Source organism: Streptomyces sp. ISL-1 (assembly GCF_018614585.1).
GTDB lineage: Bacteria > Actinomycetota > Actinomycetes > Streptomycetales > Streptomycetaceae > Streptomyces > Streptomyces maoxianensis.
In genome coordinates, this window is record NZ_JAGGOI010000054.1 from 1 (window position 1) to 57,346 (window position 57,346).

Annotated in this window: 51 protein-coding genes and 1 riboswitch; of the genes, 32 read left to right on the forward strand and 19 right to left on the reverse strand. The window is 69.8% G+C overall.

Annotated features, from left to right (window positions below; all coding sequences use genetic code 11):
* The 3 genes from J7E87_RS31015 to J7E87_RS31025 form a co-directional block, all read right to left on the reverse strand.
* Window positions 1-715 (reverse strand): biotin/lipoyl-containing protein (locus J7E87_RS31015; RefSeq protein WP_285427438.1); only part of this gene is annotated, 715 nt, incomplete at its 3' end.
* Between the two features lie 90 nt (window positions 716-805).
* Complete coding sequence (lpdA, locus tag J7E87_RS31020) at window positions 806-2,194, reverse strand: dihydrolipoyl dehydrogenase (RefSeq protein ID WP_215097938.1); 1,389 nt, start codon at window positions 2,192-2,194, stop codon at window positions 806-808.
* A 302-nt stretch (window positions 2,195-2,496) separates the two neighbouring features.
* Entirely contained in the window at window positions 2,497-4,065 is a 1,569-nt protein-coding gene (locus J7E87_RS31025; protein WP_215097939.1) for a leucyl aminopeptidase, read from the reverse strand.
* A 379-nt stretch (window positions 4,066-4,444) separates the two neighbouring features.
* Between J7E87_RS31025 and J7E87_RS31030 the strand changes: the two genes are divergently transcribed.
* On the forward strand, window positions 4,445-5,233 hold the full coding sequence (locus tag J7E87_RS31030) for an endo alpha-1,4 polygalactosaminidase (RefSeq protein ID WP_215097940.1): 789 nt from the start codon (window positions 4,445-4,447) through the stop codon (window positions 5,231-5,233).
* On the opposite strand, the gene J7E87_RS31035 is transcribed toward J7E87_RS31030, so the two are convergent.
* Window positions 5,230-6,045: an adenosylcobinamide-GDP ribazoletransferase gene (locus J7E87_RS31035; protein ID WP_215097941.1), complete on the reverse strand. Its 816-nt coding sequence runs from the start codon at window positions 6,043-6,045 to the stop codon at window positions 5,230-5,232. The two genes, J7E87_RS31030 and J7E87_RS31035, sit on opposite strands and share 4 nt — an antisense overlap.
* A 73-nt stretch (window positions 6,046-6,118) precedes the next feature.
* Between J7E87_RS31035 and J7E87_RS31040 the strand changes: the two genes are divergently transcribed.
* A complete protein-coding gene (locus tag J7E87_RS31040; protein WP_215097942.1) occupies window positions 6,119-6,874 on the forward strand; it encodes a hypothetical protein in 756 nt (251 codons plus the stop codon).
* Here J7E87_RS31040 and J7E87_RS31045 read toward each other — a convergent pair.
* The 4 genes from J7E87_RS31045 to J7E87_RS31060 form a co-directional block, all read right to left on the reverse strand.
* Window positions 6,823-7,527 carry a hypothetical protein gene (locus J7E87_RS31045; RefSeq protein ID WP_215097943.1) on the reverse strand — a complete coding sequence of 235 codons (705 nt, stop codon included), beginning with the start codon at window positions 7,525-7,527 and terminating at the stop codon, window positions 6,823-6,825. The two genes, J7E87_RS31040 and J7E87_RS31045, sit on opposite strands and share 52 nt — an antisense overlap.
* Entirely contained in the window at window positions 7,524-9,383 is a 1,860-nt protein-coding gene (locus J7E87_RS31050) for a phosphatidylglycerol lysyltransferase domain-containing protein (RefSeq protein ID WP_215097944.1), read from the reverse strand. Before J7E87_RS31050 ends, J7E87_RS31045 begins: the two co-directional genes overlap by 4 nt.
* Window positions 9,384-9,462: 79 nt before the next feature.
* Window positions 9,463-10,533 carry a nicotinate-nucleotide--dimethylbenzimidazole phosphoribosyltransferase gene (gene cobT, locus J7E87_RS31055; protein ID WP_215097945.1) on the reverse strand — a complete coding sequence of 357 codons (1,071 nt, stop codon included), beginning with the start codon at window positions 10,531-10,533 and terminating at the stop codon, window positions 9,463-9,465.
* Window positions 10,534-10,578: 45 nt separating this feature from the next.
* A complete protein-coding gene (locus tag J7E87_RS31060) occupies window positions 10,579-11,781 on the reverse strand; it encodes a bifunctional adenosylcobinamide kinase/adenosylcobinamide-phosphate guanylyltransferase (protein ID WP_215097946.1) in 1,203 nt (400 codons plus the stop codon).
* A gap of 90 nt (window positions 11,782-11,871) precedes the next feature.
* Here J7E87_RS31060 and J7E87_RS31065 point away from each other — a divergent pair, with 90 nt between their 5' ends.
* On the forward strand, window positions 11,872-12,081 hold the full coding sequence (locus tag J7E87_RS31065; protein WP_215097947.1) for a hypothetical protein: 210 nt from the start codon (window positions 11,872-11,874) through the stop codon (window positions 12,079-12,081).
* A 639-nt stretch (window positions 12,082-12,720) separates the two neighbouring features.
* On the opposite strand, the gene J7E87_RS31070 is transcribed toward J7E87_RS31065, so the two are convergent.
* Together J7E87_RS31070 and J7E87_RS31075 are read right to left on the reverse strand one after the other, a co-directional pair.
* Window positions 12,721-13,455, reverse strand: a complete 735-nt coding sequence (locus J7E87_RS31070; protein WP_251018274.1) for a bifunctional 2-polyprenyl-6-hydroxyphenol methylase/3-demethylubiquinol 3-O-methyltransferase UbiG — start codon at window positions 13,453-13,455, stop codon at window positions 12,721-12,723.
* A 53-nt stretch (window positions 13,456-13,508) separates the two neighbouring features.
* Window positions 13,509-14,060: a DUF3043 domain-containing protein gene (locus tag J7E87_RS31075; protein ID WP_308313143.1), complete on the reverse strand. Its 552-nt coding sequence runs from the start codon at window positions 14,058-14,060 to the stop codon at window positions 13,509-13,511.
* Window positions 14,061-14,410: 350 nt separating this feature from the next.
* Here J7E87_RS31075 and J7E87_RS31080 point away from each other — a divergent pair, with 350 nt between their 5' ends.
* The 5 genes from J7E87_RS31080 (at window position 14,411) to J7E87_RS31100 (ending at window position 20,817) form a co-directional block, all read left to right on the forward strand.
* A complete protein-coding gene (locus J7E87_RS31080) occupies window positions 14,411-15,196 on the forward strand; it encodes a PspA/IM30 family protein (RefSeq protein WP_215097949.1) in 786 nt (261 codons plus the stop codon).
* Window positions 15,197-15,205: 9 nt separating this feature from the next.
* Window positions 15,206-15,484 carry a hypothetical protein gene (locus J7E87_RS31085; RefSeq protein ID WP_215097950.1) on the forward strand — a complete coding sequence of 93 codons (279 nt, stop codon included), beginning with the start codon at window positions 15,206-15,208 and terminating at the stop codon, window positions 15,482-15,484.
* A 123-nt stretch (window positions 15,485-15,607) separates the two neighbouring features.
* Window positions 15,608-16,837, forward strand: a complete 1,230-nt coding sequence (locus J7E87_RS31090) for a sensor histidine kinase (protein ID WP_251018269.1) — start codon at window positions 15,608-15,610, stop codon at window positions 16,835-16,837.
* Window positions 16,834-17,520 carry a response regulator transcription factor gene (locus tag J7E87_RS31095; RefSeq protein ID WP_215097952.1) on the forward strand — a complete coding sequence of 229 codons (687 nt, stop codon included), beginning with the start codon at window positions 16,834-16,836 and terminating at the stop codon, window positions 17,518-17,520. The genes J7E87_RS31090 and J7E87_RS31095 overlap by 4 nt, the downstream gene beginning before the upstream one ends.
* A 156-nt stretch (window positions 17,521-17,676) precedes the next feature.
* Window positions 17,677-20,817 carry an efflux RND transporter permease subunit gene (locus J7E87_RS31100; RefSeq protein WP_215098019.1) on the forward strand — a complete coding sequence of 1,047 codons (3,141 nt, stop codon included), beginning with the start codon at window positions 17,677-17,679 and terminating at the stop codon, window positions 20,815-20,817.
* Window positions 20,818-20,882: 65 nt separating this feature from the next.
* Here J7E87_RS31100 and nadA read toward each other — a convergent pair whose 3' ends face one another.
* On the reverse strand, window positions 20,883-22,073 hold the full coding sequence (nadA, locus tag J7E87_RS31105) for a quinolinate synthase NadA (protein ID WP_215097953.1): 1,191 nt from the start codon (window positions 22,071-22,073) through the stop codon (window positions 20,883-20,885).
* Window positions 22,074-22,317: 244 nt separating this feature from the next.
* Here nadA and J7E87_RS31110 point away from each other — a divergent pair, with 244 nt between their 5' ends.
* Window positions 22,318-22,674, forward strand: coding sequence for an iron-sulfur cluster assembly accessory protein (locus tag J7E87_RS31110; RefSeq protein WP_215098020.1), 357 nt, complete (start codon window positions 22,318-22,320; stop codon window positions 22,672-22,674).
* A 79-nt stretch (window positions 22,675-22,753) separates the two neighbouring features.
* On the opposite strand, the gene J7E87_RS31115 is transcribed toward J7E87_RS31110, so the two are convergent.
* The gene (locus tag J7E87_RS31115) at window positions 22,754-24,232 is read right to left on the reverse strand and encodes a hypothetical protein (RefSeq protein ID WP_215097954.1); all 1,479 of its coding nucleotides are present in this window, start codon (window positions 24,230-24,232) and stop codon (window positions 22,754-22,756) included.
* Between the two features lie 115 nt (window positions 24,233-24,347).
* Window positions 24,348-24,554: a hypothetical protein gene (locus tag J7E87_RS31120; protein WP_215097955.1), complete on the reverse strand. Its 207-nt coding sequence runs from the start codon at window positions 24,552-24,554 to the stop codon at window positions 24,348-24,350.
* Between the two features lie 131 nt (window positions 24,555-24,685).
* Between J7E87_RS31120 and J7E87_RS31125 the strand changes: the two genes are divergently transcribed.
* A complete protein-coding gene (locus tag J7E87_RS31125) occupies window positions 24,686-25,660 on the forward strand; it encodes a carbohydrate kinase family protein (RefSeq protein ID WP_215097956.1) in 975 nt (324 codons plus the stop codon).
* A 116-nt stretch (window positions 25,661-25,776) separates the two neighbouring features.
* Here J7E87_RS31125 and J7E87_RS31130 read toward each other — a convergent pair whose 3' ends face one another.
* A complete protein-coding gene (locus tag J7E87_RS31130) occupies window positions 25,777-27,171 on the reverse strand; it encodes a cysteine desulfurase/sulfurtransferase TusA family protein (RefSeq protein WP_215097957.1) in 1,395 nt (464 codons plus the stop codon).
* 249 nt (window positions 27,172-27,420) lie between these two features.
* Here J7E87_RS31130 and coxB point away from each other — a divergent pair, with 249 nt between their 5' ends.
* The 4 genes from coxB (at window position 27,421) to J7E87_RS31150 (ending at window position 31,881) form a co-directional block, all read left to right on the forward strand.
* The gene (coxB, locus tag J7E87_RS31135) at window positions 27,421-28,377 is read left to right on the forward strand and encodes a cytochrome c oxidase subunit II (protein WP_215097958.1); all 957 of its coding nucleotides are present in this window, start codon (window positions 27,421-27,423) and stop codon (window positions 28,375-28,377) included.
* Window positions 28,374-30,110 (forward strand): cytochrome c oxidase subunit I, encoded by a 1,737-nt coding sequence (gene ctaD, locus J7E87_RS31140; RefSeq protein ID WP_215097959.1) that lies wholly within the window; start codon window positions 28,374-28,376, stop codon window positions 30,108-30,110. Before coxB ends, ctaD begins: the two co-directional genes overlap by 4 nt.
* Window positions 30,107-30,505 carry a cytochrome c oxidase subunit 4 gene (locus tag J7E87_RS31145; RefSeq protein ID WP_215097960.1) on the forward strand — a complete coding sequence of 133 codons (399 nt, stop codon included), beginning with the start codon at window positions 30,107-30,109 and terminating at the stop codon, window positions 30,503-30,505. Before ctaD ends, J7E87_RS31145 begins: the two co-directional genes overlap by 4 nt.
* Before the next feature lie 119 nt (window positions 30,506-30,624).
* Window positions 30,625-31,881, forward strand: a complete 1,257-nt coding sequence (locus tag J7E87_RS31150; protein WP_215097961.1) for an Ig-like domain-containing protein — start codon at window positions 30,625-30,627, stop codon at window positions 31,879-31,881.
* A gap of 58 nt (window positions 31,882-31,939) precedes the next feature.
* Here J7E87_RS31150 and J7E87_RS31155 read toward each other — a convergent pair whose 3' ends face one another.
* Window positions 31,940-32,341, reverse strand: a complete 402-nt coding sequence (locus J7E87_RS31155; protein ID WP_215097962.1) for a hypothetical protein — start codon at window positions 32,339-32,341, stop codon at window positions 31,940-31,942.
* 168 nt (window positions 32,342-32,509) lie between these two features.
* Here J7E87_RS31155 and J7E87_RS31160 point away from each other — a divergent pair, with 168 nt between their 5' ends.
* The 6 genes from J7E87_RS31160 (at window position 32,510) to J7E87_RS31185 (ending at window position 39,840) form a co-directional block, all read left to right on the forward strand.
* Window positions 32,510-33,130: a heme-copper oxidase subunit III gene (locus J7E87_RS31160; RefSeq protein ID WP_215097963.1), complete on the forward strand. Its 621-nt coding sequence runs from the start codon at window positions 32,510-32,512 to the stop codon at window positions 33,128-33,130.
* 77 nt (window positions 33,131-33,207) lie between these two features.
* The gene (locus J7E87_RS31165; protein WP_215097964.1) at window positions 33,208-34,017 is read left to right on the forward strand and encodes a c-type cytochrome; all 810 of its coding nucleotides are present in this window, start codon (window positions 33,208-33,210) and stop codon (window positions 34,015-34,017) included.
* Window positions 34,014-35,066: a ubiquinol-cytochrome c reductase iron-sulfur subunit gene (locus J7E87_RS31170; protein ID WP_215097965.1), complete on the forward strand. Its 1,053-nt coding sequence runs from the start codon at window positions 34,014-34,016 to the stop codon at window positions 35,064-35,066. The genes J7E87_RS31165 and J7E87_RS31170 overlap by 4 nt, the downstream gene beginning before the upstream one ends.
* Window positions 35,063-36,688, forward strand: coding sequence for a cytochrome bc complex cytochrome b subunit (locus tag J7E87_RS31175; protein WP_215097966.1), 1,626 nt, complete (start codon window positions 35,063-35,065; stop codon window positions 36,686-36,688). Before J7E87_RS31170 ends, J7E87_RS31175 begins: the two co-directional genes overlap by 4 nt.
* Window positions 36,689-36,812: 124 nt before the next feature.
* Window positions 36,813-37,877: an anthranilate phosphoribosyltransferase gene (trpD, locus tag J7E87_RS31180; RefSeq protein ID WP_215097967.1), complete on the forward strand. Its 1,065-nt coding sequence runs from the start codon at window positions 36,813-36,815 to the stop codon at window positions 37,875-37,877.
* A 111-nt stretch (window positions 37,878-37,988) separates the two neighbouring features.
* Window positions 37,989-38,106: riboswitch (SAM riboswitch) on the forward strand.
* 231 nt (window positions 38,107-38,337) lie between these two features.
* Window positions 38,338-39,840, forward strand: a complete 1,503-nt coding sequence (locus tag J7E87_RS31185) for an aminotransferase class V-fold PLP-dependent enzyme (protein ID WP_215097968.1) — start codon at window positions 38,338-38,340, stop codon at window positions 39,838-39,840.
* 378 nt (window positions 39,841-40,218) lie between these two features.
* Here the strand turns inward: J7E87_RS31185 and J7E87_RS31190 are convergent, their stop codons facing one another.
* Together J7E87_RS31190 and J7E87_RS31195 are read right to left on the reverse strand one after the other, a co-directional pair.
* Window positions 40,219-40,500: an Lrp/AsnC family transcriptional regulator gene (locus J7E87_RS31190; protein ID WP_215097969.1), complete on the reverse strand. Its 282-nt coding sequence runs from the start codon at window positions 40,498-40,500 to the stop codon at window positions 40,219-40,221.
* Entirely contained in the window at window positions 40,497-41,240 is a 744-nt protein-coding gene (locus J7E87_RS31195; protein ID WP_215097970.1) for a rhomboid family intramembrane serine protease, read from the reverse strand. Before J7E87_RS31195 ends, J7E87_RS31190 begins: the two co-directional genes overlap by 4 nt.
* A gap of 150 nt (window positions 41,241-41,390) precedes the next feature.
* Between J7E87_RS31195 and J7E87_RS31200 the strand changes: the two genes are divergently transcribed.
* The 5 genes from J7E87_RS31200 (at window position 41,391) to J7E87_RS31220 (ending at window position 46,855) form a co-directional block, all read left to right on the forward strand.
* Complete coding sequence (locus J7E87_RS31200) at window positions 41,391-41,633, forward strand: hypothetical protein (RefSeq protein ID WP_215097971.1); 243 nt, start codon at window positions 41,391-41,393, stop codon at window positions 41,631-41,633.
* A gap of 35 nt (window positions 41,634-41,668) precedes the next feature.
* Window positions 41,669-43,030 (forward strand): NYN domain-containing protein, encoded by a 1,362-nt coding sequence (locus tag J7E87_RS31205; protein ID WP_215097972.1) that lies wholly within the window; start codon window positions 41,669-41,671, stop codon window positions 43,028-43,030.
* Window positions 43,031-43,353: 323 nt separating this feature from the next.
* Window positions 43,354-44,379, forward strand: coding sequence for a C40 family peptidase (locus tag J7E87_RS31210; protein WP_215097973.1), 1,026 nt, complete (start codon window positions 43,354-43,356; stop codon window positions 44,377-44,379).
* 173 nt (window positions 44,380-44,552) lie between these two features.
* Complete coding sequence (locus tag J7E87_RS31215) at window positions 44,553-45,581, forward strand: NlpC/P60 family protein (protein WP_308313140.1); 1,029 nt, start codon at window positions 44,553-44,555, stop codon at window positions 45,579-45,581.
* Window positions 45,582-45,622: 41 nt separating this feature from the next.
* The gene (locus tag J7E87_RS31220; RefSeq protein ID WP_215097974.1) at window positions 45,623-46,855 is read left to right on the forward strand and encodes a hypothetical protein; all 1,233 of its coding nucleotides are present in this window, start codon (window positions 45,623-45,625) and stop codon (window positions 46,853-46,855) included.
* Here the strand turns inward: J7E87_RS31220 and J7E87_RS31225 are convergent.
* Window positions 46,809-48,131, reverse strand: a complete 1,323-nt coding sequence (locus J7E87_RS31225) for a glycosyltransferase 87 family protein (protein ID WP_215097975.1) — start codon at window positions 48,129-48,131, stop codon at window positions 46,809-46,811. The genes J7E87_RS31220 and J7E87_RS31225 overlap by 47 nt on opposite strands.
* Window positions 48,132-48,231: 100 nt before the next feature.
* Between J7E87_RS31225 and J7E87_RS31230 the strand changes: the two genes are divergently transcribed.
* Both J7E87_RS31230 and J7E87_RS31235 read left to right on the forward strand, forming a co-directional pair.
* Window positions 48,232-49,374 (forward strand): glycosyltransferase family 4 protein, encoded by a 1,143-nt coding sequence (locus J7E87_RS31230; RefSeq protein WP_215097976.1) that lies wholly within the window; start codon window positions 48,232-48,234, stop codon window positions 49,372-49,374.
* An 86-nt stretch (window positions 49,375-49,460) separates the two neighbouring features.
* Window positions 49,461-51,080, forward strand: a complete 1,620-nt coding sequence (locus tag J7E87_RS31235) for a GMC oxidoreductase (protein ID WP_215097977.1) — start codon at window positions 49,461-49,463, stop codon at window positions 51,078-51,080.
* A 28-nt stretch (window positions 51,081-51,108) separates the two neighbouring features.
* Here J7E87_RS31235 and J7E87_RS31240 read toward each other — a convergent pair whose 3' ends face one another.
* Window positions 51,109-52,905: a long-chain fatty acid--CoA ligase gene (locus J7E87_RS31240; RefSeq protein ID WP_215097978.1), complete on the reverse strand. Its 1,797-nt coding sequence runs from the start codon at window positions 52,903-52,905 to the stop codon at window positions 51,109-51,111.
* Window positions 52,906-53,194: 289 nt separating this feature from the next.
* Between J7E87_RS31240 and J7E87_RS31245 the strand changes: the two genes are divergently transcribed.
* The 5 genes from J7E87_RS31245 to J7E87_RS31265 all read left to right on the forward strand — a co-directional run bounded on the left by J7E87_RS31245 (window position 53,195) and on the right by J7E87_RS31265 (window position 57,231).
* On the forward strand, window positions 53,195-53,962 hold the full coding sequence (locus J7E87_RS31245; RefSeq protein ID WP_215097979.1) for a metallophosphoesterase: 768 nt from the start codon (window positions 53,195-53,197) through the stop codon (window positions 53,960-53,962).
* Window positions 53,963-54,032: 70 nt separating this feature from the next.
* Window positions 54,033-54,482, forward strand: a complete 450-nt coding sequence (locus J7E87_RS31250; protein ID WP_215097980.1) for an SRPBCC family protein — start codon at window positions 54,033-54,035, stop codon at window positions 54,480-54,482.
* Window positions 54,482-55,705 (forward strand): ArsA family ATPase, encoded by a 1,224-nt coding sequence (locus J7E87_RS31255; protein ID WP_215097981.1) that lies wholly within the window; start codon window positions 54,482-54,484, stop codon window positions 55,703-55,705. The genes J7E87_RS31250 and J7E87_RS31255 overlap by 1 nt, the downstream gene beginning before the upstream one ends.
* A 77-nt stretch (window positions 55,706-55,782) precedes the next feature.
* Entirely contained in the window at window positions 55,783-56,223 is a 441-nt protein-coding gene (locus J7E87_RS31260) for a DUF5304 domain-containing protein (RefSeq protein ID WP_215097982.1), read from the forward strand.
* A gap of 66 nt (window positions 56,224-56,289) precedes the next feature.
* Window positions 56,290-57,231 (forward strand): ROK family glucokinase, encoded by a 942-nt coding sequence (locus J7E87_RS31265; RefSeq protein WP_215097983.1) that lies wholly within the window; start codon window positions 56,290-56,292, stop codon window positions 57,229-57,231.
* Window positions 57,232-57,346 lie beyond the last annotated feature (115 nt).

Consider the following 57,346-nt stretch of genomic DNA (forward strand, 5'->3'; position numbering starts at 1 on the left):
GGGCCGCCGGCGCCGGAGCAGCGGCCGCGGGGGCCGGAGCCGGAGCGGCGGGAGCCGGAGCCGCGGCCGGAGCGGCACCCGGGGCGCCGATCACGGCCAGCCTGGCGCCGACCTCTGCCGTCTCGTCCTCGCCGACCACGATCTCCAGCAGCACACCGGAAGCCGGGGCCGGGATCTCGGTGTCGACCTTGTCCGTGGAGACCTCGAGCAGCGGCTCGTCGGCCTCGACGCTCTCGCCGACCTGCTTGAGCCAGCGGGTGACGGTGCCCTCGGTGACGCTCTCGCCGAGCGCGGGGAGGACGACGTCCGTACCGGTGGCGCCGCCCGCGGGGGCAGCCGCCGCCGGAGCCGGTTCCGGGGCCGGAGCGGCGGGCGCCTGCTCGGCCGGAGCCGCGGGGGCCGGGGCCGGAGCGGCCGCGGCCGGAGCGGCCGGGGCCTCGGCGGCGGCGGGGGCCGGAGCCTCGGCAGCGGCACCGCTGCCGTCGTCGATGACGGCCAGCTCGGCGCCGACCTCGACGGTCTCGTCCTCGGCGACCTTGATGGACGCGAGGATGCCCGCGGCGGGGGCCGGGATCTCGGTGTCGACCTTGTCGGTCGACACTTCGAGCAGCGGCTCGTCGGCCTCGACTCGCTCGCCCTCGGCTTTCAGCCAGCGGGTGACAGTGCCCTCGGTGACGCTCTCGCCGAGCGCCGGAAGGGTTACGGAAACCGACATGGTTTCAGTTGCTCCTAACGGATGGGGTCTCCCCAGCTCGCGCGGAGCGCCGAGCGAGGGGACGTGGAAGTGTCGTCGCGCCCGAGGGGCTCAGTCGTGGGAGTGCAGGGGCTTGCCCGCGAGTGCCAGGTGGGCCTCGCCGAGCGCCTCACTCTGCGTCGGGTGCGCATGGATGAGCTGCGCGACCTCGGCCGGCAGAGCCTCCCAGTTGTAGATCAGCTGAGCTTCGCCGACCTGCTCGCCCATACGGTCACCGACCATGTGGACGCCGACCACGGCACCGTCCTTGACCTGGACGAGCTTGATCTCGCCCGCGGTCTTCAGGATCTTGCTCTTGCCATTGCCCGCGAGGTTGTACTTCAGGGCGACGACCTTGTCCGCGCCGTAGATCTCCTTGGCCTTGGCCTCGGTGATGCCCACGGCGGCGACCTCGGGGTGGCAGTACGTCACCCGGGGCACGCCGTCGTAATCGATCGGAACGGTCTTCAGACCGGCCAGCCGCTCTGCCACCAGGATTCCCTCGGCGAAGCCGACATGCGCGAGCTGCAGCGTGGGGACGAGGTCACCGACCGCCGAGATGGTGGGCACGTTCGTCTGCATGTACTCGTCGACCAGGACAAAGCCGCGGTCCATCGCGACGCCCTGCTCCTCGTAGCCGAGACCGGCGGAGACGGGGCCGCGGCCGACGGCGACCAGCAGTACCTCGGCCTCGAAGGCCTTGCCGTCCGCGAGGGTGACCCGCACACCCTCGGCGGTGTACTCGGCCTTCTCGAAGAAGGTGCCCAGGTTGAACTTGATGCCGCGCTTGCGGAACGCGCGCTCAAGAAGCTTCGAGCTGCTCTCGTCCTCGACCGGCACCAGGTGCTTCAGGCCCTCGATGACGGTGACGTCGGAACCGAAGGACTTCCACGCCGAGGCGAACTCGACGCCGATGACGCCGCCGCCCAGCACGATCGCGGACTGCGGGACGCGGTCCATCTTCAGCGCGTGGTCCGAGGAGATGATGCGGTTTCCGTCGATCTCCAGGCCCGGCAGCGACTTCGGTACGGAGCCGGTGGCGAGGAGGACATGACGGCCCTGGACGCGCTGACCGTTGACGTCGACAGAGGTGGGGGAGGACAGCCGCCCCTCACCCTCGATGTAGGTGACCTTGCGGGAGGCGATCAGACCCTGGAGACCCTTGTACAGGCCCGAGATCACCTCGTCCTTGTACTTGTGGACGGCTTCGATGTCGATGCCCTCGAAGGTGGCCTTGACGCCGAACTGGTCGGCCTCACGTGCCTGGTCGGCGATCTCGCCGGCGTGCAGCAGAGCCTTCGTCGGGATACATCCGTTGTGCAGGCAGGTGCCGCCGACCTTGCCCTTCTCGATCAGGGCGACGTCCAGGCCCAGCTGAGCTCCACGCAGCGCCGCAGCGTAACCGCCGCTACCACCGCCGAGGATCACTAGGTCGAAAACGGTGCTGGCGTCGTTCGCCACGTCACGTCCTCCATGCATGTGCGCCGGTCGCCGGCCTTCGATGACCGGGCGGCGGCTGGTGTTCGGCCGCTGTTTCGTCGGCCCTGTGGTGGGGGCCCTGTCCTGCCGAGAACCCATCTTCGCACTTGTTGACGGGAGGCGGGACGCGGGGCCGGAGTCTGGGACGGCCCATCGACCGTCCCAAGGGGTTACTGGCCCGTACGAAAGAAAGTACGGATTCCGTTGAAAGCGAACGTAACAACACTTACGGCCCCGGACGTATGCCCGGGGCCGTACAGAGATGAACGCCTCAGTCCCCGGCCTCAGCCCAGATCGCCGGCGGCGGTGCGCTCGGCGAGCTTGACGAGGGTGCGGACCGAGGAGCCGGTGCCGCCCTTGGGGGTGTAGCCGTACGGCGCACCTTCGTGGAAGGCCGGGCCCGCGATGTCCAGGTGCGCCCAGGTGATGCCCTCGCCCACGAACTCCTTCAGGAAGAGACCGGCCACCAGGCCGCCGCCCATCCGCTCACCCATGTTGGCGATGTCGGCGATGGGGGAGTCCATGCCCTTGCGCAGCTCGGCGGGGAGCGGCATCGGCCAGGACTGCTCGCCGACCTCCTCGGCGATCTCGTGGATGGAGGTACGGAAGGCCTCGTCGTTGGACATGATGCCGAAGGTGCGGTTGCCGAGAGCGAGCACCATCGCGCCGGTCAGCGTCGCGACGTCCACGATGGCGTCCGGCTTGTCCTCGGAGGCCCTCCACAGCGCGTCGCCCAGGACCAGACGGCCCTCGGCGTCGGTGTTGAGCACCTCGACCGTCTTGCCGCTGTACATGCGCAGGACGTCGCCGGGGCGGGTGGCCGAGCCCGACGGCATGTTCTCGGCGAGCGCGAGCCAGCCGGTGACATTGACGGCGAGGCCCAGGCGGGCGGCGGCGACCACGGCGGCGAACACCGCGGCGGCGCCGCTCATGTCGCACTTCATCGTCTCGTTGTGGCCGGCCGGCTTGAGCGAGATGCCGCCCGAGTCGTAGGTGATGCCCTTGCCGACCAGGGCGAGCGTCTTGGCCGCCTTGGAGTGGGTGTAGGTGAGCTTCACCAGACGCGGCGGGTTCTGCGAACCCTGGCCGACGCCGAGGATGCCGCCGAAGCCGCCCTTGGCGAGCGCCTTCTCGTCGAGCACCTGCACCTTGATGCCGTGCTCCTTGCCGGCGGCGGTGACCGCGGCGGCGAAGGACTCGGGTGTGAGGTCGTTCGGCGGGGTGTTGATCAGGTCGCGGGCGCGGTTGATCTCCTCGGTCAGCGCGATCGCGCGCTCGGCCGCGGCCTTGTGCGCCTTGTCGCGCGGCTTGGCGCCGAGCAGGGCGACCTCGCCGAGCGGCAGCTTCGCCCCTCCCTCAGAGCCTCCGGCCTGGGAGGTGCCCCCACCGTTCTTGGAGTCCTTCGCGTCCTTGTCGCTGCCCCGGTAGACGGTGAAGGCGTACGCACCGAGGAGCGCGCCCTCGGCGATGGCCTCCACGTCCTCGGCCGCCTCGACCGGCAGAGCGAACGCGGCCTTCTTCGAGCCGGTCAGCGCACGGGCCGCGGCGCCCGCGGCACGCCGCAGCGACTCGGCGTTGTACGCCTCGTCCTTCTCCGGCACCGCGCCGAGGCCGACCGCCAGGATGACCGGGGTCTTGAGCCCGGAAGGGGCGGGGAGCTTGGTCACCTCGCCCTCGGCACCGGTGGCGCCGAGGGTATCCAGAACGGAGGCGAGCTTTCCGTCGAACGCCTTGTCCACGGCCTCGGCGCCGGGCGCGACGACCGGGCCCTTGGCGCCCTTCGCGACGCCGACCACGAGGGCGTCGGCGCGCAGCGTCGCCGCGCCGGCAGTGCTGAGAGTGAGAGCAGTCACGGTGGTGAAATCTCGCTTCCGTTGAGTTCCGGGGCCGTAAGGGGGTGGATCGACACCCCACGCCGGACAAGAGCCTACGCGCGGTCACATGGGTCGCTCACTGCGGCGGCGGTTCACTCGTCCGTGCCGCGGGCCCCGCGGCACATCGGGCCCGCTGCCGCGGAGGCGTCGGCGGGCTGCGGGGCGGGCTGTCGGGCGAGGCTGCCGGGCGGGCTCGTCTGTGCTCTGCTTTGCCGTGCGACCGCGCACCGCGCGCCGCCACACCGCGCACTGCCCCGCCCGAAGCCCGAGCCGTCGGGCCGTTCACCGCGTCGGCCCCGCCGCCGGCACCGAGAACGGCCGTGGGGCACACCCTCCCGCACGCACTGGAGCCGGCCCTGTGAGACGCGTACCGCTGCCGCTCCTGCTCCTCCTCTTCCTCTTCGTGCCGGCGGGCTGCACCTCCCCGCCCGACGGCAAGCCGCCCGCCGATCGCTGGCGGCCGGAGCCGGGCCTGGCCTGGCAATGGCAGCTCAGCGGCAAGCTCGATCCGGCCGTGGACGTGCCGGTGTACGACATCGACGGCTTCGACCACCCGAAGTCCGCGGTCGACGATCTGCACCGCCGCGGCCGCAAAGTCATCTGCTATCTCTCCACCGGCGCGTGGGAGGATTTCCGCCCGGACGCCGCGAAGTTCCCGAAGTCCGTTCTCGGCCGCGGCAACGGCTGGGACGGCGAGCGCTGGCTCGACATCCGGCGTACGGACATCCTCGAACCCCTTATGGCCGAGCGCATCGACATGTGCCGGGCCAAGGGCTTCGACGCGGTCGAGCCCGACAACATGGACGCGTACGCCAACCCCACCGGCTTCCCCATCACCGCGACCGACCAGCTCCGCTACAACCGCCTGATCGCCCGCCTCGCCCACGACCGTGGGCTGGCCGTGGGCCTGAAGAACGACCTCGACCAGATTCCGCAGCTGGTGGGGGACTTCGACTTCGCGGTCAATGAGCAATGCGCGCAGTACGACGAGTGCGAGCGGCTGACGCCGTTCATCAGCGCGGGCAAGGCGGTCTTCCACGTCGAGTACGAGCTGACGACGGATGAGTTCTGTCCAGGGGTCCGGCGGCTGAAGCTCAGCTCGATGCTGAAGAAGTACGAGCTGGGGGTCTGGCGGCAGCCCTGCTAGCGGCCGAGCACCAGCGCGACCAGGCAGACCGTCGCCGCCGTCTCCGCCAGCGCGCCGAACACGTCGCCCGTCACTCCGCCGAAGCGTCGTACGCAGTGGCGCAGCAGGAGTTGGGCCGCGCCGAGGCCCGTCAGTACCGCCAGCGCGTGGTGGACCGCGCCGCCGTAGCCGCCCGCTGGCGCGCCCGCCGCCGCGCAGGCCGCGGTGACCAGGGCGGCGACGGCGAGCCCGGTGCGTACGGGAACGACTTGGGCGACCACCGCGCCCAGGCCTTCGGGGCGGGCCGCCGGGACGCCCTTGCGTGAGGCCAGGGTGAGGGCGAGGCGCGCGGTCACGCCCGAGACCGCGGCGCCCACCGCGCCGTACGTCCAGCCCTCGGCGTACAGCTCGGCCACCGCCGCGACCTGGGCGAGGAGCACGAACAGCAGCGTGATGACCCCGAACGGCCCGATGTCCGACTGCTTCATGATGCGCAGCGCGTCCTCGGCAGGCTTTGCACTGCCCAGGCCGTCGGCCGTGTCGGCGAGGCCGTCCAGATGGAGGCCGCGGGTGAGCGCGGCCGGGACGGCGACCGTGGCTGCTGCGGCGAGCAGCGGGCCGGAGCCCAGCAGCGTCATCAGACCACCGGCGCACCCGGCGAACAGGCCGACGACCAGCCCGGCCAGTGGCGCCGACAGCATTCCGGCGCGGGCCGCGGCGCGGTCCCAGCGGGTGATGGGAACCGGGAGCGCGGTCAGGGTGCCGAAAGCGAAACGAATGCCGTCGCGTATGCCATCGCGTATGCCGTCACGTGCGCCGTCGAAAGGAGTCATCGCGCGCAGGCTATCCGGGCCGGAGTGACGGTAAATTGCGCATAACGCGCAAATCGGGAGCGGGTGGCATGGGATGGGTCACTGGTTTTACCGCAACATCGTCGAGCCGGGAAAGCTCCCGATGCTGCTCGCGCTGGCCTCCTTCGTCATCACCTTCCTGGCGACCCGTACGATCACCCGGCTGATCAGGGCGGGCAGAGGGCCGTTCAAGAACGTGTCGCCCGGCGGCATGCACATCCACCATGTGGTCCCCGGCGTCATCCTGACCGTGATCGGCGGCTTCGCGGCGCTGGGGAGCTCCGAGCACGGCCCCTCCGCGGCGATCTGCGCGGTCATCTTCGGGATCGGCGCGGGCCTCGTACTCGACGAGTTCGCGCTCATCCTCCATCTCGACGACGTCTACTGGACCGAGCAGGGCCGGCAGAGCGTGGAGGTCGTGGTGCTCACCGCCGCCCTGGCGCTGCTCGTTATCAGTGGCTTCTCACCGCTCGGCGTCAACCAAATGACCCCCGACGAACGCCAGGACCGCGCCTCGCTGATCGCGACACTGGCCGTCAACTTCCTCCTTGTGCTCGTCGTGCTGTTCAAGGGCAAGCCGCGGATGGCCCTCATCAGCGTTCTGCTGCCGTTCGTGGCGATCTTCGGGGCGGTACGGCTGGCCCGGCCGGCCTCTCCCTGGGCGCGCCGCTTCTACCGCAAGCGGCCCAAAGCCCGCGCCAGGGCCCGGCTGCGCTCCTTCCACCACGACCTCCGCTGGGACCGGCCGCGGCGCAAGTTTCAGGACCTGATCGGCGGCGCGCCCGACCGGCTGCCCGTACGCAAACGCTGACGCCTGCGTCGCCGCAGCAGCGTCGAGAGCGCGCACACCACGAGCACCGCCGCGATCGCCGCGAGATGCTCCTTGCCCGCGAGGTTGTTCTTGACCAGTACCTCGACGACCATCGACACGATCAACAGCGCCACGGTGAACCAGGCCCTGAAGCGCCAGCAGACGACGACCGCGAGCCCGACGACCGCAGCCGACGGGCCGGTGTCGACGATCTGCGCGTCGGAGGCGGGCAGCCCGAAGAGACCGTCGGGGCCGAGCGCGATGCCGATCCGCGCGTACGTCGTCCCGGCCAGCGTCGACACGTACGCGATCACCAGCGTCCGCCACCGGCCCAGACAGATCTCCGCGACCCCGAACACCAGCAGTACCTGCGCCAGCGCACCCCACACCGGCAGATCCAGCGCCGGTACGAACAGCGACAGCGGGGTGCGCAGCAGGGCCACCCAGAGCGGGTCCTCGGCCTCGACGAAGCCGATGTCGTGGACCAGGCCGATACCCCACGACTGGTTCTGCACCAGCTGGAAGAGCGCCGTGAGGCAGAACGCCCCGAGCGTCATCGGAACGGCCCGCCACTTCTTGGTGACGAGCGCCGTCCGCAGGGTCGCGTACAGCGGCCCCCACTCGCGGCGCGCGAAGGCGCTCACCCTTGTCAACGACCGGTCTCCAGATGTCTGCGGTGCATCCACTTGGGCAGCCCGGGCGCCTCCAGGAAGCCCTCGGCGCGGCCCGCCGCGAGGCCGATGCGCAGCAGGTCGGCACTCTTCTCAAAGAGCATGAAACGTGGCTCCCAGATGGGTCGGTACTTGGCGTTGGCGCGGTACAGGGACTCGATCTGCCACCAGCGGGAGAAGAAGCTGAGGAGCGAGCGCCACAGCCTCAGCACCGGACCGGCGCCGAGCTTCGAGCCACGTTCGAAGACCGACCTGAACATCGCGAAGTTCAACGACACCTGTGTGATCCCGATCTCATCGGCGCGCTGAAGGAGTTCGATGACCATGAACTCCATCAGGCCGTTCTCCGAGTCCCGGTCACGCCGCATGAGGTCGAGCGAGAGCCCCTGGGGCCCCCAGGGCACAAAGCTCAGCACCGCACGCAACTGGCCCTCGCCGTCCGTGCATTCGAGCATCACGCAGCGGCCGTCGGCCCGATCGCCGAGCCGCCCCAGCGCCATCGAGAAGCCCCGCTCGGTGGCTCCGTCGCGCCAGTCGTCGGCGCGCGCGAGCAGTATGTCCATCTCCGCCTGCCCGATCTCCTCGTGGCGGCGGATCCGCACCTCGTACCCGGCGCGCTCGACCCGGTTGTAGGCCTGGCGCACGGTCCGCATCGCGCGGCCGTCGAGCGTGAACTCGTCGGTCTCGACGATCGCCTCGTCGCCCAGCTCCAGCGCGTCCAGGCCGTGGCGCGCGTAGATGGTGCCCGCCTCCTCGCTGGCCCCCATCACGGCCGGGATCCAGCCGTGTTCACGCGCCTCGGCGAGCCAGGGGTCGATCGCGCCCGGCCAGGCCTCCGGGTCGCCGATAGGGTCGCCCGACGCGAGCGAGACTCCGCCCACCACGCGGTAGGCGACGGCGGCCTTCCCGGTCGGGGACCAGACGACGCTCTTCTCGCGGCGCAGTGCGAAGTAGCCGAGCGAGTCCCGGTCGCCGTGGCGTGCCAGCAGCGCGCGCAGCCTCTCCTCGTCGCCCTCGGTGAGCGGGTCGACGACCCGTCGGGAACGGAACGCCGCGTACAGCACGGCGAGAAGCAGCAGGGTGGAGAGGACGTTGATGGTGACGTTGACCCACCCGGGTGTGCTGATCCCGGCGAAGAGGGAGTCGTCGGCGGCCAGCGACACCAGTCGCATCGCGCCGTAGCGCCAGCGCTCCAGGAAGGTGGAGTGGCCGGCCGAGGTGTTGGTGGCGGTGACGAGTATCGCGGCGAGCAGCGAGGTGACGAGCAGCCCGCCGACCGCGACGGCCGCGGCCAGCTTGGGGTTGGCGCGGTCCCCCTTCGCGTAGAACTCCCGTCGCCCGAGCACCAGGGCCAACACGAAGCCGGCCGTCAGGGCGAGCGAGATCCAGTTCTGCGTGTGCTCACGGACGTCCGGGTCTACGGCGATCGCGAGGGCGAAAAGCAGCAGGAAGATTCCGGCCAGTACGGAGTTGAGGATCCAGGCGGCCCGCTTGCGGCGGCGCATGGTGATCGCCAGGAAGAGGGTGAAGGCCCCGGACGCGAAGCCCGCCGTGAGCAGATACGGCGTGAAGAAGTCGTCGATGTTGTGCCGCCGAAGGTCCTGGCCGAGGGAGACCCAGACGGCGCTCAGGAGGTTGACGAAGGTCACGGCCCGCAGATACCAGACGGCGAATGCCGCGCTGCGCCGCGAGCGGACGGTGCTTCGGCCCGTGCTCCGGCTCGTGGCTGTACCCGTACCCGTACCCGTACTTGTACCGGTACCTGTACGCGTACCTGCTCCCGCACTTGTACGTGTACTCGGGCGCGCCTCTTCGGTGGACAAACGGACCTCTCCCATGAAACGTGATGATATGGGGCGTCACACGTCGTAGTGGGCGAGGGGTGGCCGCCCGGTCGGAGCGGCCGCACCGGCCCCGTCAGTCCGTTTCGCTCTCCACCGGCTCCGTGCGCTCCGGCAGTTCGGCCGCGAGCGCGGCCGACGCCTGGACGAGGGGGAGTGCGAGCAGCGCCCCGGTTCCTTCCCCCACAGTGACGCCGTGATCGAGCAGCGGGTTGAGCGCCATGCGGTCGAGCGCCTTCGTCTGCGCTGGTTCGCCGGTCACCTGGCCCGCCAGCCACCAGTCCGGCGCGCGGAACGCCGCACGCTGCCCGACCAGCGCACACGCCGCCGATACGACTCCGTCGAGGATCACCGGCATCCGGCGTACGGCGCTCTGCAGCAGGAAACCCGTCGTCGCGGCCAGATCCGCGCCGCCCACCGCCGCCAGCAGCTCCAGCTGATCGCCGAGCACCGGCCGGGCGCGGCGCAGCGCGTCACGGATCGCCGCGCACTTGCGCATCCAGGCCAGATCGTCGATGCTCGCGCCGCCGCGGCCGGTCACCACCGAGGCGTCCGTGCCGCACAGCGCGGCGATCAGCGTCGAAGCGGGCGTGGTGCCGCCGACGCTCAGATCGCCGAGTACGACCAGGTCGGTGCCGGAGTCGGCCTCCTCGTCGGCGATCGCCATGCCCAGGCGTACGGCCGCCTCGGTCTCCTCGATCGTCATCGCGTCCTCGATGTCGATACGTCCGCTGCCGCGCCGCACCCGGTGGCGTACCACCTCGTCCGGCAGCAGCTCCGGGTCGCAGTCGAGCCCCGCGTCGACGACCCGCACCGGCACGCCCATCCGGCGGGCCAGCACGGCGACCGGGCTCGCGCCCTCCAGCGTGGCGCGCACCAACTCGTGCGCGGAGCCCGACTCCCGGCCGGATACGCCCAGTTCGGCCACTCCGTGATCACCGGCGAACAGCACCACGCGCGGCTGCTCGATGGCCTTGACCGGTACGGACGCCTGCGCGGCCGAGAGCCACTCGCCCAGTTCGTCGAGCCGGCCGAGGGCGCCGGGCGGGACGGCCAGCCGCTCCCGGCGCTCTTCGGCGTCACGCCGCATGCCGCTGTCGGGACGCTCGATCAGGTCGGAGAAGTCATCGAGATTCAGCCTGCTCATTCGCCGAACAGTACCGGCAGCGGGGCCGCGCCCCGGCAGCGCCCGTCAGCTGCGCAGCACGAGGGCCTGACCTGCGACGACCAGCAGAACGTGCTCGCACTCGGCGGCGAAGGCGGCGTTGAGGCGGCCCAGTTCGTCCCGGAAGCGGCGCCCTGAGGCGGTGGCGGGCACGACGCCGCTGCCGACCTCGTTGGTCACCGCGACGACGGTGCGCGTGGTCTGCCGTACGGCGGCGACGAGTTCGGCGACCCGCTCATGCAGCTCGCGCTCGCCGTGCGCCGCCCAGGTGGCGTCGTCCCAGGCGCCCACCCGGTCCATCGCGTCGGTCAGCCACAGCGAGAGGCAGTCGATCAGCACCGGCGGCCCCTCGTCGGCGAGGAGGGGTACGAGATCGCAGGTCTCGGTCGTACGCCAGGAGCCCGGACGCCGCTCGCGGTGCAGGGAGACCCGGGCGGCCCACTCGGCGTCCCCCTCGCGCTTGCCGCTCGTCGCGACGTACAGCACCTCGGGGAAGGTCTCCAGCCTGCGCTCGGCCTCCAGGGACTTGCCCGAGCGGGCGCCGCCGGTGACCAGGGTGCGGCGGGGGATGTCGGGCACGGCGTGGTACTCGCCGACGATCAGCGTCGTCCCGTCCGGTACGGCCCGCGCGCCCGCGGCGGCGAGCCGCCGGGCCAGCTCGGGGGCGCCGCCGGTGATGTCGTGGTCGATGTGCACGGCGATGATGTCGGTGGTCGCGCCGATCGCGCCGGTGGCGCGCAGCCGGGCGATCGCGTCGGGCCGTCCGATGACATCGGCGACGACCATGTCATACGCCGCGCGGCCCTCCGCGAAGCCCGCGGGCGCGCCGCCCGGCGGCAGATAGAGCAGCCGCTCGCCCTCCAGCGACGCCACCTCGTACCCCGTGCCCGGGCTGTCCATCGGGACAGCCCGCACCCGGTGCCCGCTGATCAGCGTCAGCTCCTGCCCGTCCGGCACCCGCCCGGCGGCGGGCAGCCCGGCGGGCAGATCGACGGCGGGCCCGTTGTGCGGATGTGTAAGCAGCACCTGCCGTACGCCGACGAGCGAATGCCCGGCCCGCGCGGCGGCGAGGGCGGCGCCCGGGGTGAGGTCGAGCAGCAGGGCCCCGTCCACGAGCAACGCGGTGGCGGCCCGCGCGGACGCCCCGCGAGCGGTGGCGCAGGCGGCGCAGGGGCAGTCGGGCCGGGGGAGTCCGGCGGGGGCGCCGGTGCCGAGCAGAGTCAGTTCCACGTCACGATCCTCCCGCGTCACCGCGGGCCGTGCGCGCCCGGCTACGCTGCGGGCAGGAAAGAGATCACTGGTGGACCCTGGGAGGCGGACATGGCATGGACGTGGCGGTTCGAGAACTCCGAAGGATCGGAGGTCCAGCCGGCGGTGCAGCCGGAGGAGTTCACGACACAGGGCGACGCGGAGTCGTGGATCGGTGAGTTCTGGAAGGACTTGCTGGAGGGCGGCGCGGAACAGGTGGTGCTGTCGGAGGACGGCGCGAAGGTGTACGGGCCGATGAGCCTGCGGGCCAACGAGTCGTAGGGGGCGCGGAGCGCGGGCCCCGGGGTACGCGGGGCGCGGGTCCTGGGCGGTTTGGGGTGCGGGGGTCGCGGTGCGGAGCCGTCCCCTGTGCCCTGGGCCGCGGGGGCGAGTCCTGGGCGTTCGGGGGTTGCGTGAGGTTGCGGGGGTGCGGGTCCTGGGCATTCGAGGATGCCCGAGCCCGCGGGGTGCGGGTTTGGGGCCGCTCCGGGGCTCGCCATCCGGCTGCTTTCCTCACCGCGCTTCGCGCGAGTTGCGCCGCTTTACGTCCCGGACACGACCCCTGCGCGTCCCCCTGCCGGTGAAGGCCCTGGGCGTCCCGTGTGCCGTACGTGCCGGCCGGGAGTGCGCTGCGTGTGATGTGCGGCTCCGCCGGCATGGTTACCGCGCTTCGGGCGAGTTGCGCCGCCGCTTTACGTCCGGGCGCGACCCCTGCCGGTGAAGGTCCGGGGCGCTCCGCGTGCCGTACACCCAAGACGGGCGCGGCGCGAAGTTGCCGCGTGGCCGGGGGTGTTGGGCTTGGTTCCGGTGGTATCCGGGGACACCTCCGCGGCCACATCGCGCAGCGCCGGCTCCCCGGACAGCGGTTGTCACCTCAGCGAGGACGCGCAAACCCCCGGAACACCTGAGCGGTTGCCCGGATCAGCCGCGTACGCCGCACAGATGCAGCAGGGCCGCGACCCCGCGGTACGGATCCGTGCGCCCCGCGCGATCCTCCGCGGCGAACAGCCGCTCCAGTTCGTCGGCGGCGGGCAGTTCGGTCTTGTTCGCTACGTTGTCGGTGAAGACCCGCACCCCGTACCAGGCGTGCAGCGGCGCCGCGATCCCCGCCAGCGTTGCCGTCAACGCGTCGAGCCGGTCCGCGCGCACCACGAGCCCGAGCCGGTTGGTGTACGTGCCCGAGTCGAAGGCCGTCAGCGTGCCGGTCCAGTCCCCGGCCAGCCCCGGCCGCATGGCCAGCGCGTCCGCGTTCCGTACTAGCAGGGAGAGCAGGCCCCCGGGCGCCAGCATCCTGGCCAGGCCCGCGAGCATCGCGTCCGGTTCCTGGACGTACATCAGCACGCCGTGGCACAGCACCACGTCGAAGCTGCCGGGCAGAAAGTGCACCCCGGTGTCCCGGCCGTCGCCCTCGATCAGCCGCACCCGTTCACGGATCCCGGCCGGCTCGCCGGCGAGCGACTCATGGGCCGCCTTCAGCATCTCGGGAGCGGACTCCAGCCCGGTCACCGTGTGCCCGGCCCGCGCCAGGCGCAGCGCCTGGGTGCCCTGGCCCATGCCGACGTCGAGGATCCGCAGCCGCTGCCCGACGGGGTATCTGGCCGCTATCTGCTCATCGAGCTGACGGGCGACGAGCTCTTGGCGGACGGTGTTGCGCAGTCCGCCGAGCCCACTGAGCCAGTTGGCCGCAGCGCCCTCGAAGCCGATCGTGCTCAGGGCCGCTCTCCGCGCTTGACCTGCGGCTTCGGCAGACGCAGTCGGCGCATCTGGAGCGTACGCATCAGGCCGTAGGCGAGGGCGCCGCGCTTGGGCTCGTTCGGGAACCGCTCGTTCAGCTGCTTCTTCAGGCGGAACGACAGACCGATCGAGTCGACGATGATCAGGACGATCACGCCGAGCCAGAGCAGCAGAGCGATGTTCTGCAGGGAGCCCACCCGGACCATGCTCAGGACCAGGATCACCACCGCGAGCGGCAGGAAGAACTCCGCGATGCAGAAGCGCGAGTCGACGAAATCGCGCACGAACCGGCGGACCGGTCCCTTGTCACGGGCCGGCAGATAACGCTCGTCGCCACTGGCCATTGCCTCCCGCTGCCTGGCCAGATCCGCGCGGCGGGTCTCCCGCTGGCGCTTCGAGGCCTCCTTGCGGTCGGCCGGCGCGCTGGAGGCACGGCGGCGCTGGGTCTGGGCCTCACTCCGCTTGGGCGTGGGGCGGCCCTTCGGGGCCTCGGGATCACGGGGCTGCTTGGAGAGGTCCAGCGGCACCTTGGCGGTGGGGGACTTCTCTTCGTTGGAACGGCTACCAAACACAAAGCCCAAGGGTACGGGGTGGAAACACATCGGCCCAACGACAGTGGGGAACGATCCCGCAACACCGAGCGTCTGTAGGGGACAGAAGCCCGGCGGAAGCCGGACAGAGCGGACGTCGCACAGGGTTTCCCTGACGGTCACCTACTCCTTGGGCCGGATCGGAGCCCTGAGCAGTCGTCCTTGGGGAGGAGCGCATCCGCGCTCGAACAGTGCGGTAATGGATGCAGGGCCCGTACTGTGGGTTCTGTTGGAGTGCTGAAGCTGAGTCCGTCAGAAGGGGGCGCGCGAAGCCCATGAGCGGTGTCATGAAGCGTATGGGGATGATCTTCCGCGCGAAGGCAAACAAGGCCCTTGACCGGGCCGAGGATCCGCGCGAGACCCTCGATTACTCGTACCAGAAGCAGCTGGAACTGCTGCAGAAGGTGCGCCGCGGAGTCGCCGACGTGGCGACCTCCCGCAAGCGGCTCGAGCTGCAGCTGAACCAGTTGCAGGGACAGTCCACCAAGCTGGAGGACCAGGGCCGCAAGGCACTGGCGCTCGGCCGTGAGGACCTGGCGCGTGAGGCGCTGTCCCGCCGGGCCGCGCTCCAGCAGCAGGTCACCGACCTGGAGACGCAGCACCAGACGCTGCAGGGCGAGGAGGAGAAGCTCACCCTCGCCTCCCAGCGGCTGCAGGCCAAGGTCGACGCCTTCCGTACGAAGAAGGAGACCATCAAGGCCACCTACACCGCGGCCCAGGCCCAGACCCGGATCGGCGAGGCCTTCTCCGGTATCTCCGAGGAGATGGGCGATGTCGGCCTGGCAATCCAGCGGGCCGAGGACAAGACCGCCCAGCTGCAGGCACGGGCCGGCGCGATCGACGAGCTGCTCGCCTCCGGCGCCCTGGACGACCCGTCCGGGATGGCCAAGGACGACATCGCCGCCGAGCTGGACCGCATCTCCGGTGGTACGGACGTAGAGCTGGAGCTGCAGCGGATGAAGGCCGAGCTCGCGGGCGGCTCGACCTCGAAGCAGGCCATCGAAGGCGGCAAGACCGAACAGCAGGATGCCGCTCCGCAGCAGAACACCCCGCACAAGTTCGACAAGCAGTAGGGACTCGTCATGATCGTGCGGATCATGGGGGAGGGCCAGCTGGTGCTGGCGGACAGCCACTTCGCCGAGCTGAACAAGCTCGACGACGAGCTGCTGGCCGAGATGGAGAGCGGCGACGGCCCCGGCTTTCGCCGGACTCTCCACGCGCTCCTGGAAAAGGTCCGCGAACTCGGCGAGCCGCTGCCGGACGACTCCCTGGAGCCGTCCGAGCTGATCCTCCCGGCCTCGGACGCGACCCTTGAGGAAGTGCGGCAATTCCTTCGCGACGACGGCCTGATCCCTGGCTGACGCTCGCACTCCAACAGACAGCGGCGCCCCGCTCCGGCCGGTCCGGAACGGGGCGCCGGTTTGTTCCGGTGTTCCGGGCCGCCGTGTCCGGGAGGTACGCGGCCCTCGCGACACGCCGTACCGTTGCTGGATGTGACCTTGACTGCCACCTGGTTCGCCCGCACCCAGCGCTGGCTCCGCGCGCATCCCCTGGCGTTCGACGGCGCGCTGGCGGTGGCGGTATTCCTCTGTATGCTCGCCGGCTCCTTCGCCGACCCGAACGGACGGCACGGGCCGGAGTTCGGAACCCGCACTCCCGAACTGCTCAGCGTGGTGCTGATGGTGCTGGTGAGCGGCGCCCTCGTCTTCCGCAGGCGCAACCCGATGGCCGTGCTCGTGTTCACCACCGCGGTCTCCGTCGTCGAGCTGGTCGCGAGCGATCCGCCGGCACCGGTCGCGATGAGCGCCGTGATCGCGCTCTACACCGTCGCCTCCCGCACCGACCGGCCCACCACCTGGCGGGTCGGCCTGCTGACCATGACCGTGCTGACCGGCGCCTCGATGTTCTTCGGTTCGACCCCCTGGTACACGCAGGAGAACCTCGGCCTCTTCGCCTGGACCGGTATGGCGGGGGCCGCGGGAGATGCCGTACGCAGCCGCCGTGCCTTCGTCGACGCGATACGGGAGCGGGCCGAGCGTGCCGAGCGCACCCGCGAGGAGGAGGCGGGCCGCCGGGTCGCCGAGGAGAGGCTGCGGATCGCCCGCGACCTCCACGACGTCGTCGCGCATCACATCGCCCTGGTCAATGTGCAGGCCGGTGTCGCCGCCCATGTCATGGACAGACGTCCCGACCAGGCCAAGGAAGCCCTCGCGCATGTACGGGAGGCCAGCCGCTCGGCGCTGAACGAACTGCGTGCCACGGTCGGCCTGCTCCGCCAGTCCGGCGACCCGGAGGCCCCCACCGAACCGGCCCCCGGCCTCGATGTGCTCGACGAGCTGGTCATCACCTTCCGGCAGGCCGGTCTGCCGGTCGAGGTGGCCCGCTGCACCGACGGCATCCGGCTGTCGGCCGCCGTCGATCTCGCCGCGTACCGGATCATCCAGGAGGCGCTGACCAATGTGCAGAAGCACGCGGGCTCGGACGCCAAGGCCGAGGTGAGCGTGATCCGGGTCGGGCAGACGCTTGAGGTCACCGTGCTCGACAACGGCGCGGAGACCGACGGGCAGACGGACGGTGGCGGCCACGGTCTGCTCGGCATGCGCGAGCGCGTCACCGCACTCGGCGGCGCCCTCACCGCCGGGCCCCGCTACGGCGGCGGCTTCCGGGTACAGGCGATACTTCCCCTCATGGCCCGTACGGGGGAGGACAGATGACGATCAAGGTGCTGCTCGCCGACGACCAGGCGCTGCTTCGCAGCGCCTTCCGGGTTCTGGTGGACTCCGAACCCGACATGGAAGTGGTCGGGGAGGCCGCGGACGGCGCCGAAGCGGTCGCCCTGGCCCGCTCCACCAAGGCCGACGTCGTCCTGATGGACATCCGGATGCCCGGTACGGACGGTCTGGCCGCGACCCGCACGATCAGCGCGGACCCGGAGCTCGCCGATGTACGCGTCGTCATGCTCACCACCTTCGAGGTGGACGAGTACGTGGTTCAGTCGCTGCGGGCCGGGGCCTCGGGCTTCCTCGGTAAGGGCGCGGAACCGGACGAACTGCTCAATGCCATCCGCATCGCCGCGGCAGGCGAGGCGCTGCTCTCCCCGGTCGCGACCAAAGGCCTGATCGCCAAATTCCTTGCGCAGGGCGGCACTTCGGACGACGGGTCGGAGTCCCCGGCGTACTCCGAGCGGCTCGCCGCGCTCACCGGGCGCGAGCGCGAAGTCCTCGTCCTGGTGGCCGCCGGGCACCCCAACGACGAGATCGCCGAGCGGCTCGAAGTCAGCCCGCTGACCGTCAAGACCCATGTGAACCGGGCGATGGCGAAGCTCGGCGCCCGCGATCGCGCCCAACTGGTGGTCATCGCGTACGAATCGGGCCTGGTACGTCCAAGGGTGGAGTGAGCGGGCGGCTCGGCGTACTCCAGCTGCGGTATGCGCGAGATAAGGAACTGGACCTGGGGTCGACGGTTAGGCCCTCTCGAATGCCTGATCGTATGAGTGGGCTCCTGACTGCCTGCCGAATCCTTCCTGCCGCTCATGCCACAGAAGAGAGACCCCATGTCCTGGCTGTCCAGATTCAGCCTGTCGCAACGGGCCTTGACAGGTCTGATCTCGATCGTCGCGATCGTCTTCGGAGCGATCGCCATCCCGCAGCTCAAGCAGCAGCTGCTGCCCTCCATCGAGCTCCCGATGGTGTCGGTGCTCGCTCCCTACCAGGGCGCGTCTCCCGATGTGGTCGAAAAGCAGGTCGTCGAACCGCTCGAAAGCAGCATCAAGGCCGTCGACGGCATCAAGGGCATCACCTCCACGGCGAGCGAGGGCAACGCCGTGATCATGGCCAGCTTCGAGTACGGGGACGGCACCAAACAGCTCGTCGCCGATGTCCAGCAGGCCGTGAACCGGGCCCGCACCCAGCTGCCCGAGGATGTCGACCCGCAGGTCGTCGCCGGTTCGACGGACGACATCCCGACCGTCGTCCTCGCCGTCACCTCCGACAGGGACCCGCAGGCACTGGCCGACCAGCTCGAACGCACCGTCGTACCGGCGCTCCAGGACATCGACGGCGTCGGCCAGGTCTCCATCGACGGCGTCCAGGACCTCCAGGTCTCCGTCACCCCCGACGACAAGAAGCTCGCGGCGGCGGGCCTGAACACCATGGCGCTCGGCGAGGCGCTGAAGGCGGGCGGCGCGACCATGCCGGCCGGCTCCTTCGCCGAGGACGGCAAGAGCCGCACGGTCCAGGTCGGCGGCGGATTCACCACGCTGAAGCAGATCGAGGACCTGCGGATAGCGCTGACGCCTCCCGCGGACGGCAAGCCCGTACGACTCGGTGATGTCGCGACGGTCAAGCAGACGCCGTCGACCGCGGTCTCCCTGACGCGTACCAACGGCAGGCCGAGCCTCGCCGTCCTCGCCACCATGGACAACGACGGCAGCGCCGTCGCCATCTCCGACGCGGTCCGGGACAAGCTGCCCGGACTGCGCAAGGACCTGGGCTCCGGCGCCGAGCTGACCGTCGTCTCCGACCAGGGCCCGGCGGTCTCCAAGGCGATCTCCGGTCTGACCACCGAGGGCGCGCTCGGCCTGCTCTTCGCGGTGATCGTGATCCTGGTCTTCCTGGCCTCGCTCCGCTCGACGCTGGTCACCGCGGTCTCCATCCCGCTGTCCGTCGTCCTCGCGCTGATCGTGCTGTGGACCCGTGACCTGTCGCTCAACATGCTCACGCTGGGCGCGCTGACCATCGCGATCGGCCGGGTCGTCGACGACTCGATCGTGGTCCTGGAGAACATCAAGCGGCACCTCGGCTACGGCGAGGAGCGGCAGAGCGCGATCATCACCGCGGTGAAGGAGGTCGCGGGCGCGGTCACCTCGTCCACCCTGACCACGGTCGCCGTCTTCCTGCCCATCGGCCTGACCGGCGGCATGATCGGCGAGCTGTTCGGCTCGTTCTCGCTGACCGTCACCGCGGCCCTGCTGGCCTCGCTGCTGGTGTCGCTGACCGTGGTACCGGTGCTTTCGTTCTGGTTCCTGCGCGCGCCGAAGGCCGTACGGGGGATCGACCCGCAGGAGGCCCGGCGCAAGGCGGAGGAGAAGGAGGCGCGCAGCCCGCTGCAGCGGCTCTACGTCCCGGTGCTGCGCTTCGCGACCCGGCGCCGCCTCACCAGCGTCGCGCTCGCGATCGTCATCCTGGTCGGCACCTTCGGCATGGCCCCGCTGCTCAAGACCAACTTCTTCGACCAGGGCGAGCAGGAGGTCATGTCCGTCAAGCAGGAGCTGCCCCCCGGTACCAGCCTGGAGGCGTCCGACGCCTCCGCGAAGAAGGTCGAGAAGGTCCTCGACGGCATCGACGAGATCAGGGACTACCAGGTCACCGTCGGCTCCTCCGGCTTCATGGCGGCCTTCGGCGGCGGTACGGGCGCGAACCAGGCGTCGTATCAGCTGACCCTGAAGGAGGCGGCCTCGTACGAGAAGGCCCGTGACCGCATCGACGAGGAGCTCGGCAAGCTCGAAGGCATCGGCGACACGACGATCGCGGCGGGCGACGGCTTCGGCAGCCAGGACCTGAGCGTCGTGGTGAAGGCGTCCGACGCGGACACCCTGAAGAAGGCGTCGGAGGCGGTACGGACCGAGGTGGCGAAGCTCGACGACGTCACCGACGTACAGAGCGACCTGGCGCAGAGCGTCCCGCGGATCTCGGTCAAGGCGAACGCCAAGGCGGCTGACGCGGGCTTCAACGAGACGACGCTGGGTCTGGCCGTCGGCCAGGCAGTGCGCGGTACCCCGTCGGGCAAGGCGATCCTGGACGACACCGAGCGCGATGTCGTGATCACCTCGGCGAAGCCGGCACGGACGCTGGCCCAGCTCCGGGCGCTGCCCCTGGGACCGGTGAAGCTCGGCGACATCGCTGAGGTGAAGCTGGTGCCCGGACCGGTCTCGATGACCCGGATCGACGGCTCGCGGGCCGCGACGATCTCGGCGAAGCCGACGGGCGACAACACGGGCGCGGTCAGCGCCTCGCTGCAGAGCAAGCTGAAGTCCCTTGACCTCCCGGAGGGCGCGACCGCGACGATCGGCGGGGTCTCGGAGGACCAGGACGAGGCGTTCGCCTCGCTGGGGCTCGCGATGCTGGCGGCGATCGCGATCGTCTTCATGTTGCTGGTGGCGACGTTCCGCTCGCTGATCCAGCCGCTGATCCTGCTGGTCTCGATCCCGTTCGCGGCGACGGGCGCGCTGGGGCTGCTGATCCTCACCGGCACCCCGATGGGTGTCCCGGCGATGATCGGCATGCTGATGCTCATCGGCATCGTGGTCACCAACGCGATCGTGCTGATCGACCTGATCAACCAGTACCGCTCGCAGGGTCTGGGCGTGGTGGAAGCCGTCATCGAGGGCGGCCGCCACCGGCTGCGCCCGATCCTGATGACGGCGCTCGCGACGATCTTCGCGCTGCTCCCGATGGCACTGGGCGTCACGGGCGAGGGCGGCTTCATCGCCAAGCCGCTGGCGGTGGTGGTGATCGGCGGCCTGATCACCTCGACGATGCTGACGCTGCTGCTGGTGCCGACGCTGTACGCGATGGTGGAGCTGCGTAAGGAGCGCCGCGCGAAGAAGAAGGCGGCGAGGCGGGCTGCGAAGTCGGGCGGTCCGGCGGACCAGACGGCCAAGGAGTCCGCGGCTCCGGAGCCGGCCCAGGTCTGACACGGTCGACGCAAGTAAGGGGCGTCCGCAATGGCGGACGCCCCTTACACATGCCCGGGCGGGCGCTACGGCAGCGCCAGCATCCGCTCCAGCGCCAGCTTCGCGAAGCTCTCCGTCTCCGTGTCGACCTGGATCCGGTTCACGAGTTTGCCCTCCGCAAGCGACTCCAGCGCCCACACCAGGTGCGGCAGGTCGATGCGGTTCATCGTCGAGCAGAAGCAGACCGTCTTGTCGAGGAAGACGACCTCCTTGTCGGGGTGCGCGTTCGCGACCCGGCGGACCAGGTTGAGCTCGGTGCCGATCGCCCACTTGGAGCCGGCCGGGGCCGCCTCCAGCGTCTTGATGATGTACTCCGTCGACCCGACGTAGTCCGCGGCCGTCACGACCTCGTGCTTGCACTCCGGGTGCACCAGGACGTTCACGCCCGGGATGCGCTCCCGAACGTCGTTGACCGAGTCCAGCGAGAAGCGGCCGTGCACCGAGCAGTGCCCGCGCCACAGGATCATCTTCGCGTTGCGCAGCTGCTCGACGGTCAGTCCGCCGTTCGGCTTGTGCGGGTTGTACAGGACGCAGTCGTCGAGCGACATGCCCATGTCCCGTACGGCGGTGTTCCGCCCGAGGTGCTGGTCCGGCAGGAACAGCACCTTCTCGCCCTGCTCGAAGGCCCAGTCCAGCGCGCGCTTGGCGTTCGACGAGGTGCAGATCGTCCCGCCGTGCTTGCCGGTGAAGGCCTTGATGTCCGCGGAGGAGTTCATGTACGAGACGGGCACGACCTGCTCGGCGATGCCCGCCTCGGCCAGCACGTCCCAGCACTCGGCGACCTGCTCGGCCGTCGCCATGTCGGCCATCGAGCACCCGGCGGCAAGGTCGGGCAGGACGACCTTCTGGTCGTCGGAGGTCAGGATGTCCGCGGACTCGGCCATGAAGTGCACACCGCAGAAGACGATGTACTCGGCCTCCGGCCGCGCCGCGGCGTCCTTGGCCAGCTTGAAAGAGTCCCCGGTGACGTCGGCGAACTGGATGACCTCGTCGCGCTGGTAGTGGTGGCCGAGGACGAAGACCTTGTCCCCGAGCTTCTCCTTGGCTGCGCGAGCACGTTCCACGAGGTCCGGGTCGGACGGGGACGGCAGGTCGCCGGGGCACTCGACACCGCGCTCGCTCCTGGGGTCGGCTTCACGGCCGAGCAACAGCAGGGCGAGCGGCGACGGCTGGACGTCGAGCTCCGGGCGGGCTTGGGCGGTGGTCACGACACGCACCCTTTCTTTTCTGCAGACAGACCTTCTCGTCTATTTGACGCTATCTATCATAACTGCTTCACGTCACTTTGACGATGGCGATAGCGTCCATGTGACGCACCCCCCGTCCACAGGTCAGTGCCCCTTGTCGACCCAGTGTGCGAGCATGAATGGGAACGACCTGCCCTCGGCCCGGAATGAATCCGCGGCCACGCCGGTTGCAAACGTCGGCAAGCAGTCTCCGTACAACCCGGGAGAGAAGCAGATGTCCGTATCGGACGAGACCACCACCGTGAGCGACGGCATCCTCCTGTCCGACGCAGCCGCGGACAAGGTCAAGGCCCTGCTGGACCAGGAAGGCCGGGAGGACCTGGCGCTGCGCGTCGCCGTTCAGCCCGGCGGCTGCTCCGGCCTGCGCTACCAGCTGTTCTTCGACGAGCGTTCGCTCGACGGCGATGTCGTCAAGGACTTCGGAGGTGTCAAGGTCGTCACCGACCGGATGAGCGCCCCGTACCTGGGCGGCGCGTCCATCGACTTCGTGGACACGATCGAGAAGCAGGGCTTCACGATCGACAACCCGAACGCCACCGGGTCCTGCGCCTGCGGCGACTCCTTCAGCTAGAACTGCGTACGCACTAAGGCGGCGGCACCTGGAATCAGGGCCGCCGCCTTCGTCATGCCTGGGCATCTTGCACGTGGCGCTACTTCCGCGGGACGGCCTCACCCGTCGCCGCGTCCACGACCTTCCGGTCGCCCAGCGGCTTGTCCAGGGTCACCTTCTCCGTCAGCTCCTTGGCGATCATGATGCAGACCCGCTTCGGATCCGGGTTCGACTCGGTGATCGTCACCTTCACCTGACCGGCGCTCTCGGTCGCCTTCGCCGCGTAGTCGCTGCACACCCCGCCCCAGAACATCACGCTCAGGGTCCGTCCGTCCCGCCCGTCCACGCTGTACGACAGGACGCGCCGGTCGGACGGCGCCGCGGGATCCTGCGGCGGCTCGGTCGGCTTGATGTCCTGCTGCGGCGTGGCCTCCTTCAGATACTTCGGGTCCACCGCGGGGTGCGTGACCGTGAACGGCTGGGCGCCCCCATTGGGCTTCACCTCGAACAGCCACGACGGCACGAGCGCCTGCTGTCCGTCCACGTACTGCGCGGCCAGCCCGAAAACCGCCTCGCTGACAGTCAGCCGCTCGGGGCCGGCCGGCTTGGCCGGCTCGCCCTTGGGCTCGCACGGCGCGTCGGGCTTCTGTTCGCCCTCCAGCGGGACCGGCGTGGCGCAGCCGCCGATACCGATCGTGCCGCTGTCCCGGCCGGCCTTGTTCAGCTGCTTCAGCGCCTCGTCGGCGGAGAGCACCGGATACTCGTCGCTCTTCACGGGCTTCTTCAACTGGCCGCTGCCGCCGACCACTTGACCGTCCGCGCCGACCTGGACCCCGGTCGACCAGCCGTATGTCGGCAGTCCGCCGACAACCGGGTCGGCGTTCACCACCCTTACCGCGCCCATCAGCTGGCGGGCGTCCAGCGCGGCGTCGCTCTGGCCGAGCGCCTTCAGTACGGGGGCCGCGGCCTTCTTCGCGGCCGCCTCGCTCACCGCCACGGTGCGGGCCGTGCCCTCGCTCGTCGTCCCCATGTCGCCACGGGACGGGCAGACATCGACCTTCTTGCAGTTGTCACCGCCCGGCGAAGCCCCGAACCTGGCGAACGTCCAGGTGCCCGGCGCATGCTTGTTGACCTGCAGCATCGGGCCCGCGCCGTCCTTGTCCGCCCCGATCTTCCAGGCCGGGCCGTCCAGGCGCGGTGTGCCCGGCACTCCCAGCGCCTTCGCAAGCGCTGTCACCTCGGCCGCGGTGACAGCACCCTTCGTACGGTGGACGGGTGCCTTGTCCGGACCGTCCGGCAGCTTGCCCTCGGCCCGGTAGACGATCCCGCCACCGGAGGGGTCGGGCTCACCGGGTGCGATGCCGGGGCCGCCGGTGGGAGTGTCCAGGGAAAGCGGCGGCGGCTTCGCGTCGCGCTGCGCGCCGGCCTTGGCGCTCGCGCCGCCGCCGCTGCCGAAGCCGGATGTCGCGAAGTACGCACCGCCGCCACCCGCGACCAGCACCGCCGCCGCCACCGAAGCGACGGCGAGCGGGGAACGCCGGCGGCGGGGAATGTCGTGCGTGTTCTCCGTGCTGCTCACCGCATCGCTCCTTGTCTCGTGTTCCCGTTGTACGGGGACACAGATGGGACGGAGCGGGGGAGCGCACGGTTCCCTCGTGCGCCCTCAGTCGTCGGCCGTCGGCCGTCGTTCTTCGTCAGTCGCCGTAGTCGGACATCGCGTCGATCAGCCGGGCGGACGAGGCGGGCACGACGACACCGTGGATGAGGGACGGCGGCACCGGCGCGGGCACGGCGGCCGCTGGAACCACCCAGTGCGGAGCCATGCGCGCGCAGTCACCGCGCAGCTGGGCCAGACTGATCTCGGACTCCCGCGACTCGCGCGGGGCGATGGGCTTCGTCATATCCGCACCGTACGCAGCAGGGAGTCTCGTAAAAAGACCTACTATCGGGTAGTTTCCGCACTTCAGCCCAGGTGCCCGGACCCGGTAGCGTTAACTGTCAACGCTGCCCCCTCCTCAGGAGCGTCCCAGCCGTGCGAATCGCAGTCACCGGCTCAATCGCCACCGACCACCTCATGACCTTCCCCGGCCGCTTCGCCGACCAATTCGTCGCGGACCAGATGCACACGGTCTCCCTTTCCTTCCTCGTCGACACACTCGATGTGCGCAGGGGCGGAGTCGGCGCCAACATCTGCTTCGGAATGGGCCAACTCGGCACCGGTCCGATTCTGGTCGGCGCCGCCGGGGCCGACTTCGACGAGTACCGCGCCTGGCTCGACCGCCACGGCGTGGACACCGACTCCGTCCGTATCTCGGAGGTCCTGCACACCGCACGCTTCGTCTGCACCACGGACTCCGACCACAACCAGATCGGATCCTTCTACACCGGCGCGATGAGCGAGGCCCGTCAGATCGAGCTCAAAGCCGTCTCGGACCGGGTCGGCGGCCTCGACCTCGTCCTGATCGGCGCGGACGACCCCGAGGCGATGCTCCGTCACACCGAGGAGTGCAAGGCCCGCTCGATCCCGTTCGCCGCGGACTTCTCCCAGCAGATCGCGCGGATGAGCGGCGACGACATCCGCACCCTCCTCGAAGGCGCCACGTATCTCTTCTCCAATGAGTACGAGAAGGGGCTCATCGAGTCCAAGACCGGCTGGAGCGACGCCGAGATCCTGGACAGGGTCGGCCACCGCGTCACCACACTCGGCGCCAGCGGCGTCCGTATCGAGCACGCAGGCGGGAAGCGGATCGAGGTCGGCTGTCCGGAGGAGGAGGCGAAGGTCGACCCGACCGGCGTCGGTGACGCGTTCCGCGCGGGCTTCCTCTCCGGCCTGTCCTGGGGTGTGAGCCTGGAGCGCGCGGCGCAGGTCGGCTGCATGGTGGCGACGCTGGTCATCGAGACGGTCGGCACCCAGGAGTACACCCTGCGCCGGGCCCACTTCATGGACCGCTTCACCAAGGCGTACGGCCACGACGCGGCGGCCGACGTCCGGGCGCACCTCCACTGACGCACCGGGGGCTCCGCCTACGCCGTCGCGGGCGTGGTGGGACCCCCACTCCTCAATCGCCGGACGGGCTGAGAAGCCCGTCCGGCGATTGAGGGCTCACCCCGCGAACCCGCAGATCACGCCAGCCGCCGCACCACGTACGCCGTACCCCGGTCCGCCGGCTCCTCCCCTACGTACTCCTGCCCCCGCATCTCGCACCACGCCGGGATGTCCAGCCGCGCCGCCTCGTCGTCCGACAGGACCGTCACGGTCTCGCCGACAGGCACGTCGCCGATCACCTTCGCCAGCTCGATCACCGGAATGGGGCAGCGCTTGCCCCGGGCGTCGACGATCAGCGATCCGGCCGTGCTCTGCGCCGAAGACGTGACCGGCGCGCCGAGCCGCTCCCGTACCTGCGCCACCACCCCCGGCAGGACCTCGAGAAAACGATCCACGTCCTCCTCCGGCGTGCCGAGCGGAAGCGAGACGCGGACGTTTCCCTCCGAGAGCACGCCCATCGCCCGCAGCACATGGCTCGGTGTGAGGGTGCTGCTCGTACAGGACGAGCCGGACGAGACGGAGAACCCGGCCCGGTCCAGCTCGTGCAGCAGAGTCTCCCCGTCGACATAGAGACAGGAGAAGGTGACGAGATGAGGGAGCCGGCGCACCGGATCGCCCACCACCTCCACATCCGGGACCAGCTCGGGGATCCGTGCGCGGATCCGGTCCACCAGGGCCCGCAGCCGTACCGCCTCCTCCGCGGCCTCGGCCCGCACCGCCCGCAGTGAGGCCGCCGCGGCCACGATCGCCGGAATGTTCTCGAAGCCGGCCGACCGCCCCGACTCCCGCTCGTCGGCGGGGTCTTGGGGGGCGAACCGGACACCCTTGCGTACGGCGAGCAGCCCGACCCCCGCCGGACCGCCCCACTTGTGGGCGCTTCCCGCGAGCAGCGACCAGGCCCCGGCCACCGGCCCCCACGCCAGTGACTGCGCCGCGTCCACCAGCAGCGGCACCCCGGCCGCCCGGCAGGCCTCGGCGACCTCGGCCACCGGCTGTTCCGTACCCACCTCGTGGTTGGCCGACTGCAGGCAGGCCAGCGCGGTGTCATCACGCAGGGCGGCGGCGTACGCGGCGGGGGAGACCGCTCCGGAGCGGTCCACCGGGACCTCGGTCACGGACTCGCCGTCCGCCCCGCCCCCCGCCCCCTCGTACGAGGTCGCGGCATGGAGCACCGAGGAGTGTTCGACCGCGGAAACGACCAGGTGGCGCCCGACACGCCGACGGCTCGCGAGCGCGCCGGAAATTCCCAGGTGAACCGCGCGCGTCCCCGAAGGAGTGAACACGAGCTCGTCCGGACGGCAGCCCACTGCCTCCGCCGCGGCTTCCCGCGCCGCGTCCAGCAATAGCCTGGCGCGCCGCCCCTCGCGGTAGAGCCGGGCGGGGTCGGCCCACCCCTCGTCCAGGGAGGCCTGGAGGGCCTGCCGGGCAACCGGGTGCAGAGGAGCGGATGAGGCGACGTCGAAGTAAGGCACGCTGCCACGCTAACTCCCATACGCGGAGGGGGCGTCAGATGGCCGCCGGAGGCCGGGATTCCAGGGGCATTCCACCCCTTCGGGGTGTCGGGCGGCGCGTTGGGCACCCTCCCCGCGCGACCCCAAATAGCGTCCAGTAGGGTTTGGTCCGCATAAACATCCAAACCCCTGCCCGCGTCAGGGCCGGCGACCGACCAGCGTGACGGCCGCGGCATGCCGCGCGGGCCGAGACTCTCGGGAAGGCGCTACGTGAGTCCCAACGGCTCCGACCGCTCGTCGCGGCGCCCGATGCGGCGGAAGCTGCTCCAGGTGCTGACCGCCGGCGTGGTCCTGGCGACCGCCTCTGGTTGCACATACAAGGACTTCCCCCGCCTTGGAATGCCCACCCCGGTAACGGAAGAGGCCCCTCGGATCCTCTCCCTCTGGCAGGGCTCGTGGGCGGCAGCGCTCGTCACGGGCGTGCTGGTGTGGGGTCTGATCATCTGGAGTGTCGTCTTCCACCGGCGCAGCCGCACCAAGGTGGAGGTACCTCCGCAGACGCGGTACAACATGCCCATCGAGGCCCTGTACACGGTGGTTCCGCTCATCATCGTTTCGGTGCTCTTCTACTTCACCGCGCGTGACGAGACGAAGATCCTCGCTCTCTCCAAGCCCGCCCACACGGTCAATGTGGTCGGCTACCAGTGGAGCTGGGGCTACAACTACGTCGAGAACGTGGAAGGGTCCGAGGGTGACGCCAAGACCAACAAGGAACTGAACGCCATCCCGGACAAGTTCCGCGAGGACTTCCCGGCGAACGCGGGCGGCGTCTGGGACGCCGGTATCCCCGGCACCCGGAATCCCCAGACCGGCAACCCGGGCCCGACCCTGTGGCTGCCCAAGGGCGAGAAGGTCCGGTTCATCCTGACCTCCCGTGACGTCATCCACTCGTTCTGGGTGGTCCCCTTCTTGTTCAAGCAGGACGTCATCCCCGGTCACACCAACGTCTTCGAGGTGACTCCCAGCCAGGAGGGCACCTTCCTCGGCAAGTGCGCCGAGCTCTGCGGCGTCGACCACTCCCGGATGCTCTTCAACGTCAAGGTGGTCTCCCCGGAGCGCTACCAGCAGCACCTGAAGGAGCTGGCCGAGAAGGGGCAGACCGGCTACATCCCGTCAGGCATCGAGCAGACGGACCCGGCCAGGAATGCGGAGAAGAACCAACTGTGAGCATCCTCAACGAACCCCAGGGTGCCGCCGCGGCTGACGACTCGTACGAGAACGAGCTGCCGGTACGGCGCAAGCAGCCCGGCAATGTCGTCGTGAAGTGGCTCACCACCACCGACCACAAGACGATCGGCACGCTCTACCTGGTCACGTCGTTCGCCTTCTTCTGCATCGGCGGCGTGCTGGCGCTCTTCATGCGCGCCGAGCTGGCCCGTCCGGGCACGCAGATCATGTCGAACGAGCAGTTCAACCAGGCGTTCACGATGCACGGCACGATCATGCTGCTGATGTTCGCGACGCCGCTGTTCGCCGGATTCGCGAACTGGATCATGCCGCTGCAGATCGGCGCGCCCGACGTGGCGTTCCCGCGGCTGAACATGTTCGCGTACTGGCTCTACCTCTTCGGCTCGCTGATCGCGGTGGCCGGCTTCCTCACCCCGCAGGGTGCGGCCGACTTCGGCTGGTTCGCCTACTCCCCGCTGTCGGACGCGGTCCGTTCGCCGGGCATCGGCGCCGATATGTGGATCATGGGTCTGGCCTTCTCCGGCTTCGGCACGATCCTCGGTTCGGTCAACTTCATCACCACGATCATCTGCATGCGCGCACCCGGCATGACGATGTTCCGGATGCCGATCTTCACCTGGAATGTGCTGCTGACCGGTGTGCTGGTCCTGCTCGCCTTCCCGGTGCTGGCGGCCGCGCTCTTCGCGCTGGAGGCCGACCGGAAGTTCGGGGCGCATATCTTCGACGCGGCCAACGGCGGCTCGTTGCTGTGGCAACACCTCTTCTGGTTCTTCGGCCATCCAGAGGTGTACATCATCGCCTTGCCGTTCTTCGGGATCGTCTCCGAGATCATTCCGGTCTTCAGCCGCAAGCCGATGTTCGGCTACATCGGCCTGGTGGGCGCGACCATCGCGATCGCCGGTCTGTCGGTGACGGTGTGGGCGCACCACATGTACGTCACAGGCGGCGTGCTCTTGCCGTTCTTCTCCTTCATGACCTTCCTGATCGCGGTACCGACCGGTGTGAAGTTCTTCAACTGGATCGGCACCATGTGGAAGGGCTCACTGTCCTTCGAGACACCGATGCTCTGGACGATCGGCTTCCTGGTCACCTTCACCTTCGGTGGACTGACCGGCGTCATCCTGGCCTCGCCCCCGATGGACTTCCACGTCTCCGACTCGTACTTCGTCGTCGCGCACTTCCACTACGTCGTCTTCGGCACCGTGGTCTTCGCGATGTTCGCCGGCTTCCACTTCTGGTGGCCGAAGTTCACGGGCAAGATGCTGGACGAGCGGCTCGGCAAGATGACCTTCTGGACGCTGTTCATCGGCTTCCACGGAACGTTCCTGGTACAGCACTGGCTGGGCGCCGAGGGCATGCCGCGTCGCTACGCGGACTACCTCGCCGCCGACGGCTTCACCGCGCTGAACACCATCTCCACGATCAGCTCGTTCCTGCTCGGTCTGTCGGTCCTGCCGTTCCTCTACAACGTCTGGAAGACGGCCAAGTACGGCAAGAAGATCGAGGTCGACGACCCGTGGGGCTACGGCCGTTCGCTCGAATGGGCGACACCGTGCCCGCCGCCGCGGCACAACTTCCTCACCCTGCCGAGGATCCGCAGCGAATCCCCGGCGTTCGACCTGCACCACCCGGAGATCGCGGCGCTCGACCAGCTCGAGCACGCCGGCCACGGCGGCAGCGTCATCGCCGGTGAGAAGGAGGCAGGCAAGTGAGGATCCAGGGCAAGATGTTCCTCTGGCTGAGCGCCTTCATCCTCGTCATGGCCATCGTGTATGGCGTGTGGTCGAAGGAGCCGGCCGGTACCACCGCGCTCTTCCTGGGCTTCGGCCTGAGCATCATGATCGGCTACTACCTGGCCTTCACGGCCCGGCGGGCCGACGCCATGGCGCAGGACAACAAGGACGCCGACGTGGCGGACGAGGCCGGCGAGGTGGGGTTCTTCTCCCCGCACAGCTGGCAGCCGTTCTCCCTGGCCATCGGCGGCGCCCTGGCCTTCATGGGCGTCGTCTTCGGCTGGTGGCTGCTGTACTTCTCGGCCCCCATCATCCTGGTCGGCCTCTGGGGCTGGGTGTTCGAGTACTACCGCGGTGAGAGCCAGAACCAGTAACACCGCGTCAGCGACACGCGGGACGGGCCCGGATCCCCCTCACTCCTGAGGGGGATCCGGGCCCCTCGTTTGCAGTCACTCCGCGCGCCGTTGCAGACCAATCTTCATAACGTGTGCTTATGAACCACACGCCTCGCTTCCGCACCGTTCTCAGCTGCACCCTGCTGGTCGTGTCCTTCGGCGCGGCCGCCACCGCGTGCGGCGATTCCGACGGCCACCCGCTCGCGGCGAAGCCCTTCGACGCAGCCGAACAGGTCGCCTTCAATACGCCAATAGGCCGCGCCAAGGTGGACCCCGACAAGCCCCTCGAGGTCACCACCAAAGGCGGCAAGGGCGGCCGGATCACCGATGTGACGGTCACCGACGACTCGGGCCACCACCTGGCGGGCGAACTCACCGCGGACGGCGCCCGCTGGCGCTCCACCGCGCCGCTGTCGGCCGGCGCCAAGTACACCGTGAAGGTCTCCACGGAGGACGAGGACGGCGCCCCGGGCGCTCGTACGCTCACCTTCGACACATCGCCGGCCAAGCGGCTGCTGACGGTCAAGTTCGGCCCGCAGGCGGGCAAGTACGGCGTCGGTCAGCCCATCACCGCGGAGCTCAGCGCCCCGGTCAAGGCCAAGGAGGCCAGGGCTGTCGTAGAACGCGCCCTGAAGGTCCAGTCCGAGCCCTCCGTACAGGGCTCCTGGTACTGGGTCGACGACAAGAAGCTGCACTTCCGCCCGAAGGAGTACTGGCCCACCGGCGCGACCGTCAGCGCCACCAGCAACCTCCAGGGCGTCAAGGTCTCCGACAAGATCTACGGCGGCGCCTCGAAACCGCTGAAGCTCACCATCGGGGACCGAATAGAGGCCATCACCGACGCCGGAGCGCACCACATGACGGTCCTGCGCAACGGAGAAGTGATCAACACCATTCCGGTGACCACGGGCAAGCCCGGCTTCTCCACCCGCAACGGCATCAAGGTCGTGCTCGGCAAGGAGTACTTCGTACGCATGCGCGGCACCAGCATCGGGATAGCCGAGGGCAGTTCCGAGTCGTACGACCTGCCCGTCTACTACGCCACTCGCGTCACCTGGAGCGGTGAGTACGTCCATGCCGCGCCCTGGTCCGTCGGCTCGCAGGGGTACGCCAACGTCAGCCACGGCTGCACCGGAATGTCGACCGGCAACGCCGCGTGGTTCTTCAAGACCGTCCGCGAGGGCGACATCGTCAGGGTCATCAACAGCAACGGGAACGAGATGGACACCTTCGGCAACGGCTTCGGCGACTGGAACCTGGGCTGGGAAAAGTGGCGCAAGGGCAGCGCCCTGGTGGCGGACACCAGGGACGGCAGCGACCCCGCGGAGGCGGCGCGGCTGCGTCCCCAGGTCTGACGGGCCCAGGTCTGACGGGCCCGGGGTCTGAGGGGCCCGCGCCTGGCCTGCCCCGGTCCTACGCGTCGACGCCGAGCCGGCCGCGCAGCAGAGCGGCCAGTGAGTCCGCGAACTCCACCGGATCGACCGGAAGGGTCGCCGCGGCGTCCGCACGGCTCCAGGTGGCCAGCCAGGCGTCCTGCGGGCGGCCGATCAGCAGCAGCACAGGCGGGCAGTTGAAGATCTCGTCCTTGATCTGCCGGCACACGCCCATGCCGCCCGCGGGAACCGTCTCGCCGTCCAGTACGCAGACATCGACGCCGCCCTCGTCCAGCGCCTTGAGGACGGCGGGAAGGGTGGCACACTCCAGGAACTCCACCGGCGGTACGTCGGCCGCCGGCCTGCGTCCCGCCGCCAGCCGGACCTGCTCGCGGGTGCCCGCATCGTCGCTGTAGACCAGCACCGTGGCAGTCGCCTGCATTGTTCCTCCGTCGTTGGATCAGGAACCGATGCGGCGGATGCTACTCCGTCCGACTCCCTGTCAACAGCAGTTCGGGCAGTGCTTCGATGGGCCGTTCGGGCTGGACAAAGCCGACTGACACACCGAACGGCACCCCCCGGAGTGAGGGCGGGATAAGCGACCGACATAATGTCGGTCGTGGCGACAGCAACGACAGTAGAAACCGGGCACGCGCACCCGTCGGTCAATCGGCCGAACCTCACCAGCGTCGGAACCATCATCTGGCTGAGTTCCGAGCTGATGTTCTTCGCGGCCCTCTTCGCGATGTACTTCACCCTGCGATCGGTGATGGGTGCCGAGTTCTGGAAGACACAGGCGGATCACCTGAACTTCCCGTTCTCGGCGACGAACACCACGATCCTGGTGCTCTCCTCCCTCACCTGCCAGCTTGGCGTCTTCGCCGCTGAGCGGGGCGATGTGAAGAAGCTCAGAACGTGGTTCAGCATCACCTTCGTGATGGGTGCGATCTTCATCGGAGGCCAGGTCTTCGAGTACACCGAGCTGGTCAAGGACGCGGGCCTCTCGCTCTCGTCCAACCCGTACGGCTCGGTGTTCTACCTGACCACCGGTTTCCACGGTCTGCACGTGACGGGCGGACTCATCGCCTTCCTGCTGGTTCTCGGCAGGACCTACGCGGCCAGGAGATTCACCCACGAGCAGGCAACCGCCGCCATCGTCGTGTCCTACTACTGGCACTTCGTCGATGTCGTCTGGATCGGCCTCTTCGCCACGATCTACATGATCAAGTAACGGCCGGGCAGCCAGCTGCCTGAAGCAGACACAGTCCAGAAGCACCGACGCAGAAGATCCTGACACCGGGGTAATCCGTGAAAAAGCTCTCCGCACGACGACGCCATCCCTTGGCGGCGGTCGTCGTCCTACTCCTCGCGCTGGCGGCCACTGGGGGGCTGTACGCCGCGTTCGCACCCGCGGACAAGGCGCAGGCCGATGACACCGCCCAGTCCCTCGCCATCCAGGAGGGCATGAAGCTCTACACCGTCGGCTGCGCCAGCTGCCACGGAACCGGCGGTCAGGGAACCTCTGACGGCCCGAGCCTGATCGGCGTCGGCTCCGCCGCCGTCGACTTCCAGGTCGGTACGGGCCGGATGCCGGCCCAGCAGCCCGGCCCCCAGGTGCCGAAGAAGAAGGTCATCTACTCGCAGAGCGAGATCGACCAGCTCGCGGCGTACGTCGCCTCGCTTGGCGCCGGTCCGATCACGCCGACCGAGAAGCAGTACAGCCCCAAGGGTGCCGACATCGCCAAGGGTGGCGACCTGTTCCGCACCAACTGCGCCCAGTGCCACAACTTCACCGGTGAGGGCGGCGCCCTGACGGACGGCAAGTACGCCCCGAACCTCGAGGACGTGGACCCCAAGCATGTCTACGAGGCCATGCAGACCGGCCCGCAGAACATGCCCTCCTTCCCCGACTCGACGCTGCCGGAGCAGCAGAAGCGGGACATCATCGCGTACATCCACACTGTGAACAGCGATGAGGCCGCGAGCCCCGGCGGCCTCAAGCTGGGTGGCTTCGGCCCTGTCAGCGAGGGTCTGTTCGGCTGGGTCTTCGGGCTGGGTGCACTGATCGCAGTTGCCGTCTGGGTCGCGGCCCACACCGCTAAGGCCAAGAAGTCATGAGTAGCCAAGAGAATCCACGAGAGAACGTGCCTGCCGAGCAGGACGCCGCGCACGGCGCGGTAAAGGTCGCCGACGATCCGTTCGCGGACCCGGGGCTGCCGGCCCACAAGCCGCGTATCCAGGACATCGACGAGCGGGCCGCCAAGCGCTCCGAGCGTGCGGTCGCCTTCCTGTTCACGCTGTCGATGCTGGCCACCATCGCCTTCATCGCCTCGTACGTCATCTTCCCGGTCGACAAGATCGTGTTTATCTGGCCGATCGGGAATGTGAGCGCGCTCAACTTCGCGCTGGGCACCTCGCTCGGCGTCGCGCTCTTCTGCATCGGCGCGGGCGCGGTCCACTGGGCCCGCACCCTGATGTCCGATGTGGAGGTCGCCGACGATCGGCACGCCATCGCGGCCCCGCCCGAGGTCAGGGCCAAGGTGATGGCCGACTTCGCGGCGGGTGCCGAGGAGTCCGCCATGGGCCGGCGCAAGCTGATCCGCACCACCATGTTCGGCGCGCTGGCGCTGGTGCCGCTCTCCGGCGTGATGCTTCTGCGTGACCTGGGCCCGCTGCCCGAGAAGAAGCTGCGGACCACCTTGTGGGCCAAGGGCAAGCAGCTCATCAACATGAACACGAATGAGCCGCTGCGTCCCGAGGACGTCGTCGTCGGTTCGCTGACCTTCGCCATGCCCGAGGGCCTGGAGGAGGACAGTCACGACTTCCAGAAGCAAATCGCCAAGGCTGCCCTGATGATCGTCCGGATTCAGCCGGACGACATCAAGGACAAGCGCGAACTCGAGTGGTCGCACGAGGGCATCGTGGCGTACTCGAAGATCTGCACCCACGTCGGCTGCCCGATCAGCCTGTACGAGCAGCAGACGCACCACGTGCTCTGCCCCTGCCACCAGTCCACCTTCGACCTCGCCGACGGCGCCCGCGTCATCTTCGGCCCGGCCGGCCACGCCCTCCCGCAGCTGCGGATCGGCGTGAACGCCGAGGGCAACCTCGAGGCGCTCGGCGACTTCGATGAGCCCGTCGGTCCTTCCTTCTGGGAGCGCGGATGAGTACTACATCTGAGACGAACCGCAAGGCACCCGCGGGTGAGCGGGTCGCCGACTGGGCGGACGGCCGGCTCGGGATCTACTCCCTGGCCAAGGCCAACATGCGGAAGATCTTCCCGGACCACTGGTCCTTCATGCTGGGTGAGATCGCCCTCTACAGCTTCATCATCATCATCCTGACGGGTGTGTATCTGACGCTGTTCTTCCACCCGAGCATGAACGAGGTCGTGTACGAGGGCACGTATGTGCCGATGCAGGGCATCCGGATGTCCGAGGCGTACGCCTCGACGCTGGACATCAGCTTCGACGTCCGCGGCGGTCTGCTGATCCGGCAGATCCACCACTGGGCGGCACTGATCTTCATCGCGGCCATGCTCGTGCACATGATGCGCGTCTTCTTCACGGGCGCCTTCCGCAAGCCGCGTGAGATCAACTGGCTGTTCGGCTTCCTGCTGCTGGTGCTGGGCATGTTCACCGGCTTCACCGGCTACTCGCTCCCGGACGACCTGCTGTCCGGTACCGGTGTCCGGTTCATGGAGGGCGCGATCCTGTCCATGCCGATCGTCGGCACGTACATGTCGTTCTTCCTCTTCGGTGGAGAGTTCCCCGGCGGGGACTTCGTGAGCCGGTTCTACTCGATCCACGTCCTGCTGCTGCCGGGAATCATGATGGGCCTGCTGGTCGCCCACCTGATCCTGGTCTTCTACCACAAGCACACGCAGTTCGCGGGCCCCGGACGTACGAACAACAACGTCGTCGGCATGCCGCTGCTGCCGGTCTACATGGCCAAGGCCGGAGGCTTCTTCTTCCTGGTCTTCGGCATCATCTCGATCATCTCGGCGGTCGCTTCGATCAACCCGATCTGGGCGCTCGGCCCCTACCGTCCGGACCAGGTCTCCACCGGCGCTCAGCCGGACTGGTACATGGGCTTCTCCGAGGGTCTGATCCGGGCCATGCCCGGCTGGGAGATCAACTTCGCGGGCCACACTCTTGCCCTGGGCGTGTTCATCCCGCTGATGATCTTCCCGATGATCCTTGCGGTGATCGCGGTCTACCCGTTCGTCGAGTCCTGGATCACCGGGGACAAGCGCGAGCACCACATCCTGGACCGCCCGCGCAACGTCCCGACCCGTACGGGCTTCGGTGTGGCGTGGCTGACCTGGTACGTCATCCTGCTGATCGCCGGTGGAAACGACCTGGTCGCCATCTTCTTCCACATGTCGATCAACAGCATCACCTGGTTCGCCCGGATCGCCTTCTTCGTCGGCCCGGTCCTCGCCTTCATCATCACCAAGCGGATCTGCCTCGGTCTCCAGCGCCGCGACCGTGACAAGATTCTGCACGGACGCGAGTCGGGCATCATCAAGCGCCTGCCGCACGGTGAGTTCGTCGAGATCCACGAGCCGCTCTCGCAGGAAGAGCTGTACACGCTCACTGCGCACGAGCAGTACAAGCCGGCCGAGATCGGCCCGACGGTCGACGAGAACGGCGTCCGGCGCAAGGTCAAGCTCAAGGACAAGCTGAGGGCCAAGCTCAGCAAGGGCTACTACGGGCCGGACACCTATATCCCCAAGCCCTCGGTCGAGGAGTTCAAGGAGATCACGGGCGGCCACGGCCACCACTGATCCCACCCGACCGCGAGGTCGCCGCAGGGGAGCCCCGTCCATTCGCCGGACGGGGCTCTTCGCTGTCTGCCGGGCTGGATAGGGTGGACTCATCCCTGTTCGGCTGTGGACCCAGGAGTGGACCATGAACGTTGTGACCCCGGTTGGCGGCGACAGCGTGGCGGACCTCTCCTGGCCCGGGGTGCTGAACGCTCTGCTCGACAACCGTGACCAGAGCGCGGAGGCCACCGCGTGGGCCATGGACCGCATCCTCAGCGGTGAGGCGACGAACGCGCAGATCGCGGGCTTCGCGGTCGCCCTGCGTGCCAAGGGCGAGACGGTCGAGGAGATCTCCGGTCTCGTACGGACCATGTACGCGCACGCGAACCTGATCGAGGTGCCCGGGCCGAGCGTCGACATCGTCGGGACCGGCGGCGACGGCGCCAGGACCGTGAATATCTCCACGATGTCCGCGATCGTGGTCGCGGGGACGGGCGCGAAGGTCGTCAAGCACGGCAACCGCGCCGCGTCGTCGGCGAGCGGCGCATCCGACGTACTGGAGAAGCTCGGCGTCAATCTCGAGCTCACCCCACAGCGGGTTGCCCAGGTCGCGGAACAGGCTGGCATCACCTTCTGCTTCGCGGTGAAGTTCCACCCGGCGCTGCGGCATGTGGCGGCGGCCCGCAAAGAGCTGGGCATCCGCACCACGTTCAACTTCCTCGGCCCGCTCACCAACCCGGCGAAGGTAAAGGCGCAGGCCACCGGCGTCGCGGACGAGCGGATGGCGCCGATTCTGGCCGGCGTGCTGGCCGAGCGCGGCTCCTCGGCGCTGGTCTTCCGCGGCGACGACGGCCTCGACGAGCTGACCACTACCGCGACCTCCCGGGTGTGGGTGGTACGGGACGGGGCGGTGCGCGAGGAGGCCTTCGACCCGAGGGACGTCGGCATCGACCTCGTGCCGGTCGAGGCCCTGCGCGGCGCCGACGCCTCGTACAACGCGGATGTCGCGCGCCGGCTGCTCGGCGGAGAGACCGGGCCCGTACGCGACGCGGTGCTGCTCAATTCGGCGGCCGCGCTCGTCGCGCTGGAGCCGACGGACGGCACCCTGAACGAGCAGCTGGCGGCGGGTATCTCAAGGGCCGCCCAGTCGATCGACTCGGGCGCGGCCAGAGCGGTGCTCGACCGGTGGGTGGCCGCGAGCAACGCCTGAGGCCGCGACGGCGTGAGGCAAGGCGTGGTCCAGCTTCGTGGTTCGGCTTCCCGTCTCAGGAACTGGACCCCGCCTTGCACGTGGTGAGACGTATGGCAGGATGCTCTTCAAGGTCATGAGTGACAGCGATTACGGCCCCGGCTCGCTGTCCGGCAACCCTCCGTCCGTGGCGGGGTGCCCCGGGTGAAGACCAGGCCGTAGGCAGTGAGGTCTGCGGCAAGCGCGGACCCCTGCGAACCCTGGGGTCCTGGTCCTCAAGGGAGCAGTCTCGTGAGCAAGCGAATGCGATAGGGCTGATCGCCCCTTCTTCAGTGCGCCTCCGTGCGGCCGTCGTGCCGTGTGTTCGAGGCAACCCCTGTGCGCCGAACGGCCGTTGAGCGCCGACGCGCAGGTTCCACCGAAGTCTCCCCCTAACTTCGTCGGGGGGACCGCCAGCCCTGTCCTGCCGGGAGATACCGCCATGTCCGCACGCCCGAACGCCGTTGCCCCCGCTGCCTCCGTCACGACCGCCGTAGCCACTGCTGTCGCCCCCGCCCCCGCCCCCGCCGAGTCCGACCCCGCCTGTGCCGCGCCGCTCGCGGTCCTCGGCCGCGACGTCACCGTCCCGCTCGTCACCGGCGGCGAAGTCACCTACGCCGCCCTCGACTACGCGGCGAGCGCCCCGGCCCTGCAGCGGGTCTGGGACGATGTGGCCGGGTACGCCCCGTACTACGGCAGCGTGCACCGCGGCGCCGGGTACCTCTCGCAGCTGTCCACCGACCTGTTCGAGAACAGCCGGGACACGGTCGCCGAGTTCCTCGACTGCCGCCCGGACGACCAGGTCGTCTTCACCCGCTCCACGACCGACTCGCTGAACCTGCTGGCGTCCGTGATCCCCGCCGACTGCCAGGTCTTCGTCTTCGAGACCGAGCATCACGCATCGCTGCTGCCGTGGGAGTCCACCCACGCCGCAGGGCGTAGGGGGAGTGACGCCCGGGTGACGTATCTGAACGCGCCGCGTACGCCGGCTCAGGCGGTGCGGACGCTTCAGCGCGCGCTCGCCGAACGCGCTGCGCCCGGTCAAGAGGGGTACGGCCCGGCGCTGGTCTGCGTGACCGGTGCGTCGAATGTCACCGGTGAACTGTGGCCGGTGAAGGAGCTCGCTGCCGTCGCGCACGCCCACGGCGCGCGGATCGTGCTCGACGCGGCTCAGCTCGCGCCCCACCACCCGGTCTCCGTACAGGAGTTGGACGTCGACTGGGTGGCCTTCTCCGGGCACAAGCTGTACGCGCCGTTCGGTTCGGGCGTGTTGGCCGGCCGTGCGGACTGGCTGCGGGACGCGGAGCCGTACCTCGCGGGCGGCGGCGCCTCGCGCAAGGTCGCGCGGCGCGCGGACGGCGGTGTGGACGTCGACTGGCACACCACGGCCGCCCGCCACGAGGCCGGTTCGCCGAACGTCATCGGCGTCTACTCCATCGCCTCCGCCTGCAAGGCGCTCACCGAGGCGGGCTTCGACAACCTTCTTGCCCGAGAGCAGCGGCTCGTCGCGAAGGTCCGCGGGGGCCTGGCCGAGGTGGCCGAGGTCAAGGTGCTCTCGCTGTTCGGGGACGATTCCCCCTCGCGTTCCGCTGGGGGGACCCCCACGCGGGTCGGCGTCATCTCGTTCGTTGTCGAGGGCTGGAACAGCTCGCACTTCGCGGCCGCGCTCTCCGCGGAGTACGGCATCGGCGTACGGGACGGGCTGTTCTGCGCGCACCCGCTGGTGCGGACCCTGCTGGGCGGCGACGGGCAGGACCCGGGCGAGTGCGGAGCGCCGGAGGCGGAGCCGGGCGAGAGGTCGCTGAACGCGATCCGGGTGAGCTTCGGGGCCGGTACGCCGGACGAGCACGTGGAGCGTTTCGTACGGGCGGTGAAGGAGCTGGTGCGCGAGGGCGCGAAGTGGAACTACCGCACGGAGGACGGCCGCTGCGTCCCGGTCGTGTGACGTAAGGGCTACCCGCCACGTGCCATTGGGGCTCCGCCACGGACCCCCACCTGCGCCTGGCGGCGTGGGGGGACCCCCACCTGCGCCCTGGCGGGCGTGGGAGGACACCCAGCCCTACGCCTTGGCGGGCGTGGGAGGACACCCAGCCCTACGCCTTGGCGGGCGTGGGAGGACACCCAGCCCTACGCCCTGGCGGGTAGGGACACCCCCAGACCTACGCCCTGGCTGGCGTGGAGAGACACCCAGTCCTACGCCCTGGCGGGTAGGGACACCCCTAGACCTACGCCCTGGCTGGCGTGGAGAGACACCCAGTCCTCAAACGCCGGACGGGCTGGATCTTCCAGCCCGTCCGGCGTTCGGGGAGAGAAACGGAAAGCGCTACGAGTCCAGGCCGATCGCGAACGCCGCCTCCAGGTCGTGCTGCGAATACGTACGGAACGCCACGTGCGTGTCCGTGCCCTCCACGCCCGGGATCCTGCTGATGCGGCCCGGGATGACGTCCGCCAGGTCGTCGTGCTTGGCCACCCGCACCATCGCGATCAAGTCGTACGTGCCGGTGACGGAGAAGACCTCGCTGACGCTGTCCAGCGCGGCGATCGACTCGGCGATCTCGGGGATGCGGTCCACGCTGGTCTTGATGAGCACGATCGCGGTGATCACGGTTGGCTTTCTCCCTCGGTGGCCGCTGCTGGGGCCTTCACTCTAGTCGCATGCCGGAATCGTCCCCAGGCGTAGACGAACCCGGCCCCGAACCCCACCAGATGCGCGAGATACGCGACGCCGGGGCCGCTGCCCGCGCCCTGTGCCGCCAGCCACTGGAGGACGAACCAGAAGATCAGCACGATCCACGCGGGGAAGCGCAGCGGCAGGAAGAAGAGGAACGGGAAGAGACTGGTGACCCGGGCCTTGGGGAAGAGGAACAAGAACGCGCCGAGCACGCCCGAGATCGCCCCGGACCCTCCCACCAGGGTCTGCTCGGAGTCGGCGTTGGCCGCCGCGTAGGCGAGCAGCGCGAGATAGCCGCAGCCCACATAGAAGAGGGCGAACTCCCGCCGCCCCATGCGCTCCTCGGCCATCGCCCCGAAGACATAGAGGAAGAGCATGTTGCCGAGCAGATGCAGCCAGCTGCCGTGGACGAAGAGGGCGGTGAGAGGAGTGAGGAGCGGGTCGAGGGTGCCGGGGGAGGTGCTCAGCAGCTCCGCGGGGATCACACCCCAGCGTTCGAAGTACGCGCTCTGGGCGGCGAGCAGTGTGTCACCGGTGCCGTACACCGGGTTGAGGCCCGAGACCGGGCTGAGGACGAACACCGCACAGCAGACGGCCATCACGCCGTACGTCACCGCGGGCCCCGTCACCGTGCCCCGTACCGCACCCCGCGCCGCGCCCTGCCAACTGATCATGGACAGAGCATGGCGTAGTGGGGCTGAACGGTACAGAGCGCCTCGCCGCGCCATGGGGTACCTGCGAGGCCGTAGGGTTACGGGCAGTACATCCGCGGTTCGACGGCGCACAGCGGCATCTGCATCCGCACGACGAAAGAGGACGGCACGATGACGACGGTTCCCCGGCCGACAGCCGGTACCCGCTGGCGCTGCACCCTCTGCGGCAACCTCACGCGCTTCGATGTCACCCGTTCCTCCAAGGTCGTCGAGTACGTCCATCTGGACCTGGCCGGAGAGCCGACGGTCGAGGAGCGCGAGGTGGTCAGTGAGACCATCGAGTCGGTGCGCTGCCGTTGGTGCAACGCGGTGGATCAGATCGAGCTGGTGGACAGGCCGGGCGCCGGCTCCTGAGGGAGCGGCCCGAACGGGTAGTGGGGTGACGGATCGTGGAGCAGCCTGCAAGCGGCGATGAGCCGGCCGGTGCGGCCGGTGACGCCGCCGAGGCGCTCGACCGCCCGCTGCCGGAAGGCGTACGGCGCAGGGTCATGACGCTGGTCTCGGACGCGTTCGGCGGCCTGACCGTTGCCGAACTTCCGGCCCAGCTACGGCAGTACGCCCGCTTCACCTCCACCCGGCGCGCCAAATTCGCGGGCAACGCGATGGCCGCCGCCCTGGAGAGCGACCCGGTCTTCCGCCAGCGCATCGGCGAGCGCCTCAGCCAGGCCCAGCCCGAGCTGTCCGCGGCGCTGGAGTCCGGATCACCGCCCGCCGCCGCCGACCCCGTAGATGTGGCCGCCGCCGCCTATGTGCTGCGACCCACCGGATGGGTGAAACTTGTCGCCGCCGCGGGTGAGGAAGCCCTGCGCGCGAACGCCGAGCGTGCCGACGAGGCGGGGCGGCGCGAGCTGGAGCGGCTGCGTGAGGAGCTGACGGAGGCGCGCGGCCTGATCAAGAGCGAGACCGAGCGGCTGCGTACGGAGCTGGAGACGGCCCGCAAGGAAGCCGAAACGCTTCGGCGCAAGCTGCGCAGCGCCCAGAGCGATGTGAAGCGCGGCGAGGCCGCTCTGCGCCGCAGAGACGCCGATCTCGAGGCCATCAGGTCGGAGGCCGCGGCCCAGGTCTCGGCGGCCGAGAGTGAGAGCCGTCGGCTCAAGGCCCGCCTCGGCGAGGCGGAGGCCGCGGTGGAGGCGAGCCGGCGGGCCGCTCGGGAGGGTCGCTCGATCGAGGACATGCGGCTGCGGCTGCTGCTGGACACGGTGCTCGACGCGGCCCAGGGGCTGCGCCGGGAACTGGCCCTGCCGCCCGCCGCCATCCATCCCGCCGACACGGTCGACGCGGTCGAGCCCGGCCGTATGTCGCCCAAGGACATCGCGGCCCGTGCGCTCTCCGAGACCGATCCCGCCCTGCTCGACCAGCTGCTCGCGCTGCCGCAGGCGCATCTGGTGGTGGACGGTTACAACGTCACCAAGACCGGCTATCCGACGATGCCGCTGGAGAAGCAGCGGCTGCGGCTGCTCGGCGGTCTCTCGCTGCTGGCGGCGCAGACCGGCGCCGAGATCACCTGTGTCTTCGACGGGGCGGAGCTGGCGGCCCCGGTGCTGCTGGCGCCCCCGCGCGGAGTGCGGGTGCTGTTCTCCAAGCCGGGCGTGACCGCTGACGAACTGATCCGTCAGCTGGTACGGGCGGAGCCGCCGGGGCGGCCCGTGGTGGTGGTCTCCACCGACCGCGAAGTCGCCGACGGAGTGGCGAAGGCGGGCGCGAGGCCCGTCGCGTCCACATTGTTGCTGAAGCGGCTTTCGCGCGTCTAGTTAACTGCCGTGCCAAATGACCGAATTAGCTACTTCTCTGACAGACGTAGTGTCAAGTGGCCATTACTACGCGTGTGATGCGAGTAAAGAAAACGCTCAGTGGCCGAGATTTTTCTCGACAGGATTTGAACTGATCACAAGAAGGTCACTAGGTTTAGCTCTCGAACCTTCGCGCGGTTGATCGCCCACCCGGGGCGACAGCGAAGGAACCGCCGAGTTCGTGCAGTTCAGCCCCTTTCTCTGTAAGGGCTCGAGGTGCGGACGCCGGGGATTGAACCCCCCACAGCCCGGTAGGCGGCTCGAGGAAGAAGGAGCTCGCCTTCGTGGCGTCCCACCGTCGTCCCAAGCAGCCGAGCCGCACCCGTGTGACCGTGCTCACCGCGACCGCCGCCGCGGCCGTGGCCCTTACTTCCCAGGCCGCCCAGGCCGACCCGCAGCCGAGCAAGAGCGAGGTCAAGGAGAAGGTCGACAAGCTCTACGAAGAGGCGGAGAAGGCCACCGAGAAGTACAACGGGGCCAAGGAGCAGCAGGAGAAGCTCGAGAAGCAGGTCGACGCGCTGCAGGACAAGGTCGCCCGCGGACAGGACGAGCTCAACACCCTGCGCGACGGCCTCGGTTCGGTGGCGAGCGCCCAGTACCGCTCCGGTGGCATCGACCCCGCAGTGCAGCTCTTCCTCTCCGCGGACCCGGACAGCTACCTCGACAAGGCCTCCGCGCTGGACCAGTTGGGCGCCAAGCAGACTGAGGCGCTTTCCGAGATCCAGGCCAAGCAGCGGACCCTCGCGCAGCAGCGCCAGGAGGCCCAGGACAAGCTCGGCGACCTCGCCGACACGCGCAAGCAGCTGGGCACCAAGAAGAAGGAAGTCCAGACCAAGCTCGCCTCCGCGCAGAAGCTCCTCAATACGCTCACCGCGTCGGAGCGCGCCGCGCTCGCCGCCGACGAGTCCCGCGCCAACCGCGCCAGCTCGCGAGCGGACCTCGGCAACGCGGTCCCGGCCTCGCAGCGCGCGTCCGCCGCGTTCTCCGCCGCGCAGAGCAAGATCGGCTCGCCGTACGTCTACGGCGCATCCGGTCCCAGCTCCTTCGACTGCTCCGGACTGACCTCGTGGGCGTACGCCCAGGCCGGTGTCTCCATACCGCGCACCTCCCAGTCGCAGGCCAACGCCGGCACCCGCATCTACTCCCAGGGCGGACTCCAGCAGGGCGATCTGGTCATCTTCTACGGCGACATGCACCACGTCGGCTTCTATGCGGGCAACGGCCAGGTGCTGCACGCCCCGAAGCCCGGCGCCAGCGTGCGCTACGAGTCGATCAACAACATGCCGTTCCAGTTCGGCGTACGTATCTGACGCCCAATCGGGCGATTTCCCGCGCCTGTAGCTGACGTCGCGCCCTGCCGGTGACCTGTGGTCTCGGGCGGGGCGTCACTTTCTGTGCATGTCAGGGCCGTTGGTCGCTGTGTGATCGCCCGGCTACTGTCTGCCGCGCAACATCCCTCGTACAGCGGAAGGGAGCGCGGCACGTGGCGCCCCATCGACGGCTTACACAGTCCGGTCTCACTCAGAGTGTCCGGGTCACCGTCCTGTCCGCCGCGGCGGCAACGGCCGCCGCGGCGCTCGGGGGCGCACCGGCGAGCGCCGACCCGCATCAGACCGCGGAGAGCGCCCGGGCCAGGGTCGACCGGCTGTACGAGGAGGCCGAGCAGGCCACCGAGCACTTCAACAAGGCCGGTGAGCGGGTCGAGCGGCTGCGTGAGCAGGTGGCGCAGGCGCAGGACAGCGTGGCCCGCGGCCAGGAGCGCGTCAACCGGATGCGGGGAGCGCTCGGTTCGGTCGCGGGGGCGCAGTACCGGTCGGGCGGCATGGACCCCGCGCTCGCCCTGCTGCTCTCCGAGGACCCGGACAGCTACCTCGACAAAGCGGCCACCCTGGACCGGATCAGCGAGCGGCAGGCGACCGACCTGCAGGACCTCCGGCGGGCCCAGCGAAGACTCGGCCAGGAGCGCGCGGAGGCCTCCCGCGACCTCGCGGAGCTGGAGCGCAGCCGGACCGCCGTCGTCGGCCACAAGCGCGCCGTCGAGCGCAAACTCGCCGAGGCGCGGCGGCTGCTGAACTCCCTGCCGTCCGGCGACCGCGCCGCCTTCGACCGGGCGTCGCGCTCCGGCCGCGAGTCCCTGCCCGCGCTCTCCGGCCTCGCGCCTGCCTCCCCGCGGGCGGCCGCCGCGGTGATGGCGGCCCGCAGCGCCGTCGGCCGCCCCTATGTGTGGGGCGCCAACGGGCCCTCCGGGTTCGACTGTTCGGGGCTCACGCAGTGGTCGTACGCGCAGGCGGGCGTCGGGCTGCCGCGCACCTCGCAGGCGCAGCGGTACGCCGGCCGGCAGATCTCGCTGTCCGAGGCGCGGCCCGGCGACCTCGTGGCGTACCGCAGCGACGCCAGCCATATCGGGATGTACATGGGCAACGGGCAGGTCGTGCACGCGCCCTACCCCGGTGCGCCGGTGCGCTACGACCCGGTCGGCATGATGCCGATCTCGTCGGTCACCCGGGTCTGAGCCGCGTTCCGTTCCGCGCCGCGTTCCGTACGATCGAGCACGTGGCGGGTCAGGGGCGCGGAGGGCGTCGGGCAGTACGACGTGCGGCGGGGCCGGTCCTCGCCGCCGCTCTGCTGGTGTCCGGCTGCGCGGCCCCCGAGGCGTCCGACACAACGATGCGGGACATCCAGCGCACACTGGACGGGCGAGCGTCCGCCGTCCTCGGACATGACGAGAGCTCCTATCTGGACGCGCTCGATCCCCGGGCCCCTGCGCTGCGGGCGACGGAGCGCAGGGAGTTCCAGAACCTGGCGGATGTGCCGCTGCGCTCCTGGGAGTACCGGCTGAGCGATGTGAAGCGGCAGGGCCGGCGGGCGGTCGCAGAGGCCGAACTGCGCTACCGCATCGACGGTTACGACACCGCTACGGTGACCGCCTCCCGGACGCTGGAGCTGGCCGAACGCGAGGGCCGCTGGTTCATCACGGCCGACCACGCGAGCGAGCGGGGCGGCCAGCAGCTCTGGCAGCAGGGCGACGTCCAGGTCGTCCGGGGCAGGCGGAGCCTGGTCCTTGCCGTCGGCCAGGACGTGAAGCGGCTGCGCGCCCTCGCGGCGAACGCCGACCGGGCCGTGCCCGCTGTCTCGGACGCCTGGCCGTCCCCCTGGGCCGGGCGCGTGGTGATCCTGGTCCCCGCATCGCTGGACGCCATGGGAAGGCTGATGGGGGCGCCCGCGGCCGGGTACCGGGGGATCGCGGCGCTCACCACGGGCGAGACCGGTGAGGCCGGAGCAGCGCCCGCGGACCGGGTGATCGTCAACCCCGAGGCGTACGGCGTGCTCGGCGCCTTCGGCCAGGGCATCGTGCTCACGCATGAGGCGGCCCATGTGGCCACGCGGGCCTACACCTCGGCGGCCACCCCGATGTGGCTCTCGGAGGGCTTCGCGGACTGGGTGGCGTACCGAGGCACCGGCCGTAGTGCCGGGCAGACCGCCCCCGAACTCGAGCGCGCGGTCATGCGCGGCCATGTGCCGGCCGCGCTGCCGTCCGACGAGGACTTCGCCTTCGACGGCGACGGGGACAAGCTGGCGCGCGCGTACGAGGGCGGCTGGCTGGCCTGCGAGCTGATCGCCGCGCGCTGGGGCGAGAAGAAGCTGGCGTCGTTCTACCGGGCCGTCGGCGGGGGGAAGCACCGGTCGGCCGCGGTCGAGAAGGCGATGAGCGATGTACTGGGCACGACGCGGGAGGACTTCACGGTGCGCTGGCGGGACTATCTGCGCGAGCGGCTGAACGGCTGAGCCGCAGCCTCCGGCACGGTTCGCCCACTGTCTGCCGCCACAGTCGCAGGCACGCCGTCAGCGTCGCCGCGACCAGCAGCCCATTGCGTACGGCCAGCAGCAGCACGCCCAGCGGGTCGCCGGCCACCACGTGCGAGAACCAGACGGGGAACTCCAGCAGCGTGACCCCGGTGCCGGCCAGCACCAGTCCGCCCGGCAGGACCATCCGGCTGCCCCGGAAGGCCAGGCAGGCGGCGGCCAGGCCGACCAGCCAGATCATGTACTGGGGGCTGATCACCCGGCTTGTGGTGGTGAACAGCAGCACCGCGCAGAACGCCGCGTCGCACGGTGTGCTCGGCGCGAACTTCTTGGCCCGCAGCCGCCACAGCGCCAGCCAGCCGAAGGCGAGGACGGTGAGGGCGAGGGCGAGCGTGGAGACGAGCGAGACGTACGGGCCGACGAACTCCACCGACCCGTAGTTCAGCAGCACCTCGCCCTGCCAGCCGAAGTACCGCGCCACATGGAAGACCAGGGCGCCCAGCGACTCGATCTCGGTGCCCCGGTCGCGCTGGAAGGTGAGGAACGCAAGCGCCCCCGGCATGGACGCGATGAACAGCAGCGCCAGGGCGGCCGCAGTGCCCGTCGCGGCGGCCCAGGCGCGGCGGGTGGCCGGGCCGCGCGGGGTGCCCACGATCAGCAGCAGCGGCCAGACCTTCAGCAGGGCGCCGAAGCCCGCCAGGGCGCCCATGGTGCGCGGATGGCGTGCCCCGGCCAGCAGGGCGGCGACGGCGACGGCCGTGACCATCAGGTCGTAGCGGGCGTACGCGGTGGGCCCCAGCAGCGGCACTCCCGCGACCCACACCCAGCTGCCGCGCTGCGACTTGCCGGGCCGCCCGCCGGCGGGGAGCAGAAGGCTCAGTACGAGCGCGTCGCAGAGCAGGGTGAGGACGAAGAAGGCCGATGTGTAGCCGAGGAAGGGCAGCAGGGCGGGGGAGAGGATCGCGAGAGCGGCGGCGGGCGGGTACTGCCAGGTGACGTCGTTCAGCGGGAAGGTGCCGGTCTTCAGCACCTCGTACCAGCCTCGGTAGATCACCGAGATGTCGCTGGTCACATCGGGGCCGGGGAAGATGACGACCTGGAACACGCAGAGCAGCAGTGCGGTCCTGGTGACGATCCACAGCGTGAGGATCCAAACCGGGGTGATCCACACCGGGGTGATCCTCACCGGGAGGGTCCACAGCGCGAGAGTCCGTTCCGCGAGGGGAAGCCGCGTACCGCTGCCGCTTGCGCCCGCCATGAGCACCTCATCCCATTCATGCGGAATTATGGGTGCCCATGATGCCGGGCAGGGCTGCGCGTGAGCGGTGAGGCGGGGCCGTTCGGTACTGTCGGCGGCGATGCACAAGACCTTGATCGTGACCAACGACTTTCCGCCCAGGCCCGGCGGCATCCAGGCGTTCCTGCACAACATGGCGCTGCGGCTGGACCCGGAGCAGGTCGTCGTATACGCCTCCACCTGGAAGCGCGGCCGCGAGGGTGCCGAGGCGACCGCCGCGTTCGATGCCGAGCAGCCCTTCACCGTCGTACGGGACCGTACGACGATGCTGCTGCCGACTCCGCGCGTGACCCGGAGGGCGACCCAGCTGCTGCGCGAGCACGGCTGCCAATCCGTGTGGTTCGGGGCCGCCGCCCCGCTCGGTCTGATGGCGCCCGCCCTGCGCGGGGCCGGGGCGCGGCGGCTGGTGGCCACCGCGCACGGACACGAGGCGGGCTGGGCGCAGCTGCCCGTCTCCCGGCAGCTGCTGCGGCGGATCGGTGAGGGCACGGACACGATCACCTATCTGGGTGAGTACACGCGCTCCCGCATAGCCGCCGCGCTGACGCCTCAAGCGGCCGGCCGCATGGTCCAACTGCCGCCCGGTGTCGATGAGAAGACATTCCATCCGGGCTCGGGCGGGGACGCGGTCCGGGAGCGCCTGGGGCTCGCCGGCCGGCCGGTGGTGGTGTGCGTATCGCGGCTGGTGCCGCGCAAGGGCCAGGACACACTGATTCTGGCGATGCCCGAGATCCTGGCGAAGGTGCCGGACGCGGTACTGCTGATCGTCGGCGGCGGTCCGTACGAGAAGGATCTGCGGAAGCTGGCGGACGAGACCGGGGTCGCACAGTCGGTCCGCTTCACCGGCCCCGTGCCCTGGGAGGAGCTGCCGGCCCACTACGGCGCCGGCGATGTCTTCGCGATGCCCTGCCGTACCCGAAGGGGCGGTCTGGACGTCGAGGGCCTCGGAATCGTGTATCTGGAGGCATCGGCGACCGGCCTGCCCGTCGTCGCGGGCGATTCGGGCGGCGCCCCCGACGCCGTACTCGACGGAGAGACGGGCTGGGTGGTCCGCGGCGGCTCGGCGAAGGAGTCGGCCGAGCGGATCGTGGCCCTGCTCGAGGATCCCGGGCTGCGGCAGCGGATGGGGGAGCGAGGCCGGGAGTGGGTCGAGGAGAAGTGGCGCTGGGACCTGCTGGCCGAGAAACTTCGGACACTTCTCTGAGCTGCGTAAAGTCTTTTTTGATGGGGCGTCAGTTTTAGGTCGCGCGGAGCATGGGCGGATGGTGAGATTTCGCCCATGCTCCGGACATGACATCACATCTGACGCGCCGTCAACTGCTGGGCGTCGCCGCCCTGCAGACAGCGGCCGCGCTCGGCTTCACCCGCATTGGTCTCTCCTCGGCAGCCGCCGTACAGCCCACGGCCGCCGACTACGCCCCCGCCGTCGTGATCGGTTCCGGCTACGGCGCCGCCGTCGCCGCCCTCCGCCTCGGCGAGGCGGGCGTGCGCACCCTGGTCCTGGAGATGGGCCGGCTCTGGGACACCCCGGGCCCGGACGGAAAGATCTTCTGTAGCACCGGAGCGCCCGATCAGCGCTCCATGTGGTTCCGCACCCGCACCGAGGCGCCGCTCGCAACCTTCCTCTGGCTGGATGTCGTCAACAAGGACATCAGCTCCTACCCCGGTGTCCTCGACCGGGTCCGCTACGCCGAGATGTCCGTCTTCGTCGGCCGGGGAGTCGGCGGCGGATCGCTGGTCAACGGCGGAATGGCGGTGACCCCGCCGCGTCCGTACTTCTCCGAGGTGCTGCCCCAGGTCGACGCCGCGGAGATGTACGGCACGTACTTCCCGCTGGCCCGCCGGATGCTCGGCGTCAACACCGTCGATCCGGCCTGGTTCGAGTCCACCGAGTGGTACCGCTTCTCGCGGATCTCGCGCAAGCACGCCCAGAACGCCGGACTGAAGACCGTCTTCGTGCCGAACGTCTACGACTTCGGCTACATGCAGCGCGAAGCCGCCGGACAGGCCACCAGGTCGGCGCTCGCCGGCGAGGTCATCTACGGCAACAACCACGGCAAACGCAGCCTCGACAAGACCTATCTCGCCGCCGCGCTCGGCACCGGCAACGTCACCATCGAGACCATGAGCCGGGCCAGAGGCATCCGGCCGGAGCCGGGCGGCGGCTACGTCCTGACCGTGGAGCGCACGGACACCGCGGGCCGCGTCGTCGAGACCACGGAGATCGGCTGCAAGCAGCTCTTCCTCGGCGCCGGCAGTATCGGCAGCACCGAACTCCTGCTGCGCGCCCGGGAGAAGGGCACCCTGCCCGGACTCAGCACCGAGGTCGGCAAGGGCTGGGGCCACAACGGCAATGTGATGACCGGCCGCGCCAACCACATCTGGGACACCGTCGGGGCGAACCAGGCGACCATGCCCACCCTGGGCATCGACGACTGGGCCAACCCCACCAACCCCGTCTTCGCCGAGATAGCGCCGCTGCCGATGGGGTTCGAGCACTGGATCAGCCTCTATCTGGCGATCACCAAGAACCCCGAGCGCGGCAGCTTCTCGTACGACGCGGCGACCGACTCGGCCAGGCTCAACTGGACCCGGTCGCAGAACCAGCCCTCCGTCAAAGCGGCCAAATCGCTCTTCGACCGCGTCAACAGGGCCAACGTCACCATCTACCGGTACGACCTCTTCGGCGGCAACAAGACCTTCGCCGACGACTTCACGTACCACCCGCTGGGCGGCTGCGTACTGGGCCGGGCCACCGACAACTACGGCCGTGCCAAAGGGTATTCAGGGCTGTACGTCACCGACGGCGCCCTGGTCCCCGGCTCGATCGGGGTTAATCCGTTCGTCACCATCACGGCGCTCGCCGAACGGAACATGACCCGGATCCTCGCCGAGGACCCCAGCGGCTGACCTCTGGCCAAGGGCTGTCAGCGGCCGTTCAGCCGCGGTAGATCGCCTCGATCTCGTCGGCGAAGTCCTTCGCCACCACATTGCGCTTCAGCTTCAGCGACGGCGTGATGTGTCCCGCCTCTTCAGTGAACTGGGAGTCAAGGATCCTGAACTTCCGCACCGACTCCGCCTTGGAGACAGCCGCGTTGCCCTCATCCACCGCCTGCTGGACCTCCGCGAGCAGATCCACGTCGTCGCGCAGCGAGGCCGCGGTCGAACCGGCCGGCTTTCCGTGGTCCGAGACCCAACGCCCCAGGAATTCCTCGTCGATGGTGACCAGCGCGCCCACGAACGGCCGTCCGTCGCCCACCACCATGCACTCCGCGACCAGCGCGTGTGCGCGGATGCGGTCCTCGATCACCGCGGGAGCGACGTTCTTGCCGCCCGCGGTGACCAGGATCTCCTTCTTGCGGCCCGTGATCGCGAGGTATCCGTCCTCGTCCAGCGTGCCGATGTCACCCGTGTGGAACCAGCCGTCGGCCAGCGCCTCCGTGGTCGCCGCCTCGTTGTTCCAGTAGCCCTGGAAGAGATGCTCGCCGTGCAGCAGCACCTCGCCGTCGTCCGCGATCCGCACCACCGAGCCCGGCAGCGGCTGACCGACCGTGCCGATCTTCTGCCGGTCCCACGGGTTGAACGCGGTCGCCGCGCACGACTCGGTGAGGCCGTAGCCCTCCAGCACCGTGAAGCCGATGCCGCGGAAGAAGTGCCCGAGCCGCTCGCCCAGCGGCGCGCCGCCGGAGACCGCGTACTCACCGCGCCCGCCCAGCACCGCACGCAGCTTGCTGTAGACGAGCCTGTCGAAGACCTTGTGCTTGAACTTCAGACCGATCGAGGGCCCCTCGGGGGTGCCCAGCGCGCAGCTGTAGGTGATCGCCGTCTGCGCGGCCTTGTCGAAGATCTTGCCCTTGCCGTCCGCCTGCGCCTTGGCGCGCGCGGAGTTGTAGACCTTCTCGAAGACACGCGGCACACCGAGGATCAGCGTCGGCCGGAAGGAGGCGAGCTCGTCGGTGAGGTTCTTGATGTCCGGTACACAACCGAGCTTGATCGGCGCCATCACGGCCGCGAGCTCGACCATGCGACCGAAGACATGCGCGGTCGGCAGGAAGAGCAGCACCGAGCTCTCGCCGGTACGGAAGAGGGGCTTGAGGCGCTCGACCAGGTTGCCGATCTCCGCGAAGAAGGCGCGGTGGGTGAGCACACAGCCCTTGGGGCGGCCGGTGGTCCCGGACGTGTAGACGATGGTCGCCGGGTCATCCGCCCGGGAGCTCCCGCTGCGCTCGTCGAGCAGCGAGTCGGTGATCTCGGCGCCGGCGGCGGTCAGTTGCTCGATCGCGCCCCGCTCGATCTGCCAGCTGTGGCGCAGGCTGGGCAGCCGGTCGCGTACGGACTCGACGGCGGCGGTGTGCGCCTCGCCCTCGACGATCACCGCGACCGCGCCGGAGTCACCGAGTATCCACTGGACCTGCTCGGGGGAGCTGGTTTCGTACACCGGCACGGTGACCGCGCCCGCGCTCCAGATCGCGAAGTCCAGTTGCACCCACTCGTACCGGGTGCGAGACATCAGGGCGACCCGGTCGCCGGGCTGAACGCCGGCGGCGATCAGGCCCTTGGCGGCGGCCCGCACCTCGGCGAGGAACTGGGTGGCTGTGACGTCCGTCCAGACGCCGGCCACCTTTCTGCCCATCACTGCGACATCGGGATGCTGCGCGGCATTGCGGCGGATGAGATCCGTCAGGTTGCCGTCCGCGGGGACCTCGTACAGGGCCGGAAGGCTGAACTCGCGCAAGACTGCTGCTCCTCATCGGGCGCCGGCGCCACGGCTCTGTGTGATGCACCGGCTGCGGTCCAAGATCGGGCAGGTGCTCAGTGGGGTGAGCACGACTGGACTGCCCGGACGTTACCCACCAGTACTCGGTTCCGGATAGGGGGTTCCGGCCAGATGTTCTCTCTGTCACACGTGTATGGCAGTGCTTCGCGCAGAGTAGTCCACACTCATGACGACTCGGAAGAACGGCTGGTCCGCCCCGCTCTACCGCGTCCCAAGCCGGAGTTTTAGGGTGATCACCATGCGAGGCATGCGAGTCAACGTGGTCAGTGACGTGCACGGCAATGCCAAAGATCTCGCCAAGGCGGGGGACGGCGCGGACGCGCTCATCTGCCTCGGTGACCTCGTGCTCTTCCTCGACTACGCCGACCACTCGCGCGGCATCTTCCCCGACCTCTTCGGCGTCGAGAACGCCGATCTGATCGTGGAACTGCGCACCGCCCGCCGCTACGACGCGGCCCGCGAGCTGGGGCAACGACTCTGGGCAGAGCTGGAGATGGACCGGGAGTCCGCCATCGAGTCGGCCGTACGCCGCCAGTACGCCGAGCTGTTCGCGGCCTTCCCCAACCCGACGTACGCCACATACGGCAATGTCGACATGCCGACCCTCTGGTCGGAGTATGCGCGACCGGGCACCACCGTTCTCGACGGCGAGCGCACCGAGATCGGCGGCCTCGTCTTCGGCTTCGTCGGCGGTGGGTTGCGCACGCCGATGCGCACTCCGTACGAGATCTCCGACGAGGAGTTCGCCGCAAAGGTCGAGGCGCTCGGGGAGGTCGACGTGCTCTGCTCGCACATCCCGCCGGAGGTCCCCGAGCTGACGTACGACACGGTCGCGCGCCGCTTCGAGCGCGGCAGCCGCGCCCTGCTCGAAGCCATCCGCCGCACCCGGCCCCGGTACGCCCTCTTCGGCCATGTCCACCAGCCGCTCACCCGCCGGATGCGCGTCGGCGCGACGGAGTGCGTGAACGTCGGGCATTTCGCCTCGACCGGTCGGCCCTGGACCCTGGAGTGGTGACCAGCCGGGTCGCGATAGCCTGCACCCCACACCACCCCCGGTTCGTACCGCACTGTGAGGAGCCGCAGCGATGGCGGAACACACCAGCTCGAGCATCACGATCGAGGCGGCGCCGGCCGACGTGATGGGCGTGATCTCCGACTTCGCCCGTTACCCCGAGTGGACCGGCGAGGTGAAGGAGGCCAAGGTGCTCGCCACCGACGCCAAGGGCCGCGCCGAGCAGGTCCGGCTGGTGCTCGACGCCGGCGCGATCAAGGACGACCACACCCTCGCGTACACCTGGAACGGCGAGAACGAGGTCAGCTGGACGCTGGTGAAGTCCCAGATGCTGCGCGCGATCGACGGTTCGTACACCCTTGCCGCGGTCGGCGGCGGCGACCGCACCGAGGTCACCTACCAGCTCACCGTAGACGTCAAGATCCCCATGCTCGGCATGATCAAGCGCAAGGCCGAGAAGGTCATCATCGACCGCGCCCTGGCCGGTCTGAAGAAGCGCGTCGAGAGCGGGCCCGCCGTCTGATGCGCACGGTCCTCGTCACCGGCCTCGGCGGCGCGGGCCGGACCACCGTCGCCGCTGCCACCGCGCTCGCCGCGGCCCGGCGCGGCAGCCGCGCCCTGTTCCTCTCCGCCGAGCCGGGCGACGTGTTCGCCGCGCCCGTCACCGGCCGCCCCGACGAACCGGACAGGATCACGGACGGCCTGTGGGCCGCCCGCATCGACTCCGGCGCCGACTTCCGCGCCGAGTTCCTCGCGCTCCAGGAGCGCGGCGCCGCCGGGCTCGATCTGCTGGGCGCGGCGCGGCTCGAGGACGAGGAACTGACCGAGCTCCCCGGCAGCGAGCAGTTCGCCCTGCTGGGCGCGCTGAAGTCCGCCGCGGGCGACTGGGACGTCGTCGTCCTGGACATGCCCCCGCTGCGCGAGACCATCGCCCTGCTCGCCCTGCCCGAACAGCTGCGCCGCTATCTGCGCCGCCTGCTTCCGGCGGAACGGCAGGCCGCCCGGGCGCTGCGCCCGATGCTCGCTCAGCTCGCCGGTGTGCCGATGCCCGCGCAGTGGCTGTACGAGACCACGGCCCGCTGGGACAGCGAACTGGCAGGCGTCCAGGCCATGATCGAATCCTCCGGCACGACCCTGCGGGTGGTCGCCGAGCCGGGCCCCGCGGCCGCCGACGCCCTGCGCACCGCCCGCGCGGGGCTCGCGCTGTACGGACTGCCGGTCGAGACCCTCGTACCGAACCGGATCCTGCCGCGGGACTCTGCCGACTGCTGGCTCGCGACCCTCTACGCACAGCAGGAGAAGTGCCTTACTGACTGGTACGGGGAGTGGACGCCCAAAAGCTCGCTCCGCGAGGTGCCCCACCTCGGCCGGGACCCGCGCGGCCTCGACGACCTCGCCCTCCTCGATACCGGCGACGGGCTCGCCGAAGAAGCCGACAAAGCCGGCGAGGCCGCCGCACCGCACCGGGACCGCGGCGAGCGACGCGACGACCCATGGCGGGTCGCGGAGGGGCACGGCTCCGACAGCGTCTTCGTCTGGGAGCTTCCGCTGCCCGGCGCCGTCAAGGAGGAGCTCGCACTCGTCCGCCGAGGGGATGAACTCCTCGTCACCGCCGGAGCGTTCCGCAGGATCGTGCCGCTGCCCTCCGCGCTGCGCCGCTGCACGGTGGCGGGCGCGGGACTCACGGACGGCATGCTGCGGGTCCGCTTCCAGCCGGACCCCGAGCTGTGGCCGCGGGCCCGCTGAACGCGCCGCCTCCATTCGGGTACCGTCGAGCGTACGAAGCCTCCATTCCTCCGCCAGTTCTTCCGCAGGAGTACGCCATGAGCGATGCCACCGAGCGTCCCTCCGTCGACGACGACGCCTGGGCCAAGGCGTGTGCCGAGGATCTGGAGGCGGAGCGGGCCCGCCGCCGCGCGCAGTACGGAACGCCGCCCGGCTCGGCAGGTGAGGAGCTGCGCAAGCTCCTCGACGCGGTCGCCGAGAAGGTCTCCTCGTTCCAGACGTCGCTGCCGGGCATGGCCGCGCAGAACACCGTGCAGCAGCTGGTCAACCAGGCGAAGGCCGCCGTCGAGCCGGTCATCGAGCGCAACCCGGAGGTCTTCGACCACCTCACGGCGGCGGGCGGCGAGCTGCTCGCCGCGTATCGATCAGCCGTCGAGGGCCATGAGCGACGCTGGACCCAGCGGTCCACCGCCCCCAAGGACGACCAGGACCCGCGTGACGACGGCCCCGGGGCGAGCGAGCACATCGACCTGGACTGACCAGGGCGTGCCCCTCCCTCGGGTACGGTTGGCGGTAGCGGGGCTCGACCGAAAACTGAGGGACACATGGGACTCACCATCGGCGTCGACATCGGCGGCACGAAGATCGCGGCGGGCGTGGTCGACGAAGAGGGCACCATCCTCGAAACGCACAAGGTGCCCACCCCGTCGACCGCTCAGGGCATCGTCGACGCGATCTGCTCGGCTGTCGCCGGAGCCGGCGAGGGGCACCAGATCGAGGCGGTCGGCATCGGCGCAGCCGGATACGTCGACGACAAGCGTGCCACCGTGCTGTTCGCGCCGAACATCGACTGGCGCCACGAGCCGCTGAAGGACAAGGTCGAGCAGCGCGTCGGCCTTCCGGTGGTCGTCGAGAACGACGCGAACGCGGCGGCCTGGGGCGAGTACCGCTTCGGTGCCGGCCAGGGCCACGAGGACGTCATCTGCATCACCCTCGGCACCGGGCTCGGCGGCGGCATCATCATCGGCAACAAGCTGCGCCGCGGACGCTTCGGCGTTGCGGCGGAGTTCGGCCACATCCGGGTCGTCCCGGACGGTCTCCTGTGCGGCTGCGGCAGCCAGGGCTGCTGGGAGCAGTACGCCTCCGGGCGCGCTCTGGTGCGCTACGGCAAGCAGCGCGCCAACGCCACCCCGGAGAACGCCGAGATCCTGCTCGGCCTCGGCGACGGCACGGTCGAGGGCATCGAGGGCAGGCACATCAGCGAGGCGGCGCGGCAGGGTGACCCGGTTGCCGTCGACTCGTACCGCGAACTGGCCCGCTGGGTGGGTGCGGGCCTGGCCGACCTGGCCTCGCTCTTCGACCCGTCCGCGTTCATCGTCGGCGGCGGCCTCTCCGACGAGGGGGAGCTGGTGCTCGACCCGATCCGCAAGTCCTTCCGCCGCTGGCTGATCGGCGGGCGTTGGCGTCCGCATGCCCAGGTGGTGGCCGCGCAACTGGGCGGCAGGGCGGGCCTGGTGGGCGCGGCGGACCTGGCCCGGCAGGGCTGAGATCTTCGTCCTCGATTGCCGGACGGGCTTGATTTTCGGCACCCCGGACGCGCTGAGCGTTCGCCCTCAATGGCCGGACGGGCTGAAGTTCAGCCCGTCCGGCCATTGAGGACTG

Coding starts and splice junctions, on each gene's coding strand:
- J7E87_RS31035 (WP_215097941.1), bottom strand. CDS start 6,045: ATGACTCCTTTCGACGGCGCACGTGACGGCATACGCGATGGCATACGC.
- J7E87_RS31040 (WP_215097942.1), top strand. CDS start 6,119: ATGGGTCACTGGTTTTACCGCAACATCGTCGAGCCGGGAAAGCTCCCG.
- J7E87_RS31050 (WP_215097944.1), bottom strand. CDS start 9,383: ATGGGAGAGGTCCGTTTGTCCACCGAAGAGGCGCGCCCGAGTACACGT.
- cobT (WP_215097945.1), bottom strand. CDS start 10,533: ATGAGCAGGCTGAATCTCGATGACTTCTCCGACCTGATCGAGCGTCCC.
- J7E87_RS31065 (WP_215097947.1), top strand. CDS start 11,872: ATGGCATGGACGTGGCGGTTCGAGAACTCCGAAGGATCGGAGGTCCAG.
- J7E87_RS31080 (WP_215097949.1), top strand. CDS start 14,411: ATGAAGCGTATGGGGATGATCTTCCGCGCGAAGGCAAACAAGGCCCTT.
- J7E87_RS31085 (WP_215097950.1), top strand. CDS start 15,206: ATGATCGTGCGGATCATGGGGGAGGGCCAGCTGGTGCTGGCGGACAGC.
- J7E87_RS31095 (WP_215097952.1), top strand. CDS start 16,834: ATGACGATCAAGGTGCTGCTCGCCGACGACCAGGCGCTGCTTCGCAGC.
- J7E87_RS31100 (WP_215098019.1), top strand. CDS start 17,677: ATGTCCTGGCTGTCCAGATTCAGCCTGTCGCAACGGGCCTTGACAGGT.
- J7E87_RS31110 (WP_215098020.1), top strand. CDS start 22,318: ATGTCCGTATCGGACGAGACCACCACCGTGAGCGACGGCATCCTCCTG.
- J7E87_RS31120 (WP_215097955.1), bottom strand. CDS start 24,554: ATGACGAAGCCCATCGCCCCGCGCGAGTCGCGGGAGTCCGAGATCAGT.
- J7E87_RS31150 (WP_215097961.1), top strand. CDS start 30,625: ATGAACCACACGCCTCGCTTCCGCACCGTTCTCAGCTGCACCCTGCTG.
- J7E87_RS31155 (WP_215097962.1), bottom strand. CDS start 32,341: ATGCAGGCGACTGCCACGGTGCTGGTCTACAGCGACGATGCGGGCACC.
- J7E87_RS31160 (WP_215097963.1), top strand. CDS start 32,510: ATGTCGGTCGTGGCGACAGCAACGACAGTAGAAACCGGGCACGCGCAC.
- J7E87_RS31170 (WP_215097965.1), top strand. CDS start 34,014: ATGAGTAGCCAAGAGAATCCACGAGAGAACGTGCCTGCCGAGCAGGAC.
- J7E87_RS31175 (WP_215097966.1), top strand. CDS start 35,063: ATGAGTACTACATCTGAGACGAACCGCAAGGCACCCGCGGGTGAGCGG.
- trpD (WP_215097967.1), top strand. CDS start 36,813: ATGAACGTTGTGACCCCGGTTGGCGGCGACAGCGTGGCGGACCTCTCC.
- J7E87_RS31185 (WP_215097968.1), top strand. CDS start 38,338: ATGTCCGCACGCCCGAACGCCGTTGCCCCCGCTGCCTCCGTCACGACC.
- J7E87_RS31195 (WP_215097970.1), bottom strand. CDS start 41,240: ATGATCAGTTGGCAGGGCGCGGCGCGGGGTGCGGTACGGGGCACGGTG.
- J7E87_RS31200 (WP_215097971.1), top strand. CDS start 41,391: ATGACGACGGTTCCCCGGCCGACAGCCGGTACCCGCTGGCGCTGCACC.
- J7E87_RS31225 (WP_215097975.1), bottom strand. CDS start 48,131: ATGGCGGGCGCAAGCGGCAGCGGTACGCGGCTTCCCCTCGCGGAACGG.
- J7E87_RS31230 (WP_215097976.1), top strand. CDS start 48,232: ATGCACAAGACCTTGATCGTGACCAACGACTTTCCGCCCAGGCCCGGC.
- J7E87_RS31235 (WP_215097977.1), top strand. CDS start 49,461: ATGACATCACATCTGACGCGCCGTCAACTGCTGGGCGTCGCCGCCCTG.
- J7E87_RS31245 (WP_215097979.1), top strand. CDS start 53,195: ATGCGAGTCAACGTGGTCAGTGACGTGCACGGCAATGCCAAAGATCTC.
- J7E87_RS31250 (WP_215097980.1), top strand. CDS start 54,033: ATGGCGGAACACACCAGCTCGAGCATCACGATCGAGGCGGCGCCGGCC.
- J7E87_RS31255 (WP_215097981.1), top strand. CDS start 54,482: ATGCGCACGGTCCTCGTCACCGGCCTCGGCGGCGCGGGCCGGACCACC.
- J7E87_RS31260 (WP_215097982.1), top strand. CDS start 55,783: ATGAGCGATGCCACCGAGCGTCCCTCCGTCGACGACGACGCCTGGGCC.
- J7E87_RS31265 (WP_215097983.1), top strand. CDS start 56,290: ATGGGACTCACCATCGGCGTCGACATCGGCGGCACGAAGATCGCGGCG.